Source organism: Variovorax sp. 01N429, assembly GCF_056399425.1.
Genome location: NZ_JBFTRG010000001.1, coordinates 168,603 through 223,409 on the forward strand (window position 1 = coordinate 168,603; position 54,807 = coordinate 223,409).

General features: G+C 63.2%; 55 protein-coding genes, 1 tRNA gene and 1 riboswitch (2 of these 57 running past the window's edge). Of the genes, 24 read left to right on the plus strand and 32 right to left on the minus strand.

Annotated features, from left to right (window positions below):
- Positions 1–165, minus strand: partial view of a Holliday junction resolvase RuvX gene (gene ruvX, locus AC1DSF_RS00835; protein ID WP_478124827.1) — the beginning only. It extends 249 nt beyond the left edge of the window; only the first 165 of its 414 coding nucleotides appear in the window; it begins with the start codon at positions 163–165; its stop codon lies beyond the left edge, outside the window.
- Between the two features lie 11 nt (positions 166–176).
- On the minus strand, positions 177–776 hold the full coding sequence (locus tag AC1DSF_RS00840; protein ID WP_478124828.1) for a YqgE/AlgH family protein: 600 nt from the start codon (positions 774–776) through the stop codon (positions 177–179).
- On the opposite strand from AC1DSF_RS00840, the gene AC1DSF_RS00845 reads away from it, so the two are divergent.
- Complete coding sequence (locus tag AC1DSF_RS00845) at positions 775–2,277, plus strand: cryptochrome/photolyase family protein (RefSeq protein WP_478124829.1); 1,503 nt, start codon at positions 775–777, stop codon at positions 2,275–2,277. The genes AC1DSF_RS00840 and AC1DSF_RS00845 overlap by 2 nt on opposite strands.
- A gap of 4 nt (positions 2,278–2,281) precedes the next feature.
- Here AC1DSF_RS00845 and AC1DSF_RS00850 read toward each other — a convergent pair whose 3' ends face one another.
- The 6 genes from AC1DSF_RS00850 to AC1DSF_RS00875 all read right to left on the minus strand — a co-directional run bounded on the left by AC1DSF_RS00850 (position 2,282) and on the right by AC1DSF_RS00875 (position 12,321).
- Positions 2,282–8,341 carry an Hpt domain-containing protein gene (locus AC1DSF_RS00850; protein WP_478124830.1) on the minus strand — a complete coding sequence of 2,020 codons (6,060 nt, stop codon included), beginning with the start codon at positions 8,339–8,341 and terminating at the stop codon, positions 2,282–2,284.
- 18 nt (positions 8,342–8,359) lie between these two features.
- Positions 8,360–10,528 carry a methyl-accepting chemotaxis protein gene (locus tag AC1DSF_RS00855; protein ID WP_478125275.1) on the minus strand — a complete coding sequence of 723 codons (2,169 nt, stop codon included), beginning with the start codon at positions 10,526–10,528 and terminating at the stop codon, positions 8,360–8,362.
- A 205-nt stretch (positions 10,529–10,733) separates the two neighbouring features.
- Positions 10,734–11,279, minus strand: a complete 546-nt coding sequence (locus tag AC1DSF_RS00860; protein ID WP_478124831.1) for a chemotaxis protein CheW — start codon at positions 11,277–11,279, stop codon at positions 10,734–10,736.
- Between the two features lie 25 nt (positions 11,280–11,304).
- Positions 11,305–11,670, minus strand: a complete 366-nt coding sequence (locus AC1DSF_RS00865) for a response regulator (protein WP_478124832.1) — start codon at positions 11,668–11,670, stop codon at positions 11,305–11,307.
- A complete protein-coding gene (locus AC1DSF_RS00870; protein WP_478124833.1) occupies positions 11,671–12,066 on the minus strand; it encodes a response regulator in 396 nt (131 codons plus the stop codon).
- Positions 12,067–12,150: 84 nt separating this feature from the next.
- Entirely contained in the window at positions 12,151–12,321 is a 171-nt protein-coding gene (locus AC1DSF_RS00875) for a rubredoxin (protein WP_007838397.1), read from the minus strand.
- A 147-nt stretch (positions 12,322–12,468) separates the two neighbouring features.
- Between AC1DSF_RS00875 and thiD the strand changes: the two genes are divergently transcribed.
- The 3 genes from thiD (at position 12,469) to AC1DSF_RS00890 (ending at position 15,291) form a co-directional block, all read left to right on the plus strand.
- Positions 12,469–13,389 (plus strand): bifunctional hydroxymethylpyrimidine kinase/phosphomethylpyrimidine kinase, encoded by a 921-nt coding sequence (gene thiD, locus AC1DSF_RS00880; protein WP_478124834.1) that lies wholly within the window; start codon positions 12,469–12,471, stop codon positions 13,387–13,389.
- Positions 13,390–13,526: 137 nt separating this feature from the next.
- Positions 13,527–14,813: a glutamate-1-semialdehyde 2,1-aminomutase gene (hemL, locus tag AC1DSF_RS00885; protein WP_478124835.1), complete on the plus strand. Its 1,287-nt coding sequence runs from the start codon at positions 13,527–13,529 to the stop codon at positions 14,811–14,813.
- A 4-nt stretch (positions 14,814–14,817) separates the two neighbouring features.
- On the plus strand, positions 14,818–15,291 hold the full coding sequence (locus tag AC1DSF_RS00890; RefSeq protein WP_478124836.1) for a hypothetical protein: 474 nt from the start codon (positions 14,818–14,820) through the stop codon (positions 15,289–15,291).
- Between the two features lies 1 nt (position 15,292).
- On the opposite strand, the gene purH is transcribed toward AC1DSF_RS00890, so the two are convergent.
- Genes purH through dusB form a run of 3 tightly spaced genes read right to left on the minus strand, consistent with a single transcriptional unit; the run spans position 15,293 to position 18,192 of the window.
- Positions 15,293–16,864 carry a bifunctional phosphoribosylaminoimidazolecarboxamide formyltransferase/IMP cyclohydrolase gene (gene purH, locus AC1DSF_RS00895; RefSeq protein WP_478124837.1) on the minus strand — a complete coding sequence of 524 codons (1,572 nt, stop codon included), beginning with the start codon at positions 16,862–16,864 and terminating at the stop codon, positions 15,293–15,295.
- A 6-nt stretch (positions 16,865–16,870) separates the two neighbouring features.
- Positions 16,871–17,107 carry a Fis family transcriptional regulator gene (locus AC1DSF_RS00900; RefSeq protein ID WP_093205644.1) on the minus strand — a complete coding sequence of 79 codons (237 nt, stop codon included), beginning with the start codon at positions 17,105–17,107 and terminating at the stop codon, positions 16,871–16,873.
- A gap of 35 nt (positions 17,108–17,142) precedes the next feature.
- The gene (gene dusB / locus AC1DSF_RS00905; RefSeq protein WP_478124838.1) at positions 17,143–18,192 is read right to left on the minus strand and encodes a tRNA dihydrouridine synthase DusB; all 1,050 of its coding nucleotides are present in this window, start codon (positions 18,190–18,192) and stop codon (positions 17,143–17,145) included.
- Between the two features lie 179 nt (positions 18,193–18,371).
- Between dusB and AC1DSF_RS00910 the strand changes: the two genes are divergently transcribed.
- Positions 18,372–18,842, plus strand: a complete 471-nt coding sequence (locus AC1DSF_RS00910; RefSeq protein ID WP_478124839.1) for a YqaA family protein — start codon at positions 18,372–18,374, stop codon at positions 18,840–18,842.
- Positions 18,843–18,850: 8 nt separating this feature from the next.
- On the opposite strand, the gene AC1DSF_RS00915 is transcribed toward AC1DSF_RS00910, so the two are convergent.
- From AC1DSF_RS00915 to AC1DSF_RS00925, 3 genes are all read right to left on the minus strand, one after another.
- Positions 18,851–19,525 carry a glutathione S-transferase gene (locus AC1DSF_RS00915; protein WP_478124840.1) on the minus strand — a complete coding sequence of 225 codons (675 nt, stop codon included), beginning with the start codon at positions 19,523–19,525 and terminating at the stop codon, positions 18,851–18,853.
- A gap of 24 nt (positions 19,526–19,549) precedes the next feature.
- Positions 19,550–20,641: a redox-regulated ATPase YchF gene (gene ychF / locus AC1DSF_RS00920; protein WP_478124841.1), complete on the minus strand. Its 1,092-nt coding sequence runs from the start codon at positions 20,639–20,641 to the stop codon at positions 19,550–19,552.
- Between the two features lie 82 nt (positions 20,642–20,723).
- A complete protein-coding gene (locus tag AC1DSF_RS00925; RefSeq protein WP_478124842.1) occupies positions 20,724–21,605 on the minus strand; it encodes an MOSC domain-containing protein in 882 nt (293 codons plus the stop codon).
- A gap of 82 nt (positions 21,606–21,687) precedes the next feature.
- On the opposite strand from AC1DSF_RS00925, the gene AC1DSF_RS00930 reads away from it, so the two are divergent.
- From AC1DSF_RS00930 to AC1DSF_RS00945, 4 genes are read left to right on the plus strand one after another with little or no spacing between them, the layout of a single operon-like run.
- Complete coding sequence (locus AC1DSF_RS00930; protein WP_478124843.1) at positions 21,688–22,830, plus strand: FAD-dependent monooxygenase; 1,143 nt, start codon at positions 21,688–21,690, stop codon at positions 22,828–22,830.
- Positions 22,831–22,846: 16 nt separating this feature from the next.
- Positions 22,847–23,581: a DsbC family protein gene (locus tag AC1DSF_RS00935; protein WP_478124844.1), complete on the plus strand. Its 735-nt coding sequence runs from the start codon at positions 22,847–22,849 to the stop codon at positions 23,579–23,581.
- Positions 23,581–25,374 carry a M61 family metallopeptidase gene (locus tag AC1DSF_RS00940; protein ID WP_478124845.1) on the plus strand — a complete coding sequence of 598 codons (1,794 nt, stop codon included), beginning with the start codon at positions 23,581–23,583 and terminating at the stop codon, positions 25,372–25,374. Before AC1DSF_RS00935 ends, AC1DSF_RS00940 begins: the two co-directional genes overlap by 1 nt.
- 49 nt (positions 25,375–25,423) lie before the next feature.
- Positions 25,424–26,203 (plus strand): enoyl-CoA hydratase, encoded by a 780-nt coding sequence (locus AC1DSF_RS00945; protein WP_478124846.1) that lies wholly within the window; start codon positions 25,424–25,426, stop codon positions 26,201–26,203.
- Positions 26,204–26,225: 22 nt separating this feature from the next.
- Here the strand turns inward: AC1DSF_RS00945 and AC1DSF_RS00950 are convergent, their stop codons facing one another.
- A complete protein-coding gene (locus AC1DSF_RS00950) occupies positions 26,226–27,995 on the minus strand; it encodes a sigma-70 family RNA polymerase sigma factor (protein WP_478124847.1) in 1,770 nt (589 codons plus the stop codon).
- A gap of 114 nt (positions 27,996–28,109) precedes the next feature.
- On the opposite strand from AC1DSF_RS00950, the gene AC1DSF_RS00955 reads away from it, so the two are divergent.
- The 3 genes from AC1DSF_RS00955 (at position 28,110) to AC1DSF_RS00965 (ending at position 30,583) form a co-directional block, all read left to right on the plus strand.
- Positions 28,110–28,186: transfer RNA gene (locus tag AC1DSF_RS00955), tRNA-Met, on the plus strand.
- Between the two features lie 180 nt (positions 28,187–28,366).
- A complete protein-coding gene (locus AC1DSF_RS00960) occupies positions 28,367–28,732 on the plus strand; it encodes an FHA domain-containing protein (protein ID WP_478182171.1) in 366 nt (121 codons plus the stop codon).
- A 114-nt stretch (positions 28,733–28,846) separates the two neighbouring features.
- On the plus strand, positions 28,847–30,583 hold the full coding sequence (locus AC1DSF_RS00965) for a lysoplasmalogenase family protein (RefSeq protein ID WP_478125276.1): 1,737 nt from the start codon (positions 28,847–28,849) through the stop codon (positions 30,581–30,583).
- A 13-nt stretch (positions 30,584–30,596) separates the two neighbouring features.
- On the opposite strand, the gene ruvB is transcribed toward AC1DSF_RS00965, so the two are convergent.
- Complete coding sequence (ruvB, locus tag AC1DSF_RS00970) at positions 30,597–31,652, minus strand: Holliday junction branch migration DNA helicase RuvB (protein ID WP_478124880.1); 1,056 nt, start codon at positions 31,650–31,652, stop codon at positions 30,597–30,599.
- Positions 31,653–31,740: 88 nt separating this feature from the next.
- On the opposite strand from ruvB, the gene AC1DSF_RS00975 reads away from it, so the two are divergent.
- Positions 31,741–32,175, plus strand: coding sequence for a hypothetical protein (locus tag AC1DSF_RS00975; RefSeq protein WP_478124881.1), 435 nt, complete (start codon positions 31,741–31,743; stop codon positions 32,173–32,175).
- A 12-nt stretch (positions 32,176–32,187) separates the two neighbouring features.
- Here the strand turns inward: AC1DSF_RS00975 and ruvA are convergent, their stop codons facing one another.
- Positions 32,188–32,760: a Holliday junction branch migration protein RuvA gene (gene ruvA, locus AC1DSF_RS00980; RefSeq protein ID WP_478124882.1), complete on the minus strand. Its 573-nt coding sequence runs from the start codon at positions 32,758–32,760 to the stop codon at positions 32,188–32,190.
- A 33-nt stretch (positions 32,761–32,793) separates the two neighbouring features.
- Between ruvA and AC1DSF_RS00985 the strand changes: the two genes are divergently transcribed.
- Together AC1DSF_RS00985 and ybeY are read left to right on the plus strand one after the other, a co-directional pair.
- On the plus strand, positions 32,794–33,741 hold the full coding sequence (locus AC1DSF_RS00985) for a PhoH family protein (RefSeq protein ID WP_478124883.1): 948 nt from the start codon (positions 32,794–32,796) through the stop codon (positions 33,739–33,741).
- Position 33,742: 1 nt separating this feature from the next.
- The gene (gene ybeY / locus AC1DSF_RS00990; protein WP_478124884.1) at positions 33,743–34,195 is read left to right on the plus strand and encodes an rRNA maturation RNase YbeY; all 453 of its coding nucleotides are present in this window, start codon (positions 33,743–33,745) and stop codon (positions 34,193–34,195) included.
- Between the two features lie 24 nt (positions 34,196–34,219).
- On the opposite strand, the gene dtd is transcribed toward ybeY, so the two are convergent.
- Both dtd and AC1DSF_RS01000 read right to left on the minus strand, forming a co-directional pair.
- The gene (dtd, locus tag AC1DSF_RS00995; protein WP_478124885.1) at positions 34,220–34,663 is read right to left on the minus strand and encodes a D-aminoacyl-tRNA deacylase; all 444 of its coding nucleotides are present in this window, start codon (positions 34,661–34,663) and stop codon (positions 34,220–34,222) included.
- A complete protein-coding gene (locus AC1DSF_RS01000; RefSeq protein WP_478182172.1) occupies positions 34,660–35,601 on the minus strand; it encodes a cation diffusion facilitator family transporter in 942 nt (313 codons plus the stop codon). The genes dtd and AC1DSF_RS01000 overlap by 4 nt, the downstream gene beginning before the upstream one ends.
- 224 nt (positions 35,602–35,825) lie before the next feature.
- On the opposite strand from AC1DSF_RS01000, the gene AC1DSF_RS01005 reads away from it, so the two are divergent.
- Positions 35,826–36,239: a FecR family protein gene (locus AC1DSF_RS01005; protein WP_478124887.1), complete on the plus strand. Its 414-nt coding sequence runs from the start codon at positions 35,826–35,828 to the stop codon at positions 36,237–36,239.
- Positions 36,239–36,844, plus strand: a complete 606-nt coding sequence (locus AC1DSF_RS01010) for an OmpA family protein (protein ID WP_478125277.1) — start codon at positions 36,239–36,241, stop codon at positions 36,842–36,844. The genes AC1DSF_RS01005 and AC1DSF_RS01010 overlap by 1 nt, the downstream gene beginning before the upstream one ends.
- On the opposite strand, the gene tyrS is transcribed toward AC1DSF_RS01010, so the two are convergent.
- The gene (tyrS, locus tag AC1DSF_RS01015; RefSeq protein WP_478124888.1) at positions 36,845–38,077 is read right to left on the minus strand and encodes a tyrosine--tRNA ligase; all 1,233 of its coding nucleotides are present in this window, start codon (positions 38,075–38,077) and stop codon (positions 36,845–36,847) included.
- Positions 38,078–38,238: 161 nt separating this feature from the next.
- Here tyrS and AC1DSF_RS01020 point away from each other — a divergent pair, with 161 nt between their 5' ends.
- Entirely contained in the window at positions 38,239–39,588 is a 1,350-nt protein-coding gene (locus AC1DSF_RS01020; protein WP_478124889.1) for a peptidoglycan DD-metalloendopeptidase family protein, read from the plus strand.
- A 31-nt stretch (positions 39,589–39,619) separates the two neighbouring features.
- Positions 39,620–40,732 carry an anhydro-N-acetylmuramic acid kinase gene (locus AC1DSF_RS01025; protein WP_478124890.1) on the plus strand — a complete coding sequence of 371 codons (1,113 nt, stop codon included), beginning with the start codon at positions 39,620–39,622 and terminating at the stop codon, positions 40,730–40,732.
- A gap of 18 nt (positions 40,733–40,750) precedes the next feature.
- Here AC1DSF_RS01025 and mdtD read toward each other — a convergent pair whose 3' ends face one another.
- The 4 genes from mdtD to rplM all read right to left on the minus strand — a co-directional run bounded on the left by mdtD (position 40,751) and on the right by rplM (position 43,583).
- Positions 40,751–42,169 carry a multidrug transporter subunit MdtD gene (gene mdtD / locus AC1DSF_RS01030; protein WP_478182173.1) on the minus strand — a complete coding sequence of 473 codons (1,419 nt, stop codon included), beginning with the start codon at positions 42,167–42,169 and terminating at the stop codon, positions 40,751–40,753.
- 89 nt (positions 42,170–42,258) lie between these two features.
- Positions 42,259–42,624, minus strand: a complete 366-nt coding sequence (gene erpA / locus AC1DSF_RS01035) for an iron-sulfur cluster insertion protein ErpA (protein ID WP_307699061.1) — start codon at positions 42,622–42,624, stop codon at positions 42,259–42,261.
- Between the two features lie 122 nt (positions 42,625–42,746).
- Positions 42,747–43,139, minus strand: a complete 393-nt coding sequence (gene rpsI, locus AC1DSF_RS01040) for a 30S ribosomal protein S9 (protein WP_478124892.1) — start codon at positions 43,137–43,139, stop codon at positions 42,747–42,749.
- Between the two features lie 12 nt (positions 43,140–43,151).
- The gene (gene rplM / locus AC1DSF_RS01045; RefSeq protein ID WP_028249522.1) at positions 43,152–43,583 is read right to left on the minus strand and encodes a 50S ribosomal protein L13; all 432 of its coding nucleotides are present in this window, start codon (positions 43,581–43,583) and stop codon (positions 43,152–43,154) included.
- Between the two features lie 191 nt (positions 43,584–43,774).
- Here rplM and AC1DSF_RS01050 point away from each other — a divergent pair, with 191 nt between their 5' ends.
- Positions 43,775–44,683, plus strand: a complete 909-nt coding sequence (locus AC1DSF_RS01050) for a 23S rRNA (adenine(2030)-N(6))-methyltransferase RlmJ (RefSeq protein ID WP_478124893.1) — start codon at positions 43,775–43,777, stop codon at positions 44,681–44,683.
- A gap of 39 nt (positions 44,684–44,722) precedes the next feature.
- Here AC1DSF_RS01050 and AC1DSF_RS01055 read toward each other — a convergent pair whose 3' ends face one another.
- Genes AC1DSF_RS01055 through ahcY form a run of 4 tightly spaced genes read right to left on the minus strand, consistent with a single transcriptional unit; the run spans position 44,723 to position 48,450 of the window.
- Positions 44,723–45,379, minus strand: a complete 657-nt coding sequence (locus AC1DSF_RS01055; protein WP_478124894.1) for a septal ring lytic transglycosylase RlpA family protein — start codon at positions 45,377–45,379, stop codon at positions 44,723–44,725.
- Positions 45,376–46,209, minus strand: coding sequence for a methylenetetrahydrofolate reductase [NAD(P)H] (gene metF, locus AC1DSF_RS01060; RefSeq protein WP_478124895.1), 834 nt, complete (start codon positions 46,207–46,209; stop codon positions 45,376–45,378). The genes AC1DSF_RS01055 and metF overlap by 4 nt, the downstream gene beginning before the upstream one ends.
- On the minus strand, positions 46,187–46,996 hold the full coding sequence (locus AC1DSF_RS01065; protein WP_478124896.1) for a TlyA family RNA methyltransferase: 810 nt from the start codon (positions 46,994–46,996) through the stop codon (positions 46,187–46,189). The genes metF and AC1DSF_RS01065 overlap by 23 nt, the downstream gene beginning before the upstream one ends.
- A 20-nt stretch (positions 46,997–47,016) precedes the next feature.
- Positions 47,017–48,450: an adenosylhomocysteinase gene (gene ahcY, locus AC1DSF_RS01070; protein ID WP_478124897.1), complete on the minus strand. Its 1,434-nt coding sequence runs from the start codon at positions 48,448–48,450 to the stop codon at positions 47,017–47,019.
- A 63-nt stretch (positions 48,451–48,513) separates the two neighbouring features.
- A riboswitch (S-adenosyl-L-homocysteine riboswitch) is annotated at positions 48,514–48,583 on the minus strand.
- A gap of 117 nt (positions 48,584–48,700) precedes the next feature.
- Here ahcY and AC1DSF_RS01075 point away from each other — a divergent pair.
- From AC1DSF_RS01075 to AC1DSF_RS01085, 3 genes are all read left to right on the plus strand, one after another.
- Entirely contained in the window at positions 48,701–49,360 is a 660-nt protein-coding gene (locus tag AC1DSF_RS01075; RefSeq protein WP_478124898.1) for a hypothetical protein, read from the plus strand.
- A 356-nt stretch (positions 49,361–49,716) separates the two neighbouring features.
- The gene (locus AC1DSF_RS01080; RefSeq protein ID WP_478182174.1) at positions 49,717–50,955 is read left to right on the plus strand and encodes a tyrosine-type recombinase/integrase; all 1,239 of its coding nucleotides are present in this window, start codon (positions 49,717–49,719) and stop codon (positions 50,953–50,955) included.
- A gap of 17 nt (positions 50,956–50,972) precedes the next feature.
- On the plus strand, positions 50,973–52,040 hold the full coding sequence (locus AC1DSF_RS01085; RefSeq protein ID WP_478182175.1) for an HNH endonuclease: 1,068 nt from the start codon (positions 50,973–50,975) through the stop codon (positions 52,038–52,040).
- Between the two features lie 55 nt (positions 52,041–52,095).
- Here the strand turns inward: AC1DSF_RS01085 and AC1DSF_RS01090 are convergent, their stop codons facing one another.
- Positions 52,096–52,959, minus strand: a complete 864-nt coding sequence (locus tag AC1DSF_RS01090; RefSeq protein WP_478182176.1) for a hypothetical protein — start codon at positions 52,957–52,959, stop codon at positions 52,096–52,098.
- A gap of 40 nt (positions 52,960–52,999) precedes the next feature.
- Positions 53,000–53,314 carry a hypothetical protein gene (locus AC1DSF_RS01095; protein ID WP_478182177.1) on the minus strand — a complete coding sequence of 105 codons (315 nt, stop codon included), beginning with the start codon at positions 53,312–53,314 and terminating at the stop codon, positions 53,000–53,002.
- Positions 53,315–53,428: 114 nt separating this feature from the next.
- Between AC1DSF_RS01095 and AC1DSF_RS01100 the strand changes: the two genes are divergently transcribed.
- The gene (locus AC1DSF_RS01100) at positions 53,429–54,052 is read left to right on the plus strand and encodes a hypothetical protein (RefSeq protein WP_478182178.1); all 624 of its coding nucleotides are present in this window, start codon (positions 53,429–53,431) and stop codon (positions 54,050–54,052) included.
- A 38-nt stretch (positions 54,053–54,090) separates the two neighbouring features.
- Here the strand turns inward: AC1DSF_RS01100 and AC1DSF_RS01105 are convergent, their stop codons facing one another.
- Positions 54,091–54,612: a hypothetical protein gene (locus AC1DSF_RS01105; protein WP_478182179.1), complete on the minus strand. Its 522-nt coding sequence runs from the start codon at positions 54,610–54,612 to the stop codon at positions 54,091–54,093.
- A protein-coding gene (locus tag AC1DSF_RS01110) for a hypothetical protein (RefSeq protein ID WP_478182180.1) crosses the window boundary here: on the minus strand, positions 54,609–54,807 show its 3' portion. It continues 44 nt past the right edge of the window; 199 of the gene's 243 nt are visible here — the last part of the coding sequence; the start codon falls outside the window, past its right edge — the gene reads right to left on this strand; its stop codon occupies positions 54,609–54,611. The genes AC1DSF_RS01105 and AC1DSF_RS01110 overlap by 4 nt, the downstream gene beginning before the upstream one ends.

Consider the following 54,807-nt stretch of genomic DNA (forward strand, 5'->3'; position numbering starts at 1 on the left):
CTGCACCTGTGCAAAGCGCGCGTCGCCTTCGGCCTTGATGGTCGGCTGCGGCGTCGCGGTCTTCAGCAAACGATTGCCGCTGGCGACGCCGGTGCGCTTCTGGCCGAAATCGAAAGCCAGGAAGGTTTGGAAATGGGAAGGGACCGAAGGGGCAGCGTCAGGCATCGCCGAAACGCTCATGCATGCCCCGCGTCGGGCGACAGGGTCCAAGCCTGCAGGCCCAGAAGCGACAGGGCCTTGTCGTAGCGCTGCTCGATGGGCGTATCAAAGATCACGGCCGGATCGGCGCCGACCGTCAGCCAGCTGTTCTCAGCCAGTTCGGATTCGAGCTGGCCCTCGCCCCAGGCGGCATAGCCGAGCGACACCAGCACCTTGCGCGGCCCCGCGCCGGTGGCGAGCGCCTCCAGTACATCCTTGGACGTCGTCATTTCCAGGCCGCCAGGGATGGTCATGGTCGATGCATAGACGGACTCGTTCGGTTTGTCCTCGTGGGCAAAGACAGGTTCATGAAGGACGAAGCCGCGCTCAGTCTGCACGGGGCCACCCTGGAACACGGGTGCGTTACCCAGTTCCGGGCTGGAGAGATGCAGTTCGATCTTCTCGAACAGCACGCCGAGATTGATGTCGCTGGGCTTGTTGATCACGAGGCCGAGCGCGCCGCGCTCGCTGTGTTCGCAGAGATAGACAACGCTGCGATTGAAGGCCTTGTCTTCCAGACCCGGCATCGCAATCAGGAAATGATGCGTAAGGTTCATCGGGGCAGAATCGAAAGCCATGCCACCGATTTTACTGGCCGTCGACAAGATCTATCCGAAGGGGTTGATGTGGTTTCGCCGCGATTTGCGTCTGGACGACAACGCCGCGCTCTACCAGGCGCTGCGAACGTGCCGGCAGGTCGTCTGCGTGTTCGTTTTCGACCGCCCGATCCTCGATCCGCTCCCGCGCGTGGATCGCCGCGTCGAGTTCATCCGCGAATCGCTGGTCGAGCTCGAAACGGAGCTTCGCGCCCAGGGCGGATCGCTGATCGTTCGCCATGCAACAGCAGAGGACGAGATCCCGGAGCTGGCGCGTTCGCTCGAAGTCCAGGCCGTCTTCGCGAATCGCGATGATGAGCCGGCGGCGCTTGCACGCGACGCCAAGGTGCTGGGCGGGTTGGCCAACGCCGGAATCGCCTTTCATAGCTACAAGGACCAGGCCATCTTCGACCGTGACGAGGTGCTGACGCATGCCGGGCAGCCGTACACGGTCTTCACGCCTTACAAGCGTGCATGGCTCGCCAAGCTCGACGACTTCTATCTGAAGCCGTATCCGACCCGCAGCCACGCTGACGCGCTGACTGTCGCGCCGGAAAGGTTTCAGTCGCCGGTGCCGACGCTGACTGAGCTCGGCTTCGAGAAAAGCAATCTCGCGGACATCGACATTCCGACCGGCAGCCAGGGCGGCGCTGCGCTGTTCAATGATTTCGTTCAGCGCATGGATCGCTACCGCGCGGCGCGCGACTACCCCGCCGTGCGCGGCCCGAGCTACCTGGGCGTGCACCTGCGCTTCGGCACGGTCTCGATCCGCCAGCTTGCAGGCGTTGCGCACCAGCTTTCGCTCCAAGGCAACGAGGGCGCCGCGACATGGCTCGGCGAACTCATCTGGCGCGATTTTTATTTTCAGATCCTGGCGCACAACCCGCATGTGGCGAGCAATGGAGAATCACGCAGCTTCAGGCCCGAATACGACAAGATCCAGTGGCACCACGGCAAGCACGCCGACGCCCAGTTCGACGCATGGTGCAACGGACAAACCGGCTATCCGCTGATCGACGCGGCAATGGCTCAGATCAACCAGACCGGCTACATGCACAACCGGCTGCGAATGGTGGTTGCCAGCTTTCTCTGCAAGGACCTCGGTATCGACTGGCGGCGCGGCGAACACTACTTCGCGGTGCATCTCAATGACTTCGAGCTGTCATCGAACAATGGCGGGTGGCAGTGGGCGAGTTCGAGCGGGTGCGACGCGCAACCCTATTTCAGGATCTTCAACCCGGTCACCCAGAGCGAGCGCTTCGACCCTGAAGGCAAGTTCATCCGCCGGTACCTGCCGAAACTCGCAAAGCTGTCCAACGCCTCAATCCATGCGCCATGGGAAGCGAAGCCGCTCGAACTGGAGGCCGCAGGGTTGAAGCTTGGGGTTGACTACCCCAAGCCCATCGTCGACCACGCTGAAGCGCGTGAGCGAACGCTGCAGCGCTACGCCGTCGTGCGGCAGACGCCGCACGAGACGCGCTGACGCGTCAGGCGGCCAACGCGACCGGCAAGTCGACGCCGGTGTAGCTGCGCACCAGACGCAACAGCTCCTCTTCGGAGTACGGCTTGCCCAGATAGTGGTTGACGCCCAGCGCGCGCGCATGGTCGTGATGCTTTTCAGCGATGCGCGAAGTGATCATGATGATCGGCAGATCGGCCAGCGAAGCGTCCGCACGGATGTTGCGCGCCAGGTCGAAGCCATCCATGCGCGGCATCTCGATGTCCGACAGCACGACGGCAGGCCGCTCCTGCTGCAGGCGTTCGAGCGCCTGCAGACCGTCGGCCGCGAGCGACACGCGATATCCCTCGCGCTGCAGCAAACGCTGGGTGACGCGCCGCACCGTGATGGAATCGTCCACTACCAGCACCAGCGGGACTTGCGATGGAGCCTTGGCTGCAGGTGCAGCGGGTTCCGCCCCGCGTCCGTCCTGGGACGCCCCATGGCGGCCGGCGGTCGCCTGCAGCGCGCGGGCTCTTTCACCGTGGATCGCGGCGAGTGCGACCGGGTTGTAGATCAACGCGACGGCACCCGAGGTCAGCACCGAAATCGCGGCCATCCCTGGCAGGCGAGAAAGCTGCGGCCCGAGATTCTTGACGACCACTTCCTGGTTGCCCAGAACTTCGTCCACGTGGAGCGCGACGCGTTGTGCGGCGCTTCGGGCGATGACGATGGTGTTGGCCTTGCCCGCAGCGCGGTCGCTGCCCGCCGAGGACTGCAACAGCGCGCCCGCCCAGAAGAACGGCACCTGCTCGCCACCGAAGGCATAGCGCTGATCCAGATACGCCTTTTCGAGATCGGATGCGTTCGCGCGCAGCACCAGTTCGATCAAGTTGGAAGGCACACCGATCGTGACGGTGCCGGCACGCATCATGACCACGTGCGTCACGGCGGTAGTCAGCGGCAGCACCAGCTTGAAGGTGGTGCCCTCGCCCGACTTGCTGTGAGTTTCGATCCGTCCGCCAAGCGCTGCCACCTGCGCCCGCACGACATCCATGCCGATTCCGCGGCCGGCCAGTTCCGACACCTGGGCGGCCGTGGAGAAGCCGGGCTGGAAAATCAACTCAGCCGCTTCGTCATGGCTGAGCTGCTGACCGTCCGCAATGAGCCCCAAGGCGCGAGCCCGAATAGCGATGCGCTCGTAGTTGAGTCCGGCGCCGTCATCCCGGAAGCTCACGGAGACGTCGTTGCCCTCGTGATGCAGTTCGATGGTGATCAGCCCGCTTGCATCCTTGCCGGCGCTTTCGCGAGCCGCGGCATCCTCGATACCGTGCGCGACGCAATTGCGCAGGAGGTGTTCGAAGGCCGGCGTCATGCGGTCGAGAACGCCGCGATCCATTTCGATCGAGCCGCCGGTGATGTCCAGCCGCACTTGCTTGCCGGTGTCCTTGGACGCTTGGCGCACCACGCGGTAGAGGCGCTCCGAGATGCCTTCGAACTCCACCATGCGCGTGCGCAGCAGGCCACGCTGCAGTTCGCGCGTCTGGCGCGCCTGTGCGCTCAAGTCGTCTTCGGTTGCTTGAACCGTCTTCTGGAGCGTGCGCTGAACCGTCGCCACGTCGTTGACCGACTCGGCCATCATGCGAGTCAGTTCTTGCACGCGCGTGAACCGGTCGAATTCGAGTGGATCGAAGCCCTGCTGTGAATCCTTCGCCTGGGCCAGACGCGATTGCATCTGGCTTTCCGCCTGGACCTCGATGTCGCGCAACTGCTGCCGCAGGCGGTCCAGGTTGCCGGTCAGGTCGCTCAGCGAACTGCGCAACTGTCCCAGTTCGGCTTCCAGCCGCGAACGCGTGATGATGACTTCGCCGGCCTGTGCGACCAAGCGGTCGAGCAGGTGGGTGCGGATGCGCACCGCCTGGCTGGACACTGCGCGCAACGGCGTGAGCGCCGAAGGCGAAGGTATGGCAACGCCCGAGCGGTCTGCGGGTACGGCGATCGCCGCGCTTTCCGCTTCAGTCCCTGCTTCTGTCTTTGCGACAGACGGCTGGGCCTCGGCGGCATGCTCCCGCTCGTGTTCGTCGACCTTGTGCTCGGGCGTCGCGACGATGGCGCGCCGGACCAGGTCCGTCTGGATGGCATCGTCCTCAGCCCGCAGGCTGTCGAAGGTTGCTTGCAAAGCATCGAAGCGAGTCAACAGTTGCTCGATCGACCGCTGGTCGGCCCCGTCGAGGGCGATCGCCTCGATCTCGGACTCCATGCGGTGGGCCCGTTCGCCCAGGCGCATTGCACCAGCGAGGCGTGCGCTGCCCTTGAGCGTGTGGAGCGTGCGCAACGCCGAGGAGCGCGACGCCGCATCGTCAGGACGCTGAGACCACTCGCGCAGCGCGCCGCCCAGTTGAGGCAGCAATTCGGCAGCCTCTTCCTCGAAGATCGGGAACAAGTCAGTGTCGACTGCGTCCGCGACGTCCAGGCCTTCGTCGGAATCATCCAGCGCTACATCGGCTGCAGCCTCGCGCACGATGTGCAGCGGCGGCACAGCCTTGACTTCTGGCGGCTCTGCGGCGAGTTGCGAGGCCGCGACGTCGCGCAAGGCCAGCAGCGTTGCTTCGGCTGGATCCTTGAGGAAACCTGCCGCAAATTGGTGGAGCAGGCGCCGGAGTTCTTCGGCCGCAGCCACAAGCACAGCACCCTGTGCCGGCGTTCCCCTGCCTTGCATCTGCAGATGCTGCAGCGCGGCCTCGAAGGAACGCGCCATGCCAGACAGGCTATGGAAGCCGACCGTTGCGGAACTCCCGGCCAGCGAATGCGCAAGACCGATGGTCGAGTCGGACACGCGCTGATGGGACTCGAGCGCCCATTCGCCGACTTCGGTTGCGAGTTGGCGAGACCACTCGTCGGCCTCGTTCAGGTAGACGTTGTAGAGCGCGATGCCGATGCGCAAAGGTCCAATGACCTTGACCTGCTCCTCCGCGCTCGGCGCGGCGGCAATCGAAGGTGCCTCCGGCGGAGCCTCGATCGGCGCCTGGGCGTCCGTCGAAACAGTCTCGACCTCTGCAGGCAACGTCTCGACGGCGGGTTCTATCGATGCTTCCGGCTCCGGTTCGGGCACCGGCGTGGACGCCAGCTCCGGCAGCGCCTCGGCCTCCGGCTCCAGGGTCAGCTCGAAAGACAGCTCCGCCGCAGAGTCGGGCTTCGGAGTTTCCGCGGCAAGTTCCATCGCCGGGGCTTGTGCCGTCTCGGGCACAGCCAGCCATTCGGGTTGGAGCTCGGGTTCGGCTTCGGCTTCGGGCTCAGGTGCTGCACTCTCCGAGCGAGCCACACCGGCGAGCGAAGGCTCGATCGATGTGTGCATGGTCTCGAGAAAGTCGACGTCTTCGATGTCTCCCAGCGGGGTCGCTTCTTCGGACGGCGGCTCTGGCTTCGCATCGAAGTCGAGAAAATCAGTCGAAGCAAAGCCGTTGTCGGAATTCGGCTCTTCAATGCGTTCCGCGTGTTCGGCGCCCTCTGCAGCCGGCGGTTCGCCAAGCTCCTCGGGCGCACCGAAGTCGAGACTGAGGTCCGGCAGATCGGGCATCACCGGCATTGCGGGCAGCGGCAGCGGTTCGGCCGCCGGCGCCGGAACCGGCTCGGATTCAGCAGCGATGTGGCGCGCGGCCGCGACCAATGCGTCCACGTCCGCGACGCGAGCCGGCGGAGCGAGCGGCTCGCCTGTGCGCAGCGCCTCGGCGATGGCGATGAAGGGCGCCGAATGCCATTCGTGAGCTTCGCCCGAGGCAATAGCCTCGACCCACGTCGCGAAATCGCGCAGCACGGTACGGGTGCCCTCGAGCAATTCGGACGTCGCCGGGCGCTCGTCGGCCAGCCAGGTATTCAGCACCTGCTCCAGCGACCAGGCGGCTTCGCCGAAGTCCATCAGCCCGACCATGCGCGAGCTGCCCTTGAGGGTGTGGAATGCACGCCGCAGGACGGTCAGTTCGCCTTCGTCGGTCGGCCGTGCGCCAAGCGCCGAGACTGCCGCCAATCCGTTGTGGAGCACTTCCCGCGCTTCGTCGAGGAAGATGTTCTGGAGATCGTCTTCCTCCAGCTCCGTGACTTCGGTATCGGGCAGCGCTTCCAGTGGCGCGGGGCCGGTAATCTTGGAGGTCCAGCTGGTGGTTGCCCGGCTGAATTCCTCGATGGGCGAAGGCGGCGGCTTGCGCGTGCCGGGTGAGGCAAGCGCGGCGAGCTTGGCCGCGATCTGGGCGTCGACTTCCTCGACACTCAAGACAGCCTCGGTGGGAGCGACTGTGCCCGACGCGGACGCGAACGACACCGGTGCCGCCGCTTCCGTTGCGCCGCCTTCGGCGCCCTGCCGCCCCATGAGCGGCTTGAGCTCGCCGATTTCAGAGTCGAACACGAACAGCCGCTTGGCCAGCGCGGGCTGGTAGCTCAGCATGTCGATCAGGAAACCTAGGGCGCCCAGGTTGTTGCCGAGCGAATCGAAGGCGCGGATCTCGTCGACTGGCGACTCTTCAGCAAGAAGCTGATCGACGTTCTCGCGCATGCGCTGCACCGTTTGCGCCGCTTGATCCAGACCGAGGACCGAAAACACCCCGCGCATTTGCAGGAGCTGCCCGGGCACTGTGCGGAGCAGGCCCTTTTCGGTGGGGCGGCGGAAAAACTGGTCGAGCGATTTTTCAAGTTCGCTCAGGTGGCTGCGAAGCTCGCTGACGACGGTGCCCATCGTCTGGCGGTCGCTCACGCGGCGATACAGCTCCTCCATCCATGGCTCGAGCGGTTCCGAACGGCCGCCATCGCGCGCGCGTTCGATCCGTCCGGCGAGTTGCACGGTGCGTGCGGTCAGCTGCCGATCCTGCGGATCGAGATCCTCGAAAGCTGCTTCCAGGTACAGAACGGACGTGGCGACTTCCATCGCGAGTTCGGTGCTGGGTGCCTGGCCGCTTCTCATGGATGCGTCGACAGCGTTGTTGAGCGCCTGCACCATCGGCATGCTCGGTGGATGCAGCTTCTGCAGCGATTCGCCGAGTTGCGCGAAAGTGTCGACCACCTGCCGCGTCCGGGTCACGTCGCCGCCCGACAGAGCCGACCACATTTCCTTGGCGGCTTCGATGCGCTTGCGCGCTTGCGCCAACATCAGCGGATCGAAGCGGCCGAATTGCTCGATCGTGTAGTCGACCGTCTGTTCGTTGGCGACACCCCAGGCAGCGCGAACGGCGCGCAGGGTGGCGGCTTCGTCCTTCGGCCCAGGAACCGCCTGGGCGCAGAAGAACAACAGGTCCTGTCCGAGGCGATCCGAGACAGTGTTGTCCCCGCGAGCAAGAGTGGCGTATTGCAGAAGCACGCGCGATGCTGCGCGCTTGACGTGACTGTCCGCCGGAATGAGTGCCAGCGCGAGTGCCTCGAAGAAGCCTGCGGCAAGCGTCCAGAAACTGGCGACCCTCGGCATCGAAGCGCCTCGGCCGAGTCCGAGGCACAAGGCCTGAAGTCGGCGCGCGGCATGGTCGTCGCCGCTCTTGACCACCTGCAGCACTTCGCGGTCGAGCTTCGACCGGACGGCGGGGTCATACACCAATGCAGTCTGCGTCGGTGCCGGCTTGATCTCGACCCAGCGCCAGCTCATGCTCCAGAGATCGGCCGGATGCACGCGCTCGTTGCCGACCAGTTCCAGCACTTCGCGGTATTGCGGGAAAAGAGCGACCGAAGAGACGACCTTGCCTGCAATCACCGCGTTCAGGAAGTCCGCGACCGCGAAGCCCGCGCGATCGATCTTGACCACTGCCGCTTCGGTGCAGCGCAAAGGCTCGGTCACAAAGCTCTGGACTGCGAACTCCATCGCACCCAGCACGAGTGCAGGCGCGGTGTGGCCCACCATCTGCAATGCGCCGACGGCCTGATGCAGTTGCTGGCGTGCCAGCCGCACGGGCATCGTGTCGATCTCGGTTCCAGGCGCGGCAGCCGCGGCGTCTCGGGCGAAGCGCCGCAGAGACTTGCCTACACCGTCGAGCGATTTCTGGATTTCTCCAAGGACCCAGGCCAACGGCCCAAGATCCTCTGTCGCCGGTGCGTTGCCGGCGGTGTGGGCGGTTGCAGGGCTTTGAATCGACACGTTGGGGGCTCTGCGTTTTTACGAAATCTTGAAACGAGACACGGACTGGCGCAACTCCTCAGCCATGTGCGAAAGCTCGCGGACCTGCTGTGCAGTGGTGCGAGTGCCTTCACCGGTCTGCTCGGTCACGGCAAAGATGTGCTGGATGTTGGCAGCCACGACATTGGCGGAATCAGCTTCGCGCGAGGCCGATTGCGAAATCTGCTCGATCAGATCCGCAAGGCGGCGCGACACACGGTCGATCTCGGACAACGCGGTACCCGCATTGTCGGAAAGCTTGGCCCCTTCGACCACACCCTGCGTGGAGCGCTCCATGGCGCCGACCGCATCCTGTGTGTCGGTCTGAATCGCCTTCACGAGCGCCGAGATCTGGCGCGTGGCGTCAGCGGAACGTTCAGCCAGTCGCTGCACTTCTTCGGCAACCACCGAGAAGCCGCGGCCCGCTTCGCCGGCGGAAGCCGCCTGGATGGCTGCGTTGAGCGCCAGCACGTTCGTCTGCTCAGTAATGTCTGAGATCAGCTCGGTGATTTCGCCGATCTCTTGCGACGATTCGCCCAGGCGCTTGATCCGCTTGGAGGTTTCCTGGATCTGGTCGCGAATCGAGTTCATGCCGCCAATTGCGTTCTGCACGGCCTGCAAGCCCGACGAAGCGGCTTGCAGCGACTGGCGCGCCACCGTGGCCGATTCCTGCGCTTGTGAAGACACTCCGTTGATCCGCTCGGCCATCGTGAGCACCGACTGGCCCGTTTCGCGAATCTCGCGCAGCTGTTCTGTTGAGGCGGCAAGCAGTTCGGTCGACGTGCTTTCAACCTGCGAGGTCGTTTGCGCCACGCGTGTGGCCGTGTTCTGAACGTTGCCAACGAGCAAGCGAAGTTCTTCCACCGTGTAGTTCACCGAATCGGCGATGGCGCCGGTGATGTCCTCGGTCACCGTGGCTTCCTGCGTGAGGTCGCCCTCGGCAACCGTCTGCAGTTCGTTCATGAGACGCAAGATCGCCGCCTGGTTCGCCGCATTGACGCGGGTGGCATCTTCGCTCGCACGTTCGGCTTCGAGCCGGTCGCGCTCGGCTGCGGCGGCACGTTCGCGGCCTTCGCGAACCTGCACGAAACCGATTGCGCCCGCGAGGGCCAGTGCGGCCAGCGACAGCACGAACAGCATGACGACGGTACCCGCGCCAAGGCCGGTGCGTGCCGAGAGCTTGTCCTGCAGGTCGCCAAGCGAAGTGCGAAGGGGTTCGCTGTCTGCAAGGATGGCCGCTTGCGCTTCGCGAGCGGCGACCAGGCCTTGCAGATTGCCCAGAATCGCGCTGGCTTGCGTGCGAGTCTGTTCGTACGTTTTCAAGATGGCTTCGAGCTGCTGACGCGTCTGCGGGTCGCGCGTACCAGGCAGGCGTTGCTGCGCGCTTCCGTCAAGCAAGCCCCGCGAGATTTCCTGGAAGGAGTTCAGGTCCTTGCCGAGCAGGAACACGGCATCGGGGCTCACGCCTTCGACAGTGAGGAATTCGTTGGCCGACTTGCCGATGCGCTGCGTCAGCATCACAAGCTGGCCTGCAGCGGAAATCTCGGGCAACGTGGCGTTCTGCTGCATCTTGAGCGAGGCCACGGTTTCAGCCATTTCCAGAAGATCCGAAGACTGGCGATTGATGTCACGCAAGGCGTTGCCGACCTGCGTCAGGATCTGCTGCTGAGCCAACACGGCCTTGGCGCTCTTGTCCGCCCGCTCGACCAGCGGCGTGATCTTGCCCAGTTCGGCGTCGTACTGACTGCCGACGCGCTCGAGCTTGATCGCGTCGTCGCCGTTTGCGAGACCTTGTACGCGGCGCGTCAGGTCATCCGAGCTGTCCTTCACTTCGGCGAAGGCAGCCACGTTGCCCACGAGGGCCTGGGAGACGGATTTGGCCAGCCGCTGCGATTGCATGAGCGATTGGCCGGTGGCGGCCACCTGTTGCGCAAGCCGTTCGGCGCGCAGGATGGCGGAGCCGGCAACCAGCAGCAGCAACAGCACCACGGCGGCCAGTGCCAACGCGAGAATCCGCTGCTGCCGGGCGGGATTCGAACGCTGGGTGCGCCTCGAGCGCTCGGTTCGCGTGGGGCTCGCAGCGGCAACGTCCGGCGTCGCTTCGACCGGCGGCGCCGGATCTTCAGCGGGTGTCGCGGTGGTTTCGGCGTCGGATGAGTGCGTGGTCATTTCGGGCGCTGGCGTGTCCCTGTGGATCAGCATCGTTTTTTCGTCCTGGGGCTGCATCGTGTCAATGCCGTCGAGCGCCAGGGTGGCGCCGTTGTCGGCCCCCATGCGGACGTCGCCGCCGGCGACAGGCAGGAATTTCTTGAACTTGTCGGCGATCGAGCTCACGGTCGTTCCTTCAGGTTGTATTCGGTACTGGGCGCAGCGCTCAGGCGCCTATGCTCAAAAATTGAGGTTGCTGGGAGAGCGCTTGCAGGTTGATTTCCTGCCAGCGCGCTCCAGCGGCGTCTGTATATGAATGGCCCAGCCAAGCCGGGCCGTCCGCCTCCGGCGCTTGCGATGCAACAAAAGCATCGACACCGCGCAAGCCAACCAGCCGATCGATAAGCAACGCGCAGTTGACTTCAAGCATTTCATTGAGTGCGACGAGCCGCGACTGGGGGCGCGCGCCATCGTTGGCGACGGGGGCAGCGACCGGGGCAGCGTTTGCGCCCGAAACGAAGGCAGAAAGCTGGATGACACCGAACAGCCCACCACGGAGGTTGGCCACGCCGAGGAACCAGGGCTCGGTATAGGGCACCGGCTCGGGAGACGTCCACGGAAAAATCTCGCCCGCATGCCCGAGCGGAAACAGGTAATTTGCGTCGCCCGCTTCGACCGCAAGCCACGATGCGGAGACGCCTGACGTACGCGCCGCCTGGAGACGGCCGGCGAGCCGGGACTGAAATGCGCGAAGAGCGTCGCGGTTGGCCATGGAATGGTTGAAACGCTTGCGGGAATCAGGCCAGCGCGCTGATCTTCGCGATCAACTCAGCCGGATTGACCGGTTTGACGATGTAGTCCCTTGCACCTTGGCGCATGCCCCAGAGACGGTCGGTTTCCTGGTTCTTGCTGGTGCACATGATGATCGGAACCGACGCGTATTGCGGGTTGCGAGCAATCGCGCGGGTGAGCTGGAAGCCGTTCTGGCCCGGCATGACAACGTCCATCAGGATCAGATCCGGTTGCTCCTCTTCGAGGCGACGCATGGCATCGTCCGCGTTTTCGGCCGTCTTCACCGAGAAGCCATTCTTCTGAAGAAGGTCTGAAAGAAATACCAGCTCGGTCTTCGAATCGTCGACGACGAGCACTTTGCGAATGGGCATTTACTGCGCTTCCTGAACGATACCGAACTGCTGCACGGCGTGAAGCAGTTGGTCTTTTGTGAAGGGTTTGGTGAGATAGTCCTGTGAGCCGACCATCCGACCACGCGCCTTGTCAAAGACGCCATCCTTGGAAGACAGCATCACGACAGGGACATTCGAGAAATGCGAGTTGCGCTTGATGATGGCGCAAGTCTGATAGCCGTCCAGGCGTGGCATCAGGATGTCGCAAAAGATCAGGTGGGGTTTGTGGTCATTCACCTTGGAGAGAGCGTCGAAGCCGTCCTCCGCGAGGAGGACTTCGTGGCCGCCTTGTTTGAGGAAGATCTCGGCGCTGCGCCGAATGGTGTTGCTGTCGTCGATGACAAGCACCTTGTAACCAGATCCAGTCGCGCTCATTGTTGGCACCGCTCCTCTTTGACACCTTTGAAGACCGCTGCGCTCCCACAAGGAACACAGGAAGCGCGGCCCTATGCCATGCTTCTAGATCTCAACCATTTCAAAGTCTTCCTTGCGGGCCCCACACTCGGGGCAGGTCCAGTTCATCGGGACATCTGCCCACGCCGTACCGGCCGCAATACCATCTTCTGGTACTCCGACCGCTTCGTCGTAGATCCACCCACAAATCAGGCACATCCAGGTTTTCGTATTCATCGCAGCTTAAGGTCCCTGTTCATCAAATGCAACGATCGTATCCAAACGTATCGAGAAACTCGTGACAAGCGTCTCAGATATGCCACCATCCCGGTGAGCCCTGCCTGAGTATGAAGACTTCCCCATTACCAACAGAGCACGATCAAAGTGAGCGATCTTACCGACCCCTCGAACGATGAAGCCGCGGAAGAGAGCGATTTGAATCCGCCTTGCGTGCTGGTTTTCAATGCCAGCGACCCAAGCGGTGCCGGCGGCCTTGGCGCGGACGCGGTGGCGATGGCTTCCGTCGGCGCCCACATGCTGCCGGTCGTGACCGGAGCCTACGCGCGCGACACAGCCGAAATATTCGATCACTTCGCTTTCGACGAGGAAGCCGTGGCCGAACAGGCGCGATCGATCCTCGAAGACGTGGAAGTGCAACTGATCAAGATCGGCTTCGTGGGCTCTCCGGAAAACCTGAGCACAGTCGCCGAGACGGCGACGGACTATCCGGAGGTTCCTGTCGTCGCCTACATGCCGAACCTTTCGTGGTGGCAAGACGACCAGATCGACGCCTACCTCGATGCGTTCCGCGAACTGGTGCTGCCGCAGACGACGGTCCTCGTCGGCAATCACAGCACTCTTTGGCGCTGGCTGCTGCCCGAGTGGAGCGGGGAGCGGCCGCCCACGGCCCGCGACGTGGCAAAGGCGGCGGGTGAATTCGGGGTTCCGTACACCTTGGTCACCGGACTGGTCCTGCCCGAACAGTTCATCGACAACGTGCTGGCGTCGCCGCAATCGGTTCTGGCGAGCGAGAAGTACGAGCGACTCGATGCCGTGTTCGCAGGCGCGGGCGATACGCTGTCGGCCGCTCTCTCGGCACTGCTCGCCAGCGGGACGGACCTCGTCGCCGCCGCAAGCGAGGCGCTGAGCTACATGGATCGCTGTCTGGACGCCGGCTTTCGTCCGGGAATGGGCCACGTGCTTCCGGATCGCCTCTTCTGGGCGCAGCCTGAAGATGAAGAAGAGGACGCCGACCCAGCCTCTCCGTCGGACTTTGCGCTGCCGCCGCACGACACTCGGCACTAGCTGTTGCTCGCCCCCAGGCTGCGCGCACTGCGTGTCGCTTCGCCTTCCCCCTGACCGGGGGCAACACCAGCGGCCCGGCGGAGCCGGTTCCGCGGTGTTTCTGGTGCTCGCTGGTTCGCTTGGAAGATACTTGGGGGATGGCACATTCTGATCAGAACGAGATTCTTTTTGAGCGCGCTCGCGCGGTCATTCCGGGGGGCGTGAATTCGCCGGTGCGGGCGTTCAGGGCAGTCGGGGGGACGCCGCGCTTCGTCAAGCGAGCACAGGGCGCTTATTTTTGGGATGCGGACGACAAGCGCTATATCGACTACATCGGCTCTTGGGGGCCGATGATTCTGGGGCACGGGCATCCGACCGTGGTCGACGCTGTACAGCGCGCGGTGACCGAAGGTTTTTCGTTCGGTGCGCCGACGGAGCGCGAGATCGAACTTGCCGAAGCCATCCTTGCGCTGGTGCCGTCCATGGAAATGGTGCGCCTCGTGAGCTCGGGGACCGAAGCGGCGATGAGCGCGCTTCGTCTCGCACGCGGAGCCACGGGCCGCAAATACATCATCAAGTTCGAAGGCTGCTATCACGGCCATGCTGACGCGCTGCTGGTCAAGGCGGGTTCGGGGCTGGCGACTTTCGGCAATCCGACTTCTGCCGGCGTGCCGCCCGAAGTCGTGCAACACACGCTGGTGCTCGAATACAACAATCTCGCTCAGCTCGAGGAAGCCTTTGCGCTGCACGGCCACGAGATCGCCTGCCTGATGATCGAAGCCATCGCAGGCAACATGAACTTTGTTCGCGCAAGCGCCGCTTTCGCGAAACGATGCCGTGAGCTTTGCACTCAGAACGGCGCCCTGCTGGTCTTCGACGAGGTCATGACGGGCTTTCGCGTCGGCCCTCGCGGCGCGCAAGGCGTGCTGGGGATCACGCCCGACCTCACGGTGCTGGGCAAGGTCATCGGCGGCGGCATGCCGCTGGCTGCATTCGGCGGACCTCGCGCGATCATGGAACAGCTCGCGCCGCTCGGGCCGGTGTACCAGGCCGGCACGCTATCGGGCAACCCTGTGGCAACGGCCTGCGGGCTCGCGACGTTGAGAGAAGTGGCCAAGCCCGGTTTCTTCGATGCGTTGTCGCAGAAGACGCGCACGCTTGTCGACGGACTGAAGGCTGCGGCGGCCGCTGAAGGAGTTCCGTTCAGCGCCGACAGCGAAGGCGGGATGTTCGGCTTCTTCCTGCTCGATGCGCTCCCGCAGAACTACACCGCCGTGATGAAGAGCGATGGCGCCAGGTTCAACAGCCTGTTCCACGGCTTGCTCGACCGCGGCGTGTACATCGCGCCAGCGCTCTACGAGGCAGGCTTCGTGAGCGCTGCGCACAGCGACGCCGATATCGCGCAGACCATCGAGTCCGCACGCCAGATTTTTGCGGCGCTGTAGCCGCATGAAGCTGCTGTCGCTGATTGCAGGCGCGAGCTTGCTCATGCCCGGCCTGGCCTGTGCCGAGTTGGATCTTGGCAAAGTCTGGATCAATCCGGGCTTCTACACACTGCACTTCGATCGCAACAAGGATCTGGAGGATGCAAACCCAGGCGTCGGAATCGAATGGCCGATCAACGAAACGTATTCGTTGACCGCGGGCTTGTTCCGCAACAGCGACCGCGAGCGCTCGCACTACGCGGGGCTGTACATCATGCCGTTCGAATTCCACGGCGTGAAGCTCGGTGCCGTGGTGGGCGGCTTTGATGGCTACCCGAAGACCAATAACGGCGGGTGGTTCGCGGCGGTGATTCCCACTGCCGCGATCGAAGGTCGAAACTGGGGTCTGAACGTGGCGATCATCCCCAGCATCAAGGACCGGCTCTACGGCGGAATCAGCTTTCAGCTGAAATACCGCTTCGGCGCCGCCCAGGACTAGCTCAGTGCCTGAAGTGACGCACGCCTGAGAGCACCATCACGACGCCGCGCTCATTGGCGGCATCGATCACTTCCTGATCGCGCATCGAGCCACCGGGCTGGATGACCGAGGTGGCGCCCGCATCGACGACCACGTCGAGTCCGTCGCGGAACGGGAAGAAGGCGTCGCTTGCAACCGCGGTGCCCGACAGCGAAAGACCCGCATGCTGCGCCTTGATGCTCGCGATGCGCGCGGAGTCGAGCCGGCTCATCTGCCCCGCCCCGACACCCATGGTCATGCCCTGTGCACAGAACACGATCGCATTGCTCTTCACGAACTTTGCGACCTTCCATGCGAACAAGAGATCCTGCATCTGCTCCGGCGTAGGCTGCTTCTTGCTCACGATCTTGAGTTCGTCAATGGACAGTTCGCGGTTGTCGGCGGTCTGCATCAAGAGCCCCGAGCCGATGCGCTTCACGTCCACTGCGTTGCGGCCGTTGTCCCAGTCCGTCTTGCCACCAGGCGGCAGCGCGATCTGCAGGATGCGCACATTGACCTTGCTCTTGAACACTTCGAGTGCTTCGGGCGCGTAGCCCGGCGCCATCAACACTTCGACGAACTGCTTGCTGACAGCCTCGGCGGTCGCTCTGTCCAAGGGGCGATTGAAGGCGATGATGCCGCCGAAGGCCGACGTGGGATCGGTCTTGAAGGCCTTGCTGTAGGCCTCCAGGACATCGTTGCCCGTTGCGACCCCGCAAGGATTGGCGTGCTTGACGATCACGCACGCGGGCGTGTCGAAACTCTTCACGCATTCCCAGGCGGCATCGGCGTCGGCGATGTTGTTGTAGCTGAGCTCCTTGCCTCGCAACTGCGTGGCCGTGACCAGCGAACCCGGTGCCGGATACAGGTCACGGTAGAACGCGGCCTGCTGGTGAGGATTCTCTCCATAGCGCAGATCCTGCAGCTTGACGAAGCGGCCATTGCTTTGCGCCGGAAACAACGCGTGATTGCCGTCTTCCTGGATCCGCGAAAGATAGTCGCTGATCGCCCCGTCGTATTGGCTGATGCGATTGAAGGCCGCGACCGAAAACGCGAACTTGGTCTTGTCGCTGAGCTTGCCGTCGGCCTTGAGCTCCGCCAGTGCGCGCGGATACTGCGATGCATCGGTCAACACACCGACGTCCTTCCAATTCTTGGCAGCGCTGCGCACCATTGCCGGGCCGCCGATGTCGATGTTCTCGATCGCGTCTTCCAGCGTGCAACCCGGCTTGGCTACCGTGGCTTCGAACGGATATAGATTGACCACCAGCAGGTCGATGGTGTCGATGCCGTGTTCCTTCAGGGCCGCCATGTGCGCGGGCAGGTCGCGACGCGCGAGCAGGCCGCCATGCACCTTCGGGTGCAGGGTCTTCACGCGACCGTCGAGCATCTCGGGAAAGCCCGTCAGCTCGGCCACTTCCGTGACCGGAAGGCCGGCATCGGCCAGAAGCTTGGCGGTGCCGCCGGTCGACAGCAGCTTGATGCCAAGCGCGTGCAGCGCCTGGGCGAATTCGAGGATGCCGGTCTTGTCGGAAACGGAAATCAGTGCGTTCATCAGGAGTTACTTCAGCAGTTTGTGTTCGACCAGCTTCTTGCGCAGCGTGTTGCGGTTCAGGCCGAGCCATTGCGCGGCCTTTGATTGATTGCCCTCTGCGCGTGTCATCACGACATCGAGCAACGGCTTTTCGACGACACGAACCAGCATGTCGTACATGCCGTCGGGCTCGGTGCCTCGCAGATCTCGGAAATAGCTGTCCAGACTGGTTCGTACACAGTCTTCAATGTGTTTCTTGCTCATGGCCTTCTCTTCTTCTCCTCTTGTTCTTGCCTGCTTCACGCCAGCGCGTCGACCACCTGCTCGTCCGAGGGCTCGAGCGCGGCAAGCGGGATGCGATCCATTCGGGTTGCCAACGTGTCGAAGAATCCGGCCACCGCGCGCAGCTGCGCGTCGCAATCTTCGATGGCGTTCATCGCACCGCGGAATTCCTCGCCGCCCGGAAGCGCACGCACATACCAGCCGATGTGCTTGCGCGCCGTGCGAACGCCGCTGTAGTCGCCGTAGAGGGCGTAGTGCTGTTGGAGATGCTCGAGCATCAGGCGCCTTACCTCCGCGATCAGCGGCGGCGCAAGGTGCGTTCCCGTTTCCAGAAAATGCGCGATCTCGCGAAAGATCCAGGGCCGACCTTGCGCGGCCCTGCCGACCATCACCGCATCGGCGCCGGTGGCGGCAAGCACGTCGCGTGCCTTCTCCGGTGAGGTGATGTCGCCGTTGGCAACGACCGGAATGCACACCGCTGCCTTGACCGCCGCGATCGTGTCGTACTCCGCATGTCCCTTGTAACCCTGCTCGCGCGTGCGCCCATGAACGGTGAGCATCTTCACGCCGGCCTGCTCGAATCGCCGCGCCAGCGTCACCGCGTTGCGACGATCGTCGCTCCATCCGGTGCGCATCTTGAGCGTGACAGGGACGTTGTGCGGTGCAGCAGCCTTGACCACGGCTTCGGCAATCTCGAGCGCCAGCGGCTCGTCGCGCATCAACGCCGAACCGGCCCACTTGTTGCACACCTTCTTGGCAGGGCAACCCATGTTGATGTCGATGATCTGTGCGCCACGGTCAATGTTGTATTGCGCGGCCTCGAACATCATGTCCGCGTCGGTGCCGGCGATCTGCACCGAGATCGGGCCGGGCTCGCCATCGTGATTTGCACGGCGCGAGGTCTTGAGAGTGCCCCACAGTTCCTTGCGCGACGTGACCATCTCGCTGACTGCATAGCCTGCGCCGAGCTCGCGGCACAGCATGCGAAACGGCCGATCGGTGACGCCCGCCATGGGCGCGACGAACAGGCGGTTTTCCAGCGCGATGTTGCCGATGTGCAAGGTCATTGGGAGAAGTCGCGCGCGCTGGGCTGCTGAAAAATGAGGCACGATTGTAGCGGCCGCGCGGTGTGCCGGCTGAAACGATTTGCACCTTGACCGGGGCCAGATGGCGTGTCTGCAACACCTGGCATCCATACTTGCACCTACACGCCGTTGTGTCTGCGGCTTTCTATACTGCAGCGCACATGCAAGACTGGCTCGACTCACTCATGGCGCTCCTGGCGCTTCCTCAATATGGGTTGAGCACGGTATTCATCGCCGCTTTCGTATCAGCGACATTGCTGCCCGTCGGGTCGGAACCGGTGCTGTTCGGGCTACTCAAGCTCAACCCCGAACTGTTCTGGCCGGCGATCTTCATTGCGACGCTCGGCAATACCTTGGGCGGCGGCGTCGACTGGTGGATGGGCTATGGCGCGCACAAGGTTGCCGACAAATATTCGCACTCGAAACACCATCTGCGCGTGCTCGGTTGGCTGGAACGCCTCGGGCCGAAAGCGTGCCTGCTGAGCTGGCTACCGATCGTCGGCGATCCCCTTTGCGCAGTCGCCGGCTGGCTCAAGCTGCCCTTCTGGCCTTGCCTCGGCTACATGGCCATTGGCAAGTTCGCGCGCTACATCACAATGACCGTCGCGCTGCTGCACATGTGGCCGAGCTGAGGCCGTGATCAGCTCAAGAGCCCGTACGGACCACCGCGCTCCAGCGCGCGTTGATAGGCCGGCCGCGCATGAATGCGCTCGAGATAGGACATCAGCCTGGGTCGCGAGCCATTGAGCCCGCCGCGCACGGCGGCGGCTTCCGCCGGAAAACTCATCTGGATATCGGCTCCAGTGAACGCGTCGCCTGCAAACCATTCGCTCCTGCCGAGCTCACCTTCCATGAAGTCCAGATGGCTCTTGATGTTCGGCATGATGAACGCCGTCTTGGCCTTTTGGGCGATGGCCTTTGCGATCGGCTTCGCGAAGAAGGGCATCCTGGATTTCTCGACCCTGTCGAACATCAGCTTGAGCAGAAGCGGCGGCATGGCCGAACCTTCTGCATAGTGAAGCCAATAGCGATAGCGCACGGCTTCAGGCGAGCCAGCGGCCGGAGCGAGCTTGCCGTTGCCATAGCGCTCGATCAAGGTTTCGACGATGGCTCCCGATTCAGCGAGCGTCAACCCATCGTCGGTCGTCACCACCGGCGACTTCCCCAACGGATGCACTGCGCGCAGCGACGGCGGTGCGAGCATCGTCTCAGTGTCGCGCTGGTAATGCACGATGTCGTAAGGAAGCGCCAGCTCTTCCAGCAACCAGAGGACGCGCTGCGAGCGCGAGTTGTTGAGGTGATGGACCGTGATCATGAATGCCTTGATGCTGCGCAGGCTTCAGGAACTGAACAGGAAATTCATCACGTCGCCATCCTTGACCACGTATTCCTTGCCTTCCGCGCGCATCTTGCCCGCGTCCTTGGCGCCCTGTTCACCCTTGCACGCAATAAAGTCGTTGAAGGAAATCGTCTGGGCCCGGATGTATCCCTTCTCGAAATCGGTGTGGATCACGCCGGCCGCCTGTGGGCCCGTGTCGCCGATGTGGATGGTCCAGGCTCGCACTTCCTTCACGCCAGCGGTGAAGTAAGTCTGCAATCCGAGCAACGTATAAGCCGCGCGGATGAGGCGATTCAGGCCCGGCTCTTCTTGGCCGATCTCGGCAAGGAACATCTTGCGATCTTCATCGTCCATGTCCGCGAGTTCGGCCTCGATCTTGGCGCAGATGGCAACGACCGGCGCATTCTGCGCTGCCGCATATTCGCGCAGGCGATCCAGGAACGGGTTGTTCTCGAAGCCATCTTCGGCGACGTTGCCGACAAACATCGCAGGCTTGGCCGTGATCAGCGAGAACTGCTTGATCAGCGGCTTGTCTTCCTTGCTGAATTCGACGGCACGAACCGGCTTGTTCTCGTTCAGCGCGGCCTGGCATTTTTCGAGCAGCGCGACGAGCTTGATCGCCTCCTTGTCGCCCGAGCGCGCGGTCTTGGTGTGGCGGTGCAAGGCTTTCTCGACGGTCGACAGGTCCGCCAGGCACAGTTCGGTCTGGATCACCTCGATATCGGAGATGGGGTCGACCTTGCCGGCGACGTGAATCACGTTGTCGTCTTCAAAGCAGCGCACGACGTTCACGATCGCGTCGGTTTCGCGGATGTGGGCGAGGAACTGGTTGCCAAGTCCTTCGCCCTGGCTTGCGCCMGCGACAAGCCCCGCAATGTCGACGAACTCGACGATGGCCGGCACGATGCGCTCGGGCTTCACGATCTCCGCCAATTCGGCGAGCCGCGGGTCTGGTACCTCGACCACGCCGACGTTCGGCTCGATCGTGCAGAAGGGATAGTTTTCAGCCGCGATGCCTGCCTTGGTCAACGCGTTGAAGAGGGTGGACTTGCCGACGTTGGGCAGGCCGACGATGCCGCACTGGAGACTCATGGCGGGGGCTTTCAGAAATCTTTGGGGGAATCGGCGATTTTAGGCGCGCCGCCTTTAGCGAGCCGAACGCCCGCGCCCGTCCTCATTCGAAGCGGAGATTGGCGCCCACGGGCTGCCCGACCCGCAAGGTGTGCTCAACGCCCTGCAACACGATTGCGTTCATGCCAAAGGTGATGGCGCCGTTCACGCGCGCGTCGGCGCGATACGTCCGCAGCGCGTCGCTCACCTCGGGGCTGCTCACGCCTGTTTCGGTATCGATGTCGGGAATCGAGCAGCGTGTGCACGGCTTGACAGGCCGGAGGTTGACCTCGCCTTCGCCCGTGATGACATGCATTGCATCGACGCGGTCTTCGTCATGCGCCTCGGTACCCGCGAGCACCAGATTGGGCCGGAAGCGCTCGATGCCCACCGGGGCATGGCCCGCGGCCGCGAGTCTTGCGTTCAGTTCGGCAAGCGATCCTTCGCTGATCACGAGCAAGGGATAACCGTCGGCGAACTGGTTGAGGGCCTCGATACCGTCCGTCCAGTCGAGGCTCGACAGCCTCCGTTGCTCCGGATCGAAACGGACCATGCGCAGCTTTCGCGGTTGGCCTGGTTCCGAGAGGAAGTCGCTGAACCATTGCGCAGCGAGATCGCCCATGTCGTAGGCGGCGATCTTGTCCTTCCAGACACGCACGCGCGTCGGCGCTTCGACGCGATCGAAGGCAATGTGCAAGGCCAGCATGCCAGGCGCCCGCAGCACCATTTCGGTGTGCCTGAGTTGCGGCCTGATCAGCGCCATGCGCGGCAATTCGCGCTGCGTCACGAATTCGCCTGCCTCGTCGACAACCATCCAGGCGCGATCGAACTCAAGCCCTGTTTCGATGACGAGCGCTTCCGTGACCTCCACGCCAGCGCACGATTTCACCGGATAGACGAAGAGGCGCGCGATTCTGGCCTGGAGATCAAAGTCGGAGATATTCACGGGCGGTTCCTTGGGTCCATGGTCAAGAGCCGCGATTCTCCCGCACAGCGGCACTGGCAAAGGCTCCTCCTACAATGCCGCGATGGCTCTTCCTCCCGAAGTTTGCATTCGCGGCGCCGGCATCGTCGGCCGCACACTGGCGTTGCTGCTGGCCCGCGAGCGCGTGCGCGTGGCGCTGGTAGCGCCTGCCGCTGCGCCAGCCACGGAAGACGTGCGCGCCTATGCGCTCAACACGGCTTCGAAGACCCTGCTCGAGTCCCTGCGGGCCTGGCCCGACGCGGCGCATTCCATGCCGGTACGCGAGATGCTCGTCTACGGTGACGAAGGCGGCCGCGTTCAGTTCAGCGCGGCGCGCCAGAAGGTCGACGCCCTGGCATGGATCGTCGACGTCCCGGCGCTCGAACAGCAATTGAGCGATGCAGTGCGCTTTCAGCCCCGCATCGAAGTCGTGACGGAGCCGGTGCCGGCGTCCCTCACCGTGGTATGCGAAGGGCGCGCAAGCGCCACTCGCGAAACGCTCGGGGTGAGCTACGAAGTCACGCGCTATCCCCAACACGCGATCGCAGCACGGCTCGAAGCCGACAGGCCGCACGACGGCATTGCACGCCAGTGGTTCAACGACAAGGGCGAAGTGCTGGCGCTGCTGCCGCTCGCGGATGCGAACCGCGCCGCAGACGCGCACGCCTTTGACCGCTCGCTGGCGCTGGTATGGTCGGTCGACCAACTGAGAGCGCCCACTCTACTCGCCCAGGGAGAGGACGAATTCAGCGCGGCCCTGCGCGAAGCCACTCATGACTCGCTCGGTGCGCTCACACTCACCAGCCAACGCGCCGCTTGGCCCTTGCAACGCGCCATCGCCGACCGATGGACGGGGCGGCTCGGCGATGGGTCGGCCTGGGCGCTTGCCGGCGATGCAGCGCACACCGTGCATCCGCTCGCGGGCCAGGGCCTGAATCTCGGCCTTGCCGACGTGGCCGCGCTGGCGGAAGTGATCAAGACGCGCGACTATTGGCGCGGCGTCGGAGACGCACGGCTGTTGCGCCGCTACGAACGTTCGCGCCGCACCGACGTGCTGTCGATGAGCCTCGCCACGGACGGACTTCAACAACTCTTCGCCCACAGCGCCGATCCCTTACCGGCGCTGCGTAACTGGGGCATGCGCGGGTTCGACCGCACACGGCTCGTCAAGAACTGGATCGCACGTCAGGCCATGGGCCTGCAATGAACGTCGGAACACCCTCATGAAACCACTCGCGCGCCCTCTTCTTCGTCCTCTCCTCTCGGCAATGGCCTTCCTTGCCTTGGGCCACGCGTTGACGGCCTCCGCCGGGGAAGCCGAAATCCGCAAGAACCTGGCAGAGCGCATTCCGCAGTTCGCCAAGATCGACGAAGTCACCAAGTCGCCGGTTCCGGGCCTCTATGAAGTGCGCGTCAACGGCTTCGAGATCTTCTATACCGACGAGCAGGGCAATTACCTGCTGCAGGGCAATCTCATCGATGTGAAGCAACGCAGGAACCTCACCGAAGAGCGGGTCGAAAAGCTCAGCGAAGTCGCTTTCGACAAGCTGCCGATGAAGGACGCCATCAAGATCGTGCGCGGCAACGGAAAGCGCAGGCTGGCCGTGTTCGCGGACCCGAATTGCGGCTATTGCAAGCAGTTCGAGCGCGACATGACCAAGGTCGACAACGTCACCATCCAACTCTTCCTGTACCCGGTGCTGGGTCCGGATTCGGTCGTCAAGGCACGCAACATCTGGTGCGCCAAGGACAAGGCCAAGGCCTGGAACGACTGGATGCAACGCGGCGTGACACCTGACGCCGGCGAATGCGACACCGCGGCACTCACGCGCAATCGCGAGTTCGGCCAGAAATACAACATCACCGGCACGCCGACGCTCATCTTCAGCGACGGCACGCGTGCACCGGGTGCCATCCCGGCCGCGCAGGTCGAAAAGCAACTTGCCGCTCTCAATTGATGGCTTCGCCGGCCATCCACTACCGCGTGGAGTGCGCGGATCGGAACGCGCATCTGTTCAGCGTCACATTGACGATCGACAAGCCGGCCGCGCTGCAGCGCGTCGACTTGCCGGTCTGGATTCCGGGCAGCTACCTGGTGCGCGAATTCTCGAAGAACCTGCAGAACCTGCGGGCCACGCAGGGGCGGCGCAAGCTTGCGACGCACCAGATCGACAAATGCAGCTGGCAGATTGAATGCGTGCCCGAAAAGGCTCTGGAGCTGCGCTATGAGGTCTGCGCCTACGACAACTCCGTGCGCACGGCATGGCTCGATGCCGATCGCGGGTTCTTCAACGGCACCAGCCTCTGCCTGAGGGTCGAGGGCCTGACCGAGGTGCCACACGGGATCGACTTGGTTGCGCCCGCGACGCCGAAGGACGGCGCTCGCTGGTCGTGCGCCACGGCGCTGAAGCCCCAGCGGATCGATCGCCATGGCTTCGGCAACTATCTCGCATCCGGCTACGACGAACTGGCCGACAGCCCGGTCGAAATGGGCGCGTTCTGGAGTGCCGAATTCGAAGCCTGCGGCGTACCGCATCGCTTCGTCGTCGCTGGCGCGCCGGCTTCCTTCGACGGCGAGCGGCTGCTGGCCGACGCCCAGGCGATCTGCGAGACGCAGATGCGCTTCTGGCATGGCGACAAGGTCGGCAAACGAAACGGACCGAAGCCGCCGCATAACCGCTACGTATTCATGCTCAACGCGGTGGACGACGGCTATGGAGGCCTTGAGCACCGACACTCGACAGCCCTCATCTGCACGCGCCGCGACTTGCCGCAAGTCGGGGCCCGCAAGCAGCCCGATGGCTACACCACGCTGCTCGGCCTGATCAGCCATGAGTACTTCCACACCTGGAACGTGAAGCGCATGCGGCCGGCCGAGTTCTCGCGCTATGACTACGCGCACGAAAACTACACGCGCCTGCTGTGGCTCTTCGAAGGTTTCACCAGCTACTACGACGACCTGCTGCTGCGCCGCGCCGGTCGCATCGACGACGCGAGCTATCTCAAGCTGCTCAACAAGACGATCAACCAGGTGCTCCAGACGCCGGGGCGGGTCGTTCAGTCGGTGGCGGAGGCGAGCTTCGATGCGTGGGTCAAGTACTACCGACAGGACGAGCAGACAGCCAACACCACCGTGAGCTACTACACGAAGGGCGCGCTGGTCGCGCTGTGCTTCGACCTCACGCTTCGCTCCGAAGGCAAGGGCACGCTCGACCAGGCCATGCGTCTGCTGTGGAAGAACAGCGATGGCGGCCCCATCGATGAAGACGACTTCGCCGCCGCGCTCGAAGCGGTCGGCGGCCGATCATTTGCTACGGAAATCGCAAGCTGGGTCCATTCGACGGACGAATTGCCCTTGTCCGATTTGCTGCGGGCGCACGGCGTGGCCACGCTCGACGACCCGGCCCAACGCGCGCAGGAACTCGGCCTGAGAGTGGCCGAGTCGAACGGCAGCGTGCAAGTCAAGACCGTGCTGCGCGGCGGCGCGGCCGAGCAAGCGGGCTTTTCGGCCAACGACGAATGGATCGGGATCGAATTGCCGGCGAGCAAGGGGCGGCCGGCTCAGGCATGGCGGCTCGCTCGCCTCGACGATCTTGCCCTGTACCTGGGCACGGCCAGGAAGCTGACAGCGCTCGTGGCACGTGATCGCCGCTTGCTGCGCCTGCCGCTCACAATGCCCACGGGCGTGACGACGTGGCGCCTTTTCGCGCAGGATTCCGTCAAGCTTTCCGGCTGGCTGAGTCGCGCCTAGGCTTACGGCCTGTCGCCGCCTGCGGACTGTTCAAACAAAGGAGATACGCATGAACTACGAGAACATCGAAGTGCGGGTCGAAGCCGAAAAGGTCGGCATCATCACGCTCAACCGCCCCAAGGCACTGAACGCGCTCAACGACGCGTTGATGACCGAGCTGGGTCAGGCACTGAAGGACTTCGACGCGAATTCCGCCATAGGCTGCATCATCGTCACCGGCAGTGAGCGCGCATTCGCGGCCGGTGCGGACATCTCCGCCATGGCCAAGTACACCTTCCTGGATGCCTACAAAGGCGACTTCATCACACGCAACTGGGAAATCATCCGGCAGATTCGCAAGCCGGTGATCGCTGCGGTCGCGGGTTTTGCGCTTGGCGGCGGTTGCGAACTGGCAATGATGTGCGACTTCATCATCGCGGCCGATAACGCGAAGTTCGGGCAACCCGAAATCAAGATCGGCGTGATCCCCGGCGCGGGCGGCACGCAGCGGCTGCCACGCGCGGTCGGCAAATCCAAGGCCATGGACATGGCGCTCACGGCCCGAATGATGGATGCGGCCGAAGCGGAGCGCGCCGGGCTGGTGAGCCGCGTCGTTCCCGTCGACAAACTCGCCGAGGAAGCCCTTGGTGCTGCCCTGGTGATCGCAGGCTATTCGCAGATTGCCGTGATGGCCGCCAAGGAGTCGGTCAACCGCGCTTTCGAAAGCGGCTTGTCAGATGGTGTGATGTTTGAACGGCGGTTGTTCCATGCGCTGTTCGCAACGGCGGATCAGAAGGAAGGCATGGATGCGTTCCTGAACAAGCGCGCTCCTGATTTCAAGCATCAGTAGCATCAAGCATCGGTGTGCGCACTCAGGGCGTCTGCGGCGACTCAGGCGCTGCCGATGCCTCTGGCTGCTGAACGGCATGGCTGAGCGCGTCCCGCAACGCGGACAGCGACGGACTGGAAGGCATTCCCGTCGCCGGCGGCGTCTTCCCCTCGCGCCAACGCACCTGCGAGCCCGCGATTTCGAAGACGGCGAGCACTTCGCCCTTGCGCTCCAGCGACACCCGCCACTCGGGCGCTGCTTTCAGTGTCTGAGCGCCGACCGCCGATATGGCGGCGGATCCAAGCAGGGCATTCAGGTCGCGTGCCTCTTCACGCGAGAAACTGTGAGACTCTCCGCCGCGCCGGCTGATCGTGATCCGACTCCATTGTGAGAGGGCCGCGAAGGTAGGAGGATCGGTCGCCTCGGTTCGGACCGATGAAGACGACGGGCGGCTCGCCGCAGGGGCTGCGGGCGGCGGTGGGGCATCGGCGGGCCTTGGCGCGGATGTTTCAGCTCCCTTCGGGGGCGTGCCGGGTGGCGAATCTGGCAAAACCAGCCGCGCGACGGTGTTCGACGGCGGCACCGGCGCAGGCTTGGTCGGAGGGAGCGGGCTTCCGGCTCGCTGATTTTCCGCGGTGGCTGGGCGCGGCGGCTCTGGTCGAGGCGTCGGCTGAGGGGCGATGCTTACTGGCGCTGACGCTGGCTCCGCCGGCTGGGCGAGTTCAGCAAGCGGCGCGGAGTGGTTGACTGATCCGATGTCACCTGAAAGGGGAAGCGTGTTTGACTGCTGCTCGGCCTGCGGCGTCGGTGCAACCACCCGTGCTTCATTGACAGGACGCGGAATCGGAACGGGGTCGCGCTGCAAGAAGAACAATGCGACGACGGCAAGCAGCACCGCAACGACAGCCGCGCTTCGAAGCAGGCGTGAGCCTTTGCCTCTGCCCCTTTGGACGAACACACTTCCCCATCCGGAATGCGCCGCACGTTCGAGCTCAGCCTCGGCCTCTTCAGGATCCAGCGCACCCACGGCATCGTAGGCCCTCCTCAGGATGCCCTTGCGCAGCCGCCAGTCGGGCACGACGCTGTGGTCCGGCGCGTGTTCAAGCGCCCGCCACACCTGACGATCGTGCAGATCGTCTGCTCCCTCGTCGGCATCAGCGTCGACAACCGAGAGGTACCGTTCCATGCAAGCACGAAGCTTCTTCAGGCCGAAGCGCAGCCGGCTTCTGACCGTTTCGATGTCGACGTCGAGCGTGGTCTCCAGCACTTCCAACGTAAAGCCGGCCTCATGGCGCAACAGGAAGGCGGCACGCTGGTCCTCGGGCAGTTCGTTCAGGCAGGCCAGCAGCCGGCGGCCTGCCGCGCGCCAGAACGCAAGCTCTTCCATTGAAGGGGAAGAGGCATCGGCAGACTCGCTGCCGCCTTGCAGCAGTCCACGGCTGAACAGCCGAGCCGCCTCCAGTCCGTCGCCGTCTTCGTCGTGCGCATAGAAGGCGACCTCGTGACCACTGATCCGCAGCCGCTCGATGGCAAGGGTGTGCGCGACGGTGAAGGCCCAGGTGCGCCAAGCGATGCCTTGCGGCGAAAAACTCTCGCGCTCGGAGATGATGCGCGTCCAGGTCTCCTGGAACACCTCGTCCGCCTCAGGCGCGAGCCGAATGCCCAACAGGCGCCGGACGAACCGATACAACGCGCTTTCATGTCGTGCGTAAAGCAAGTCGAAGGCCGACGTGTCGCCGCCCACATAGGCAAGCGTCAGTTGATCGTCTGGCAGGGCTTCAAGGGAAACGGAAATCGCGTCGGGCGCAAGCATCCGCTGATTTTTACCTCACGTTGAACTCGCGAGGCTGTCGTGCGCTCGCCGAAAGAGTCCGCATCCCCATCGAGCGCTATAGGACAGCTCGGAAACAGCTATAATTTTGGGCTCGGCTCTTTAGCTCAGTCGGTTAGAGCGATGGAATCATAATCCACAGGTCCGCGGTTCGAGTCCGTGAAGAGCCACCAGTCAAACCGAGATCAAGCCGGTAAGCGCCCCTTCCAGGGTCCGCTTACCGGCTTTTTTCAGGTCTGCACGCGGTTCAACGCCCGATTCGTTCAGTTTCCGCTCAGGCACGCGTCGTACTCAATGTAACAATTACGTGTTACAAATCGAGCGCCGGAGGACGCATGCCAAATCTGATCCTGATGAAGGGTTCCGCCGCGACCAAACAGGTCGCCTTGCACCCGACCGAAACCACCATTGGCCGAGGATCAACCAACGACGTTGTGCTCGATTCCATGCACGTCAGCCGCAGACACGCCATCGTGACGATTTCCGGCTCGGTGGTCACGATCAACGATCTCGGAAGCCGCAACGGCCTGTTCGTCAACGGCATTCGTGTGGCATCCCACGCCTTGGCTGCCGGCGATGAAATCTCGATCGGCTCTTTCAAGCTGCGGTTCCTCGCCAGCGAGCATCATTTCTCGACAGACGCTTTACGTCTCATGACAACGCCCGAACTGCTCGCCGAATTCGACCGGACGCACGAGACCTCCCCGGCGCGGGTTTGATCGGCGCATCGATCGCGCCAACAAGCTCACGCTCCTTTCGCGCCGATCGATCTCCGGGCAAACCATGACAGGTCGCGCGCAATGGACGGCGAGGTGCGCCAGACAATCGGCGTCATGCGTCCTGGCCAGATCATCGTTCTTGCAACCCCGATCTTCTTCCTGCTGATCGGGATCGAGTTCTTCGTCGCCAGAAGGCGCGCCAGCCGCGGCACCGGCCCGGACGCCTACCGCCTTTCGGACACGATCAACAGCATCGGTCTAGGCATGCTGAGCCAGATCACTGCCGTGCTGACCGGACTGCTGCGCATCGGCATCTATACGGCGTGCTGGTCCGCCTTCGCGCTATTTCCGAAGGAAGACTTCTGGATGCAGTGGTACGGGTGGCTGCTGGCACTGGTCTTCTACGACTTCTGCTATTACTGGCTGCATCGCTTCGGCCATCGAAGCGCAGTGCTGTGGGCGGCGCACGTGGTGCATCACCAAAGCCAGCACTACAACCTGTCGACCGCCCTGCGCCAGACTTCCAGCGGAGCGCTGCTGGGTTGGATCTTCTATCTGCCGATGGCTGTCGCCGGCGTGCCGCCGCTGGTTTTCGGCGTGGTCGCACTGATTGACCTGCTTTATCAGTTCTGGGTCCACACGGAGCAGGTCGGGAAGTTGGGGTGGTTCGATCGATGGTTCTGCTCCCCATCGAACCATCGGGTGCACCATGCGGTGAATGACCGCTACGTGGATCGCAACTACGGTGGAGTGCTGATCATCTGGGATCGCCTGTTCGGGACCTTTCAGGAGGAAGACGAACGCTGCGTCTATGGCACTCGCAGCCCGCTTCAAAGCTGGGACCCGATCTGGGCCAATGCCGAGGTGTATTGGGCGCTGGCCCGCGACACCTGGCGCACGGGTCGCTGGAGCGACAAGGTGCGGCTCTGGCTCAAGCCACCGGGTTGGCGGCCGGCGGACCTTGCGGTGCTCGATCCCAAACCTGCTTTCGAGATCACCCGGGTACATCGCTACGAGCCGCCGGCGTCGCGTGGCGTGCAGGCTTTCGCCACTGCGCAGTTCGTTGCGCTGCTGGCGGGCACAACCGTTTTCCTTTGGTATTCGGATGGGCTTTCGTTTGGCTCGGCAGTGGTATGGCTCGCGGCGCTGACTGCCGGCCTTTGGGCAACCGGCGCGGTGCTCCAAGGCCGCCTGACCGTGATGGAGGTTCTCTTCGTCGATGCCGCCGCGCTGGCCACCGCAAGCGGCGCGCTGTCGATTGCAAGCCTGCATGTCGTCTTCAAGCCGCTGGCGTTGATGATCCTCGTCGCCTTTGCCTGGACGCGTGTGCGCGCAATGACCGCTCCTCGCGGCTTCTTGCTGCTGCTGGCCGGGCTCGTGGCCTCTTTGGCGGGCGACGTGTTGCTGATGTGGCCGCAGTTGTTCGTGCCAGGGCTCGTCTGCTTCTTGCTGGCACACCTTGCATACATCGCGCTCTTTGCAGTGGGCGTGGGCACGTTTCCGCGGCGCGGCGCCCTCGGGGCGACGCTTTCGGTCGGCGGGCTCATGTACGCGTTCCTGTGGTGGGGCGGGCTGCCGGCGGCCCTGCGCATACCGGTTGGAATGTATGTGCTGGTGATCGCCTGCATGGCGGCCCAGGCTCTGGGGCGTGCGGCCGTGCTGGGCGATACGCCCGCCCGGCAGGTTGCGCTGGGGGCTTGTCTCTTCATGCTGAGCGACGCACTGCTGGCGACCAACCGCTTCGTGCATCCGTTGCCCATCGCATCGCTGTGGGTGCTGGCCAGCTACTACGCGGCGCAGTGGTTGATTGCCGCCAAGGTCCGCCCGATGCGCACCGCAGCAACGCGCTGAGCCGCCGCTCGGCTCAATTGCCGAACATGTCGCCGTCGCGCTGTGGCGGAGCGACCCCCAGGTGCCGATAGGCTGCCAACGTGGCAATGCGCCCGCGCGGCGTGCGCTGCAGATAGCCTTGCTGGATCAGGTAGGGCTCGATCACGTCCTCGATCGTGCCGGACTCCTCGCCGATGCTCGCGGCGATGTTGTCGAGCCCGACCGGGCCGCCATCGAAGCGATGGATCACTGCCTCGAGCAGCTTGCGGTCCATCAGGTCGAAGCCCTGTGGATCGACGTCCAGCATGGCGAGCGCCTTGTGCGCCACGTCTGAAGTGATGCGGCCATCGCTCTTGACCTGCGCGTAGTCACGCACGCGGCGCAGCAGCCGATTGGCAATGCGCGGCGTGCCGCGCGATCGGCGGGCGATCTCGAGCCCGCCGGCATCGTCCATCGGCACCGCCAGGAGCCCCGCGCTTCGCCGCACGATGAGCGCCAGTTCGTCGGCGGTATAGAACTCCAGCCGTGCGACGATGCCGAAGCGATCGCGCAGCGGGTTGGTCAGCATGCCCGCACGTGTGGTCGCACCGACGAGCGTGAAGGGCTGCAGGTCGAGTTTGATGCTTCGCGCCGCCGGGCCCTCGCCGATCATGATGTCGATCTGGTAGTCCTCCAGCGCCGGGTAGAGGATCTCCTCAACGACAGGCGAGAGCCGATGGATCTCGTCGATGAACAGCACGTCGTTGCGCTCGAGGTTCGTCAGCAGCGCGGCGAGGTCCTTGGGCTTTTCAAGCACCGGGCCGGAAGTCTGGCGCAGGTTGACGCCAAGCTCGGCCGCGATGATGTGCGACAGCGTTGTCTTGCCCAGCCCTGGAGGGCCGAACAGCAGCACGTGGTCGAGTGCTTCGGCGCGATGGCGCGCTGCCCCGATGAAGATTTCAAGCTGTTCGCGGACTTTGGCTTGCCCGACGTATTCGTCGAGCAGCTTGGGTCGCAGCGCCCGCTCGATCGCCTCTTCATTGGGTGAGGCGGGTGCGGCGGACACCACGCGCTGTGGGGCCGGGGCGAAGTCGTCGGTCTGGATGGTCATCGGGCGATAGGCTGAGGGCGCAGTTTAGTCGGCCCTGCGGCAGAATGCGCCACCGGGAAAGGGGCGATGAGCCTGTCATGTGCAGATCATGAACGACAACGATCGCGCGCTGTGCGCCACCACTGCCGGACTTTTGCGCGCGAGCGGATCGCTTGCCATGTGGGGACTGGCGCTTTCGTTCATTGCTGGCCTGGTGCTCGCGCTGACCGGCCGCTCGCTGCCGTCGGTGGCGTGGGCCGCGTACGCGGTGGTCGCGCTGATCGGAATCCCTGAGCGCTACATGGCGCTTCGCCTTCGACTGGACGCCGAGGTGTTTGCGAGCCTTGCACGAGGCGCAATCAATTCGCTGGCCAATCTCGACGGCGGCCTCGAAAAACTCGGGCTCCGGCGCGCGGCCGACGTGTCGAGACCGCTGGCAGAGCGCATCGTGCTGGCCCGCCAACTGATGCAGCGGCACGGCATTGCGGTGACTGTGCAGACAGTGGCCTTTGCGATGGGCCTGGCTTTGCAGGACTGGCGCTGAGCCTGTCCGAAGCTACTTCGCCAGGGCCCTCAACGCCAGCTTGATCCCTTCGCCGACCGCCACGTCTTTCGGCAATGCCTTGAGCGACGCTGCGGCTTCCTTGTCGCTGTAGCCAAGCGCAATCAGCGCCTGGAGGATGTCGGCCTGCGAATCCGTGGCCGCGTGCGCAGGCAGTGCAATGTCTGCGCCGAGCTTGCCTTTCAACTCGAGCAAAAGACGTTCCGCGGTCTTCTTGCCGATGCCGGGAATCTTGACCAGACGACCGGCTTCCTGCAGCGTGATGGCCTGCGCCAGCTCGCTCACGCTCATGCCGCTCAGCACACCCAACGCGGTCCGCGGCCCCACACCGGAAATCTTGATGAGCTGGCGAAACGCCGCGCGTTCGGGCGCGGTGCCGAAGCCGTACAGGACCTGCGCATCCTCCCGCACCACGAAGTGCGTGAGCAACGACACGCGCTCGCCGGCCGTCGGCAGGTTGTAGAAGGTGCTCATGGGCACATCGACTTCATAGCCGACGCCGTTGCAGTCCACCACCACTTGGGGGGGATTGCGTTCGGCCAGGATGCCGGTGAGTTTGCCTATCATGGATGCCCTTTACGCTTTTGAAATGAAATCCGCGTGATTCTGCGACACACCTTCGCCCCGCCCAACAACACGCGCCTGGGACACCTCTGTGGCCCGCTGGACGCGAACCTGCGGCGCATGGAAGAGGCCCTCAACGTCAAGATCGCTCACCGGCACGAGCAGTTCAAGATCGACGGCCCAAAGGCCAACGCGGAGCGGGCGATGGACGTGCTTCAGGCGCTTTACGAAATCGCGCAGCGTCCGATCGATGCGGCCGTCGTGCAATTGACCCTCGCCGGCGACGGCTCGATGACGGAAGCCGAAGACGGCGCCCTGCTCCTCGCCACGCGGCGCGCGGACCTGCGCGCACGCACGCCCAACCAGAGCGTCTATCTTCAGAACATCGCGGACCACGACATCACGCTCGGCATCGGTCCGGCCGGAACCGGCAAAACCTACTTGGCGGTGGCCAGCGCCGTCGACGCGCTGGAACGCAGCGCCGTGCAGCGTATCGTCCTGACGCGGCCTGCGGTGGAGGCCGGCGAGCGGCTCGGCTTCCTGCCGGGCGACCTGACGCAGAAGGTCGACCCGTACCTGCGCCCTCTGTACGACGCGCTCTATGAGCTGATGGGGTTCGATCGCGTCCAGAAAGCCTTCGAGCGCAATGCGCTGGAAATTGCGCCGCTGGCCTTCATGCGGGGCCGCACGCTCAACAATGCCTTCGTGATCCTCGATGAAGCGCAGAACACCACGCCCGAGCAGATGAAGATGTTCCTCACGCGCATCGGATTTGGCGCCAAGGCGGTGGTGACTGGCGATGTCAGCCAGATCGACCTTCCGAAGGCGCAACTGAGCGGGCTGATCGACGCAGAGCGCGTGCTCAAGCGGGTCAATGGCATCGCCATCACGCACTTCACGAGCGCCGACGTCGTTCGGCATCCGTTGGTGGCGCGCATCGTCGATGCCTATGACAAGTCGCGCAAGACGCGCGCTGCGAGCTGACGTGGCGCTCGCCAGCTTGTCGCTGTCCTTGCAATTCGGGAAATTCAAGGGCGTGGATCGACATCGCACCGCCCTTCCCCGCCACAGCGTAGCGCGCTGGATCCGCCACGCGCTGGACGTGGACGGCGAGATCACCATCCGGATCGTCGACGCGGACGAAGGCCAGCGACTCAACCGCGAGTTTCGGGGCAAGGACTACGCCACGAACGTGCTCACCTTCGATTACACGCAGACGCCGGTCGTGATGGCCGACCTGGTGTTGTGTGCACCCGTGGTCGCACGCGAAGCCAAGGAGCAGCGCAAGACCTTGGCAGCGCACTATGCGCACCTGCTGGTACACGGCACCTTGCACGCGCAAGGTTGGGATCACGAAACGAGCGACGAAGACGCCGAAGCGATGGAGGCCCGCGAAATCGAGATCCTCGCTGGGCTTGGCATCAGGAATCCCTACTGACCGGCGCCCCAGGTTCCCTCAAGGTCAAGGGGACATCTGCAGCGGAATGGTCACCGGGCCATCGTTCAGAAGGTGTACCTTCATGTCGGCGCCGAATTCACCCGTTTGGACGACCGGATGTGCAGCGCGCGCCTGGGCCACGAAGTAGTCGTAGAGACGCCGGCCTTCGTCCGGTGCTGCCGCTTGAGTGAAGCTCGGGCGATTTCCGCCGCTGACGTCGGCCGCAAGCGTGAACTGGCTCACCACGAGCAATCCTCCGCCGATGTTCTGGACGCTGAGATTCATCCTGCCGGCGGGGTCCGAGAAAATGCGCAGCTTGAGAATCTTCGCCAGCATGCGATCGGCCTGTGCGTCGCCATCCCCACGTTCGGCGCACAGCAGGACAAGCAGACCCGCATCGATCGAGCCCGCAATGCGGCCGTCGATTTCGACGCGGGCAGAAGCCACGCGTTGCAGGAGCGCCTTCATGGCGCCTGTTCCTTTCGCGTTGCGCGCGCTTCCATCCCCAGCGGGAGCAATTGGATGGTCACCCTCAAACCGGGTATGGCATCCATGAGTGCCTGCTCGAGTCCGTCGCGCAGGGCTGCGGCGCGTTGGAGCGGCCATGCCCCAGGCACATGCATGTGCAAGTCGGCGAAGCGCCTCTGGCCCGCTCGTCGGGTGACGATGTCGTCGAAGCGAAGCTGTGCGCCTTCGGGCACAGTTGCCGCGAAGTGTTCGAGCGTGGCCTTCAATTGCGCCTGGTCCCCGGGATCGAGCGCCTCGTCCATCAGACCCTGCGACGATCGCCAGACGAGCTTCACACCTTCTCGCGCGATGTTGAGTGCCACGCCGATGGCAAGCAGGGGGTCCAGCCACAACCATCCGGTCAGCGCGACCGCTGCGACGCCCACCAGCACCGCGCCGGAGGTCCACACGTCGCTCAGCAGATGCCTTGCATCCGCTTCCAGTGCGATCGAACGGTGCGTTTGCGCGGCCTTGAACAGCACCCATGCCAAAGCGCCGTTGAATACCGAACTCAGGACCGAGAGCGCCAAGCCCCAGCCGACCTGTTCGAGCGGCTGTGGCGAAAGCAGCCGCACGAGGGCCGCCCAGATGATGGCGACGGCCGCGCCGATGATCAGAATGCCTTCGAAGCCAGACGAAAAATACTCCGCCTTGTGATGCCCGTACGGGTGATCTTCATCGGCGGGCCGTGCCGCGATCGTGACCATGGCCAGCGCAAAGGTCGCGCTCGCAAGATTCACGAAGGACTCCATGGCGTCCGAGATGAGCCCCATGGAATTGGTGATGTACGCCGCCCAACCTTTCAGGAGAATGGTGACGACCGCCACGGCGACCGAGACGCCGAGGAGGGTCCGCGGGCTCAATGCGGCAAGCTTCAGGAGATGCGGGTTCGATGACAAGAACGAGTGCCGGGAAGAGGCTGAAGAGGCTGAAAACCGCGGCCGATCTTGGGGCGCCCTTGCAATCCTGCTCGGGCAAATACTCGCGTAGTATCTGCGCGCGTACACGAATCAAAGCGAAATCATACGTGATCAAAAGTCTCGCCATGGGCCTGTGCGGCCTCACTTTTTCCTGTGCGGGCGTTGGCGTACACGCGCAGTCTTCCCCGACCCAATCTTCCGCCATGACCACGCCGAGCCCGGCCGCGATCGATGCGCACGCGGGCATCATGAAGACGGTGCGCGGCGACGTCCACTTGCTGAGCGCCAATGGATCGTCGCGGACCGCAAGCGCGGGCGACCTCCTGGCCCCCATCGATCGAGTGGTCACCGGAGTCGATTCCGGCGCGAGCGTGGTTTTGCGCGACGGCACCAAGATGGTTGTCGGGCCCTCTTCTCGCCTGGACGTCAAGGAGTTCCATTTTGATGCAACCACGCAGGAGGGCGGCATGCTGGTCTCGCTGTTGCGGGGTTCGCTGCGCATGATCACAGGCCTGATTGGGAAGGCGCATCCGGACGCGGTGCGGGTCGAGACGCCCACTGCCGTGATCGGCATCCGTGGGACGGACTTCATCGTCGAAGCGGACGCTCAACCGTGATGATCAGTCGCTTTTCTTCGATCGTGGCGATCGCGCTGTCAACGCTGATGGCCGCCTGCTCGACGCCCGGCACCCGTGTCGTTCTGCTGCCGCAAGCGGACGGGAAGCCTTCCGCCGTCGTCGTCAGCACCGAGGACGGCGAAGAAACACTTTCCAAGCCGTACCAGCGAGCAACGGCAGCCGCTGGGGCACGAGGCGCGCCGGTGGTCGACGAAGCCGATCCCGCCCAAGTCAAGTCCAGGAACAAGGAACTGTTCGATCTCATGCCGCCGCCGATGCAGCGCTATACGGTCTATTTCGAGCCAGGCGAGACGGTACTTACCGCACAGTCGCAAGCGGTCATGAACGAGGCGCTCACTGCCGCCTTGGCGCGAAGCGGAGGCGAGATCGTCGTGACGGGCCACACCGACACGGTCGGAACCGTAGCGCGCAACGACGAACTGTCTCGCAATCGGGCCGCTCAGATTCGACAGATCCTCCTGGAGCGCGGATTCCCGTCGGCCCGCATCGAAGCCGTCGGACGGGGTGAACGCGAACTCGCGGTCCAGACCCAGGACGAGGTCGATGAATCACGCAACCGCCGCGTGACCATCGAAGTCCGCTAATCAGGTCAGGTTGATGCGCGCGAACTTGCGCTTGCCGACTTGCACGACGTAGCTGCCTGCGTTCAGCTTCAAGGCCTTGTCGCTGACGACACTTGAATTGACACGCACGCCGCCACCATCGATCAGGCGGTTGCCCTCAGACGTCGACGACGCAAGACCGGTCTGCTTCAGCAACTGCGCGATCCCCAGTGGAGCCCCGCTCAAGGCGACTTCTGGGATTTGATCGGGCACGCCGCCCTTGCTGCGGTTGATGAAGTCCTGCTCGGCGGCCTCAGCCAAGGCTGCGCTGTGAAAGCGCGCGGTAATTTCCTTGGCCAGCGCAACCTTGGCGTCCTTCGGATTGCGGCCTGCCTCGACTTCGGTCTTGAGGGCTGCGATCTCGGCCAATGATCTGAAGCTCAGCAGCGTGTACCAGCGCCACATGAGCGTGTCGGAAATGGACAGCACCTTGGCGAACATCGTGTTCGGTTCCTCGCTGATCCCGATGTAGTTGTTCTTGCTCTTCGACATCTTCTCGATGCCGTCCAGCCCCTCCAGCAGTGGCATAGTGAGTATGCACTGCGGCTCCTGACCATATTCTTGCTGGAGATGCCGGCCGACCAGGAGGTTGAACTTCTGGTCAGTGCCCCCCAATTCGAGATCGGACTTGAGCGCCACCGAGTCATAGCCCTGCATCAGCGGGTAGAGGAACTCATGGACCGAAATGGACTGGCCGGCCTTGAAGCGCTTGCTGAAATCGTCGCGCTCCATCATTCGCGCCACGGTGTATTTGGCGGCCAGCTGGATCATCCCGCGTGCGCCCAGCGGATCGCTCCACTCGGAGTTGTAGCGAATTTCGGTCCTGGCCGGGTCGAGTACGAGGCTGGCTTGACGATAGTAGGTCTGGGCGTTGGCTTCGATCTGCTCGCGCGTCAGGGGCGGACGCGTACTGTTGCGGCCCGACGGATCGCCAATGGTGGTCGTGAAGTCGCCGATCAGGAAAATCACCGTATGACCGAGATCCTGCAGCTGACGCATCTTGTTCAGCACCACTGTGTGGCCGATGTGTATGTCCGGCGCCGTAGGGTCCAGGCCCAGCTTGATCCGCAACGGCGTGCCCGTCGCCTCCGAGCGCTGGAGCTTTCGCACCCATTCGTCCTGGGGGAGCAGTTCGTCGGTTCCGCGAAGTGAAATCTCGAGGGCTCGTCCTACGCCTTCAGAGAGATTTACGCTTGTAACAGCAGGGGTGTTCATGTGCTAAACGGGCAGTTTTTTCTATAGCCGAAGCTATACTCAGCCCGACTTTCTCAAGCGCCGAATTCTAAGCGGCGCTTTTTTGCCGCACCGTCCTGCCGCCCGTTCGACACGGCCTCCGCAGCACGGATTTGCTGAACCTGAGCTGGAATTTCGAAGTTTTGATCAACGGCATACTTGCCGCCGAGGAGCTGATTGCTTCGCGCGTGGCTTACACATTCCGGACGTATCCAAAGCAGATCACGGCTGCAATTGCCGCGCTGCTCCTGTCCGCGGGTGGCGGTGCCTATGCTGTCGCCTCGTTGGGCCCCGACGCATCCAAGATACCTGTCAAGCAAGTATTCGAGGCGGTGACGCCTCTTTCTTTTGCCGAGCAAACGAAGGCCCTGGACAGCCATAGTTTCACGCTGTTCCGCACAGAGATCACCCGCTCGAGCGATACCGCAGAAGCCCTGCTCCAGCGCCTCGGCATTGCCGACACATCGGCTGCAGCATTCGTCCGCGCCAACCCCGAAGCCCGCGCCGCCTTGTTGAGCCGCCCGGGCCGCACGGTGACCGCGGAAGCCACACAAGAAAATGCGCTCGAGAAACTCAGCGCTCGCTGGATTCCGGGCAGTGACGGTGGCTTCAAAAAGCTCGTCATCGAGAAGACACCTGCGGGATTCACGGCACGCACCGAGTCCGACACCCTGACCCCCGGAACGCGGCTCGCAAGCGGCATGGTGCGCACCTCCCTCTTCGCGGCGACGGACGACGCAGGAATCCCCGATTCCGTGGCAAGCCAGCTGGCCGACATCTTCTCCGGCGACGTCGATTTCCGATCGCTGCGCAAGGGTGACCGCTTCGCCATCGTCTATGAGACTTTCGAAGCCGACGGCCAGACATTGCGCAACGGTCGAGTTCTCTCGGCCGAGTTCGAGAGCAACGGCAAGCTTTACCAGGCTCTCTGGTATCAGGAACCGGGTCAGAAGGGTGGCTATTACCGCCCCAACGGCGACAGCCTCCGGCGCGCGTATCTTTCCTCGCCTGTGGAGTTTTCGAGAGTGTCCAGCGGCTTTGCGATGCGGCTGCACCCCATCCTGAATTCCTGGCGCCAACACCACGGTATCGACTTCGCCGCGCCCAGCGGCACGCCTGTCCGCGCAGTGGGCGACGGCACCGTCGAATTCGCCGGCCAGCAAAGCGGATACGGGAACATCGTGATCCTCAAGCACCGCAGCGACCAGGAAACCGCGTACGCGCACCTGAGCCGCATTGACGTCAAGGTCGGGCAAAGCGTCAGCCAGAGCCAGACCCTGGGCGCCGTGGGCTCCACCGGCTGGGCCACGGGGCCGCATCTTCACTTCGAATTCCGGGTGAACGGCGAGTACCAGGACCCATCCACGATCGCCCAACAAGGCGGCGGCATGCCCATCGCGGCTTCGTCGCGACGCGCGTTCGAGCGTCTTGCCACCGCGACCCAGGCCGAACTCTCGGCCGCCTTCTCGGTGGTCCAGGCCAGCGCCGACTGAACACGGCTCGGCCGCTCGACCGCCCCATCAAATGGCTGAACTCTTCATCGGCCTGATGTCTGGCACTTCGCTGGACGGAGTCGACGGTGTCCTGGCCGATTTCTCCGAAGGCCGAATCACGGTGCACGGGTACGCTGCCGCGCCATTTCCCGTGGGCTTGCGCGCCGAACTGATGGCGCTCAATACGCCCGGCGGAGACAACGAGCTTCATCGCGCCGCACTCGCCGGCAACGGATTGGCCCGCGTCTACGCAGGCGTCGTGCGGCAGTTGCTGACGGATGACGAACTTTCTTCCGATGCCGTGACGGCCATCGGCGCCCATGGACAGACGGTTCGGCACCGGCCCGGGGAGTTCGATGAGGTCGGCTATACCTTGCAGATCAACAACCCGTCTTTGCTGGCTGAGCTGACGGGCATCTCCGTGGTCGCGGACTTCCGCAGCCGGGACCTTGCTGCCGGCGGGCAAGGCGCCCCCTTGGTGCCCGCCTTTCACCGGGCGCTGTTCGCCCGCAGCGACTTGACTGTCGCTGTACTGAATATCGGGGGGATCTCCAATCTCAGTGTCCTCCCGCCGGGCGCTGGCACGGTGCTGGGATTCGACTGCGGTCCAGGCAACGCCCTGATCGATCACTGGTGCCAAACCCATATCGGGCAGCCGTTCGATGCCGCAGGCCAATGGGCGGCGAGCGGGAAGGTGCTGCCGGAACTTCTCGAGCGCCTTTTCGCCGATCCTTACTTCGCCAAGGCACCTCCGAAGAGCACCGGACGGGACCTGTTCAATCCCGATTGGCTGGCGTCCCGACTTGGCACGTCGACGGCGAATCCTGCGGACGTCCAGGCGACGCTGACGGAACTGACCGCACGCGCATGCGTGGAGCATCTGCAACGCCACGGGGCCGACAGCCAGTTGTTGATCGTCTGCGGCGGCGGCGCCCTGAACCATCATCTGCTCGCCCGGCTCAGGACGCTGCTGCCGAAGGTGGAAGTGGTGTCGTCCGCAGAGCGCGGGCTGCCTCCGCAGGAGGTTGAAGCGGCGGCCTTTGCATGGCTGGCACGCAGCACATTACGAGGCGAAGCTGGAAACCTTGCCAGCGTGACTGGTGCGCGCGGCGCGCGCGTCCTTGGCGCGATCTACCCGGCCTGACCGTGACGCGCGACGACTTCAGCCCTGTCCGGAAACTTCGGGCTGCGCCGGCTGAACCGCTCGCGCTTCCGGCGGAAGATTCCAGAAGATCAGTGCCGAAGCCAAAGTGACCAGTCCCATGCTGGCGAACGTGGCTTCGAACGCATGCAGTGTTGCGAGCGGCGTCGCACTGCCGAACATGCCGCTGTAGCCCGACAGGACCGCACTGGCGGCGGCCACGCCCATGCTCATCGCCAGCATCTGCACCATGGACAAGAGACTGTTGCCGGCGCTGGCCATGCTTCCGTCCAGATCTTTGAGCGTGATGGTGTTCATGGCCGTGAACTGCAGTGAATTGACTGCTCCGAACGCAATCAATTGAAGGATGTGGAGCGCAACCGGCTGATTCGGCGTCGCAAGGCCGAAGCTCGCCATCGTGAGGCCCACGAGCGACGTGTTGACGACCAGAACGGTCCGGTAGCCATAGCGCGTGATCAGCGGCGTCGCGAACCGCTTCATCGCCATGCCGGCAAGCGCGATTGGCAGCATCATGAGCCCGGCCCCCAAGGGTGAATAGCCCATCGACACCTGGAGCAGCAGCGGGATCAGAAACGGCATGCAGCCACTGCCCAGACGCGAAAAAAGGTTGCCCAGCAAACCGATGCTGAGCGTCGGAATGCCGAACAGAGCCGGCTCGAACAGCGGATATGGACGCCGCACAGCATGCAGCCAATAGGCGGTGATGCTCGCGAATCCGAACACCAGAAGCACCAGCACCCCCACCTGTCGCAATCCGAGGCCGGACACTCCATCGATCGCAAGCGAAATCGCGACCATGCCAAAAGCCAGGAGCGCGTAACCGACCATGTCAAAACGGCGCCGATCGGCCGCGCGGAGGTCCGGCATGACCCGCACCGTCACAAAACACCCGATCAGGCCCACAGGAACGTTGATGAGGAAAATCCAGTGCCATGACGCGTATTGCACGAGCCAGCCGCCCAAGGTTGGCCCCAGGAGCGGGCCGATGAGGCCAGGGATCGCCACGAAGCTCATGGCCGCGAGGAATTGCGCGCGGGGCACGGATCGAAGCAATGCCAATCGCCCCACAGGCAGCAGGAGCGCACCCCCCATCCCCTGAACCACGCGTGAAGCCACCAATTGCGCAATGTCGCGCGAAAAGGCGCATAGCACCGAGCCCGCGACGAACAGCACGATCGCGAAAAAGAAAATCCGCCGCGTTCCAAAGCGATCCGCCAGCCAACCCGAAGCGGGAATCAACATGGCCATCGTGAGCGCGTAGGCCACTACCACGGACTGCATGCGCAACGGACTTTCCCCAAGGCTGGCCGCCATGGCCGGCAGCGCAGTGTTGATGATGGTGGCATCGAGCGTCTGCATGAAAAAGCCGATGGCCACCAGCCAAAGCAGGCTCTTGGGCGGGGATTCCGATGCGGTCATTGGCCTACGGAAGGACAGGCAGCAAAAAGCCGCCTGAAGGCGGCTTTGAGAAAGTTGCTGAAGTTCCGGTCACATGTCCGGTCACTTGGTCAAGCAGTGAAGCTCGATCCGCAGCCGCAAGTGCTGGTGGCATTCGGATTCTTGATGACGAATTGCGCACCCTGGAGATCTTCCTTGTAGTCGATCTCGGCGCCCACGAGGTACTGGTAGCTCATCGCGTCGATCAGCAAGGACACCCCGTTCTTGGTCATCGTGGTGTCGTCTTCGTTCGTGATTTCGTCGAATGTGAAGCCATACTGGAAGCCGGAACAACCCCCGCCTTGCACGAACACGCGCAGCTTGAGATCGGGATTGCCTTCTTCGGCGATCAGGTCGGCAACCTTGGCAGCCGCGCTATCAGTGAAGACGATCGGCTCAGGCATCTGGGTTTGAATATTTTCTGCAACGGCGCTCATTTGAGAGGACTCCTATGGGGCCGAACACGCGGCCGATCGGTGGATGCTACTTCAACCAATAAAAAACCGCCCGAAGGCGGTTTTTTGACTGTTCGGGCAACAAGCCCAAAGGGCGCTGTGGCTTAACGCTTGGAGAACTGCTTGCGGCGGCGTGCGGAATGCAGACCGACCTTCTTGCGTTCCACTTCGCGCGCGTCACGCGTCACGAAGCCAGCTTGGCTCAGCGCCGGCTTGAGCGACGCGTCGTAGTCGATCAGGGCGCGGGTGATGCCATGGCGCGTCGCGCCAGCTTGGCCCGACTCACCGCCGCCAGCCACATTGACCATGATGTCGAAGGTTTCGACATTGTTCGTCAAGAAGAGGGGTTGCTTGGCGATCATGATCGAGGTTTCGCGGCCAAAGAACTCTTGGATGTCCTTGCCGTTGACCGTGATCTTGCCGCTGCCTTTTTTCAGAAACACACGGGCGACGCTCGATTTGCGACGGCCGGTGCCATTGTTCCATTCACCAATCATTCTCAAGGCTCCTTACAGTTCCAGCACTTTGGGCTGTTGGGCGGTATGCGGGTGCTCTGCGCCACCGTACACCTTGAGTTTCTTGATCATCGCGTAGCCGAGGGGGCCCTTGGGCAGCATGCCCTTGACGGCCTTTTCCAGGGCGCGGCCTGGGTGCTTGGCTTGCATGTCGCGGAAGTTGGTGGCCGTGATGCCGCCCGGATAGCCCGAGTGGCGGTAGTACACCTTGTCGAGCGGCTTGGCGCCGGTGACACGCAGCTGGGCTGCATTGATGATGACGATGAAGTCACCGGTATCGACGTGAGGCGTGTAAATGGCCTTGTGTTTGCCGCGCAAACGGAGAGCAACTTCGCTGGCTACTCGTCCGAGGACCTTGTCGGTCGCGTCAATCACAAACCACTCGTGCGTCACGTCAGCGGGCTTTGCGCTGAACGTTTTGGTCATGAGTTTCTCTTTGAAGAGGGTTTGGCAGGCCCTTTTCCACGGTCGGTGTTCCTCTGGTGGGAATCTCTTAGGTGGGAGTTTCGCCTTCGCCGCGGGGCCACAAAACGCTGCGAAGCCCGCGATTATATGAAATATTGCTGTCAAGCAGCAATATTGGCGCAGTTTCAGAGCCGGCCCATTACCATCGGGGGATGTTCAGCTACCGCCACGCCTTTCACGCCGGTAATCACGCGGACGTGCTCAAGCACACGGTGCTGATTGCCACGCTCGACCACCTCCTCGAAAAAGAGGCCGCGCTCACCGTCGTCGACACTCATGCCGGCGCCGGACTTTACCGCCTGGACGGGGACTACGCCGGCACCAGCGGCGAAGCTGTCGACGGGGTCCTTCGACTGCTTTCCGCGCCAGCAACACCAGGCGCTGCGAGCGCCTCTCCCGTCAGCGATGCGCTCGCCCGCTATCTTGAAGTGGTGCGCGATTTCAATCCCAAGGGCGGGGCGCGCATCTACCCAGGTTCTCCGTTCATCACGCACCATCTGCTGCGCGATTACGACAAGCTGAAGCTGTTCGAACTGCATCCGACGGACGCACGCACGCTCGACGCCAACATCGCCCAACTCGAAGCCGGGCGCCAGATCACCGTTCTGCGCGACGATGGTTTCGGCAGCGCGACGAAGTTCCTGCCGCCGCCGTCGCGCCGAGCGCTGGTGCTTTGCGACCCCAGCTATGAAATCAAGAGCGACTACGGGCGCGTTCTCGATTTCGTGGCCGAAGCGCTCAAGCGTTTCGCGACCGGCACCTATGCCGTCTGGTATCCGATCATCCCGCGCCCGGAGGCGCACGACCTGCCGCGGCGGCTGAAGACGCTGGCCACGAAGGCCGGCAAATCGTGGCTGCACGCCACTTTGACCGTCAAGTCGAGCAAGATCTTGACCGACGATTCGGGCGCAAAACATCGTCCGGGGCTGCCCGCCAGCGGAATGTTCCTCATCAACCCGCCGTACACGCTGAAGCCCTTGCTGGCAGCGGCCTTGCCCGAGATGGCGGAGCGCCTTGCGCAAGATCGTCACGCGGGCTCTTCGCTGGACAGCGGCGGCTGACTTCCTCGCGCTCGAGCCACCCCTTCCGCCCTTCCGCCTTTAGCGCCGCTTGCGCGGGGCGACCTTACGTGTTGCCCTGGGTGCCGCGTTCTCCGATGTACTTGGCGGCGGGTCGCTGGCGCCGACTGCCGCGCCGCCGCAGCTGCCGGTTTCCTTGTCCATGATCGACAGGGCGACCTGCTTGATTCCAAGCCCCAGCAAGCCAATCGACTCGGCTGCGGCGCGGCTCAGGTCGATGATTCGTCCGGACGCATACGGGCCGCGATCGTTGATTCGGACCAGCACCTCGCGCCCATTCACAAGACTGCGGACGCACACGCGCGTATTGAACGGCAAGGTCTTGTGCGCTGCCGTCATTGCGGTCATGTCGAAGCGCTCGCCGTTCGCAGTCTTGCGTTGATGAAACTGAATGCCGTACCACGATGCCCCGCCTCGCTCGAAGATCTCGCGGTCGCCCGGAATGCCATCGTCCGGTGCCAGTTCGCCCGCGCCGGACACTGCAAGGTCGTAGCGCACGGACGGCACCTGCGACCGAGGTGGTGCGCCAGCCGGCAGCGCGGGCTGCTTCGCCAGCGGCCGTAGCTTGCTCGGGGCGCCATCGACGTCTGGCGCGGCGCTCTGGGTCGAGCAGGCTGCAAGCAACACTGCCGCGATCACCGCCGCCGCTTGTCTTGCAAAGCGGACGCTGGCCCTCATTCGCTCCAACCGAGACGCTGCAGAACGCCCAGCGTCGCGACCGACTGATTCATTGTGTAGAAGTGCAGCGCGGGAGCGCCACCTACGCGCAGGCGCTCGCACAAGGCCGCAACCACGTCCAGGCCAAAAGATTTGATCGACGCGAGGTCGTCGCCGTAGCTTTGCAGCCGAAGGCGGACCCAGCGTGGGATTTCGGCGCCGCAAGCGTCCGAGAAACGCATCAGTTGCGTCGAACTCGTGATCGGCATGATGCCCGGCACGATCGGCGTGTCCAGGCCCATGGCACGTGCATCGTCGACGAAGCGCCAGTAAGCGTCGGCGCTGAAGAAATACTGCGTGATGGCTGAATCCGCACCAGCATGCACCTTGGCCGCAAAAGCCTGCAGATCCGCCTCGGGCGAACGGGCCTGCGGATGCACTTCGGGATAGCAAGCCACTTCGATGTGGAAATCGCGGCCGGTCTCGGCACGAATGAAGGCGACGAGATCACTCGCGTAGAGAAACTCGCCGCCGATGCCGTAGCCACTGGGCAGGTCGCCCCTCAGAGCGACGAGGCGCTTGACGCCCATCGCCTTCAGTTCCGCCAGTTGCGTGCGAATGGTCGACTTCGTCGCCCCGATGCACGAGAAATGGCAAGCGGCGTCGACGCCTTCGCCCAGGATCTCGCGAACCGTGCCGAACGTGCCCTCGTGCGTGGACCCACCCGCACCGTAGGTGACCGAGCAGAACTGGGGCTCGCGCGCATAGAGCTGCTGCCGAACGGCTCTCAGCTTGATCGCGCCTTCGGGCGTCTTGGGTGGAAAGAATTCAAAACTCAGCGGAAGGCGCACGGCCGGCTCCCTGTTTGCCATTCGCATGAACGGCATGGATGAAAAATTCGCGATTGCCGTCGCCACCCGCAATTGGGCTGTCGAGCCAGCGCTCCACTCGCAGGCCGAGCGCTGCGCAAGCATCGCGAAGCCGCTGCTCGACAACGCCGTACAGCAAGGGATCGCGCACGATCCCGCCCTTGCCAACCTGACCGGGCTGCAGCTCGAACTGTGGCTTTGCCAACATCAGCAAGTCGCCATCGGCCTTGAGCAATGGCGTCAAAGCAGGCAGTACGAGAGTGAGCGAAATGAAAGACAAATCGCCCACGATCAGGTCGAACGCCGAATCTTCGGACGATTCAGCTGATTCAGGCGATTCCCAGTCTTCGGCACAAAGCGCGCGAGCGTTGACGCCTTCGACTGCAGTCACACGCGCATCCTCACGAATGCGTGGATGAAGCTGACCGTGTCCTACGTCGACTCCGACCACGTGTTCGGCGCCTTGCTGCAACAGGCAGTCCGTAAAGCCACCGGTCGATTGCCCGACATCGAGACAGCGCTTGCCGCGAGGCTGGATCCCCGTCGAGACCAGCGCTCCTTCGAGCTTGAGCCCGCCTCGGGAAACGTAGCGTGCCTCGGCCGGATCGAGCAGTTCAAGCTCCGCCGTATCGGGGATTTCGTCCCGGTTCTTGCCGACCACGCGCCAGGTCGTGCCGTCGCGCCACCGCAACCCGCCCGCGATGAGCCGAACTGCTTGCGAGCGCGACGCGGCAAGTCCGCGTTCGACGAGCAACTGATCCGCGCGCAAACCGCTACGTCCGTGCCCGCTCAATAGCGGTAGGTGTCCGGCTTGTAAGGGCCGTTCTTGTCGACGCCGATGTAGGCGGCCTGAGCGTCGGTCAACTCGGTCAGCATGGCGCCGACCTTCTTCAGGTGAAGGCGTGCGACCTTTTCGTCGAGGTGCTTGGGCAGCACATAAACCTTGCCTGCCTTGTAGGCGTCCGGCTTGGTGAAGAGTTCGATCTGCGCGATGGTCTGGTTCGCGAAAGACGAAGACATCACGAAGCTCGGGTGACCCGTGCCGCAGCCCAGGTTCACCAGTCGGCCCTTGGCCAGCAGGATGATCTTCTTGCCATCAGGGAAGGTGATGTGGTCGACCTGCGGCTTGATTTCTTCCCACTCGTACTTGTCCAGCGACGCCACTTCGATCTCGTTGTCGAAGTGCCCAATGTTGCAGACGATCGCCTGATCCTTCATCGCCTGCATGTGCTCGTGGCGGATCACGTCGCGGTTGCCCGTGGTGGTCACGAAAATGTCGGCCTTGTCAGCGGCGTATTCCATGGTGACGACTTTGTACCCTTCCATGGCGGCCTGCAGTGCATTGATGGGGTCGATTTCGGTGACCCACACCTGGGCGCTCAATGCGCGCAGTGCCTGGGCCGAACCCTTGCCCACGTCGCCGTAGCCGGCCACGCACGCCACCTTGCCTGCGATCATCACGTCGGTGGCGCGCTTGATACCGTCCACCAGCGATTCACGGCAACCGTAGAGATTGTCGAACTTGCTCTTGGTGACCGAATCGTTGACGTTGATCGCGCGGAACAGCAGCGTGCCCTTGGCGCTCATCTCGTTCAGGCGATGAACGCCGGTGGTGGTTTCCTCGGTCACGCCGATGATTTCAGCCGACTTGCGGGTGTACCAGGTGGCATCCACCGCCAGCTTCGCCTTGATGGCCGCATAGAGAATGCGCTCTTCGTCGCTGGTCGGGTTGGCCAGGACGCTCTGGTCCTTCTCGGCGCGTTGGCCGAGGTGCATCAGCAGCGTGGCGTCGCCGCCGTCGTCCAGGATCATGTTGGGGCCTTCGCCGGCCGAGCCCTTGGCGCCGAAATCGAAGATGCGGTGGGTGTAATCCCAGTAGTCCTCCAGCGATTCGCCCTTGATCGCGAACACTGGCGTGCCGGCAGCGGCGATGGCGGCAGCGGCATGGTCCTGCGTCGAGAAGATGTTGCACGACGCCCAGCGCACGTCGGCACCCAGCGCCTGCAGGGTTTCGATCAGCACGGCGGTCTGGATCGTCATGTGCAGCGATCCGGTGATGCGGGCGCCCTTCAGCGGTTGGCTCTTGGCGAACTCTTCGCGGATGGCCATCAGGCCGGGCATTTCGGTTTCGGCGATGCGGATTTCCTTGCGGCCCCAGGCGGCAAGGGAAATGTCGGCAATGGCCTGGTCGGAGGAAGACGGGGTCTTGAGAACGGCGCTCATGTTGGCTCCAAAGCGAGTTTGAAAGATGCCACTGCGTTCGGGGAAAAGGACTCACCGCGAGACAGCGGGTGAGCGTGGTTGCGATGGTGGTCCGAGCCTCACGCCTGGCGGCGCTGCAACGCTCCTCGGAACGGCGGATTTTAGCGCTTGCTCGCAAAACCTCGCCAACAGCCTTTTTTGATCCGTCCTAGACTCCAATACCTCCAACACGCCCCTGCAACCATCAACGTCGCCCACAGGCGTCTACAACATGTCCAAAGCTCGAGCTCTTGCCACTTCGTTCGTGATTGCCGCCTCTGCCGCCATTGCCGCGCTGCCGGTGGCCTCCTCGGCGCAGACGTCGGCGCCTTCAGCCAATCAGGCAGTTCGCGTACGAGGCGTCATCGTGCATGTCGATGCAAAGTCGCTGACCGTCAAGGACCGCAGCGGCGAAGTGGTCACCATGGTGCGCCCTGCCAACCTGCGGGTCCTGGAAGTGCTCCCCTTGACCCCGGCCGCGATCAAGGCCAACAGCTTTGTCGGAGCGGGTTCGCTGCCGCAACCCGATGGCACCCAGCGGGCCATTGAAGTCCTGGTGTTCCCCGAATCCATGCGCGGGACCGGCGAAGGTTTCCGTCCCTGGGACTACATGCCCAATGGAACCATGACCAACGCCACTGTCTCGTCGCTGGGCGCCGCACCCTCATCGGGCCGCGGCGGACTCAAGCTGAGCCTCAAATACCCGGAGGGCGAAAAGACCGTGATCGTCCCACCCGGCACGCCGATCGTCACGTTCAAGCCCGCCCAGGATGATCAGTCGGCATTGCTGGTCCAGGGCGCGAAGGTCGTCGTTACCGCCCAGCTTAAGGACGGACAACCGACCGCCTCGAGCCTGTTGGTAGGCCGAAACGGCTTTACGCCACCGATGTAAATGCAAGACCGAGCGGCGCGCAGGCGGGCCGCTCGGTAAAATTGCGGGCTTTGCCTTCTGCCGCCCGCGCCCGTGAGCGCGCATCGCGTTCACTCCATGACATTCGCCTCCGAAACCCGCCGCCGCCGCACTTTTGCGATCATCTCCCACCCCTAGCGCATCCTGAGCGACAAGGGGTCGCAAGCCAGGACGTTCCAGCCTGCGAAGCGGGCGGTTTCCGAGGGAAGCCGGCAGAGGCAGACGGACAGGCGAAGACAGGAGATGACAGGTCGTGACACGCATTTCGTGTACATGACTGCGTACATAAACGCTCGCCTTCCGCTTGCCTCAGAATATGTACGCAAGCGAGGTGCATCATGGGTCTCACCGATACGTGGCTGAAAGCGAACGCCGGCAAGCCGCGCGACAAGCTCACTGAATTCGCCGACCGCGACGGTCTCGGGGTTCGCATCACCCCGAAAGGCAAGGTCGTCTTCCAGCTGCGCTACCGCTATGACGGCCAGCACAGCCGCGCCGATCTCGGCTCGTATCCGGGCCTTGGCCTCAAGGATGCGCGGGTGCAGGCAGAGCGTCTGCGCGCGCAGCTGGAGCAGGGGCACGACCCGCGCATCGTGCGGGCACTCGCCAAGCAGGCAGTGCTGCAGGCAGATTCAGTCGAGTCTCTGTTCCGGACGTGGTACGAGGTGTACTGCAAGAAAAACAAGAAGGGCCATCACGATGTGCTGCGCTCCTTCGAGCTGCACGTCTTTCCACGCATCGGCAAGCTTCCTGCCGACAAGGTCACGCTGCATGAATGGCTCGACCTTTTAGAGAAGCAGGCGGCCATGCGACCGGGCATCGCCGATCGCATCCTGACCAACGCGAAGCAGATGCTCAAATGGGGCGTCAAGCGGCAGATGATCCCGTCGAACCCGCTCGTTGAAATCAATGCGCGCGAAGATCTTCAGATCAAGAAGGTTGCAGGATCGCGGTCGTTGTCGCAGGAGGAAGTGATCCGCGTCTGGCGCGCGATCGAGCTCTCCCGCATCACGCTGAAGAACAAGATCTTCCTCAGGCTCTGCCTGATCTACGGTTGCCGCAACGGCGAGCTGCGCGCCGCCGAGAAGGCGCAATTCGACTTCAAGACGAAGATCTGGACGATACCGCCCGAGAACCACAAGCTCGGCAAGAGCTCCGGCAAGCCGTTGCTCCGCCCGATCACGCAGCACACGCAGGCGCTGATCGAGGAAGCGATGCAGCTCAGCAAGGACAGCGCTTTCTTGTTTACGAATAGCGGCAGCAAGGACGCGATGGGCACAAGCGCACCGCTGGCGCTGCCCTACAACGTCATGCAGTGGCTGCGACGGCATGAGAAATACGAGATGGAGCATTGGTCGATCCACGACTTGCGCAAGACGGCGCGGACCAACTTCTCGACGCTGACGGAGCCACACGTCGCAGAAATCATGCTCGGGCATCGACTGCCCGGGACATGGCGCGTGTATGACCACTATGACTATCTTGCCGAACAGGCGATGGCACTCGACGCCTGGGTCAAGCGGCTTCAGTCCTGGACCAGCAGCCCGCCCGTTGCGGCTGTCTCGCCGCAATCCTGACCGCCGATACTTCAGCCATGACATTACCGAACGAAGTCCTGCTGGCCTTGCGGCCGACGCACTCTCCGCCCGTGCGCCAGCTTGTTGAACAGGCTGGTGTCGATGTGAGTGGCTGGGCCGTCGACAAGAACGGCGAAGAAATTCTCAACCCGAACACGAATACCTACAAGAACTCTCAATGGACGTTTGGCGGAAGCGGTGCGCCGATTGTCGTCTGCGTGTGGTGGAAGGATCTGGCTGTAAAGGGCGATCACCTGGTCCACGAGGGAAGCTCGAAGGGCTACTCCAGGGACCTTGGGAACGCGCTCGCCGCTCCGGACAGAACGTCGAGCGAGGCGCAGCGCCTCAGGGGCAAAATCGTTAAAGCGCACGCCTTCGATCGCGCCGTTTACGAGGCCAGAAGCAAGCAGCTGCCGATCCGGATGGTTGTGCTGGATGGCGAGACCCCCGATGAGGAAGATTCGGCGCAGGTATCCGCGCGTGCGTCGAAGCGGCTTCTGGACGAGAGCAGCTGGTACGCCCATGCGTACGATCCTTTTAGTGGCAACTACGAACTTGTGCGCGGCGTTCCTTCGGCCCACGCGCCGCCCCCCGATCCGTTTGGCGGCGCTGAGGACCCTGCGGAAGATCCGGCGTTTCAGCAATTCCTGACCGATGCACCGCTGAGTGAAACCGAGAAGGACGCCCTGATCAAGGCCCGCGTCGGGCAGGGGTGGTTCAGGGATGCGCTCGTAAAACGGTGGCGCGGTTGTGCGGTGACGAACTGCGCCGATCCCGCCTTGCTGATCGCATCGCACATCCTGCCCTGGCGTCTTTGCACCACGCGTGTCGAAAGGCTTGGCGTCTCGAACGGTCTCCTGCTTGCGCCTCACATCGACAAGGCGTTTGATATCGGGCTGATCTCGTTCGACGATGCGTTCAGGATCCTGATCAGCGAAAAGATGCGGAAGGCGGACGAGATCGCTCTCAACATCCATCCCGGCATGACGCTGAAATCGCGCGATCACAGCGACATCCGTCCGTTCCTGAAACGGCATCGCGAGGAGATTTTTCAGGCTCCGGCGCGCGTGCTGACAACGCGATGAACGGAAGTTGAGCGACAGGGTTAGTCGGCCTCGGAACGGAGATACCTCAGGATCGTCAAGGCTGGCAGATCTCAGAGGAATCGGTTTCGCCACGCATGGGCTTGATGACCAGCCCGCCGGGACAGAGTAGGCGGAAGTCTTCCTCAACTTCTCTGTCGTTAGTCGCAATACCGCCGACCATTGAACCAGCCAATACGTACTCCAGATCATGCATCGCATGTTCGGCTCTGAGCCGGACTCCCGGCGTGACATTGATGTTTCCTTGATGTTTGCCGAAGAGGCGGAGTGCCGCAAGAAGGTGGCACTGAAGGAAGCGGTACGAGATCCAATCGGGTCCGACAATTTCAGGCGGCAGCATCGAGGTCTCGTCCTGAGTTCGCAATTGCGCGAAAATCTGCATCACTCGGTCCTGGCTCGTCGCAACTGTCTGGCGCGCGGTTGCAATCGCAGCAGGAAAATCTCGAAACTCAATGCCGCTGAGTTCCGGGAAAAACTGATGCACCGATTGAGACATTTCCAGAAAAGTTTGTGTCGAACCCACGACCTCAGCTTCCCATGCCTGCAGGTCTTCGAGAACCTGTCCGTTTGGGACGTAGTTCCCGTCGCGAAGCCCATCATTGAACTTGTGCACCCCTTCGATCGCACACCCTTCCAGCCGCCGCAAGGGCTCGCGTCTTTCAAGCTCGTTGCGCAGCAGGGTTCCAATGTTAGGAATCAGACTGAACGATCCGGGCTCCGGAGGAAACTTTGCAAACGCCTTGCGCTGCATATCGGGCTTCTCTGTCGTCATCAACTCATAGAAAAGCGGCTCAATGACAAGAGCGTGATACCGCGCGACAACGTCACGGACTTGCGTCGTTGACGCGCCGTCAAGGAAGCTCTTGTCGATGACAAGTTTCTGAGTCGTGCAATCAGCCAAACTGCCCTCCTTCTGAAGGAACTTTCGCCAGCAACGACGACTATAGGCGACCGTTGTAGAGACCGAGCTCCCGCATCACCCGGACATAGGCATCCGTCATGGCGGCGCGCCTCTCACATGGATGCTGGATATCGAGCGACGCGCGAAAGCACCGAACCGGGTGCTTGCGGATTGAGCGGTGTTCGATCCAGTGCAAGACCTCGTCGAGCTCAGCGCTGCGCACGTCGTCGTCCCTGCAGCGGATGAACGCGTCGCGCAGGATCGTCAGCGCGGCCTTGGCCATCTCGTGGTCACGGCATTCGTCGGCCCACAGGCCGAAATGCGCGACCTTTTGCTTCGCGAGGGATGAGAACATACCGTGAACATAGCAATATGCACACGCTGTTGGAAACAGGAACGTATTCCTGCGTTGCGCACGGCTGCGAACGCAGTAATGTGGAAATAGGACCAACACGTTTCCGGAAGAACGATGCCAATATACGACTATCAAGCCAGATCACTCGGCATACAGGCGTGGCTGCTCAGACTGGGCCTGCCCCCCGATCGATTGATGCTCATAGGCGCGTTCATCGTGGCCTACGGGTTGTTCGAGACCACCTTAGAACGTGCCCTTTGGACTTTGACGGAAACCGACGTGAACGGGGAGCGACCGTTCACCGAGAAGATGAAGTCCGAAGATCAGTTCAAGCGTCTCGGTGAAGGCAATCCCAAGCTCAGCACAAAGTGCAACGCGGTCCTCAAAGTGGCAGCAAAGGCGGCCGAGGATTTGAACGAGTACCGCAACAGCCTGGTCCATGGATACCTGGTGACGTTCGGCGATGGAAGCACGCCTTCGTTCATGAAGAACCCAGCCTGGCACGGAGTCAAGCGCAACAAGCCAGTAGGTGATGCATACATCGACGAACCCTTTCAAGACCTGGTACTCATCGCGGCCGAAACGCTGTTCCGCTTGGTGCAGCATGTCGAAAAGTCGCTGGATACTCAGGAATCCCAGCTCTCGATTGAAGCTCTTGAGGACGAAGTCAACAGAGCGAGGAGCTATGCGAACGAGGCGCGCCACCTGCGCGCCTTGATGAACCACGAAAAGTATTAGCTCGGCCCCACAGCTTCCGCACGCGGAAATATGCAGTGCTACCAATACCCACGCGCCCCTTCAAGCGTCCAGCAGTCAGGATCGTTGAACAGGCCGGCCGGGTTCACATCGCCGTGCGCCCAGGGCGGCGCATCGGTTGGCGCTTCGTACAAACCGCTTCTGGCGTTCTGCACGAAGGTCCGGCAGACCCACATCATCGATTGCACCTGCGGCAGCTCGCAGGCCTCCATCAGGAAGCCTACCGCGCCCTCGAACGTCACGACGCGCTCGCCCTGAAACAGCTTCGGGAAAGCGGCGCGCTCTTCCTCGCGGAAGTCCGCGAATTCGAGGTCGGTGCAGTCCACCATGTCCTGATAGCGCACCCAGCCGATCACGAGCGCGTTCAGCAGCGAAGGCTCGATGCCGAAGACCCAGGCTTCCAGCGGCGAGAGGTCGCACCACCAGAGTTCGGCATCGGTCAGATCGGTGTCCTTGCAAAGCTCGATCGTGCGCTCGTTGGCTTCGGCTACGAGCTTGCGGTACAGCGCATAGGCGCGGGGGGATTTGGTGCTGGCGTTCATGGCTGACCTCCAAAGGAAAGGAGGGACGGGAGATTGCGGGCCTCGTCGCGGGTGCGCTCGCGCTCGCGGAGCTCCCAAGCGGCGATGTCGCCGGCATCCCAGAGATTGAAGCTGCCGGCATGCACGATCGCCGGCAGCGGGAAGGGGTTGCGCGGCCTGCGCATTCGCCGAAAGAGCGTGCGGCTGGAGCAGCGA

What these genes read in the sequence shown, in the direction of transcription:
- AC1DSF_RS00975 (WP_478124881.1), top strand. Translation starts at nt 31,741, where the DNA reads ATGAACGACAACGATCGCGCGCTGTGCGCCACCACTGCCGGACTTTTG.
- AC1DSF_RS00950 (WP_478124847.1), bottom strand. Translation starts at nt 27,995, where the DNA reads ATGCTTGCGCCCGACGCGATTTCCGTTTCCCTTGAAGCCCTGCCAGAC.
- AC1DSF_RS01085 (WP_478182175.1), top strand. Translation starts at nt 50,973, where the DNA reads ATGACATTACCGAACGAAGTCCTGCTGGCCTTGCGGCCGACGCACTCT.
- mdtD (WP_478182173.1), bottom strand. Translation starts at nt 42,169, where the DNA reads ATGACCGCATCGGAATCCCCGCCCAAGAGCCTGCTTTGGCTGGTGGCC.
- dusB (WP_478124838.1), bottom strand. Translation starts at nt 18,192, where the DNA reads ATGACCTTGCACATCGGCAACATCGCGCTGGAAAACCGCCTGTTCGTC.
- AC1DSF_RS00940 (WP_478124845.1), top strand. Translation starts at nt 23,581, where the DNA reads ATGGCTTCGCCGGCCATCCACTACCGCGTGGAGTGCGCGGATCGGAAC.
- AC1DSF_RS00965 (WP_478125276.1), top strand. Translation starts at nt 28,847, where the DNA reads ATGCGTCCTGGCCAGATCATCGTTCTTGCAACCCCGATCTTCTTCCTG.
- AC1DSF_RS00935 (WP_478124844.1), top strand. Translation starts at nt 22,847, where the DNA reads ATGAAACCACTCGCGCGCCCTCTTCTTCGTCCTCTCCTCTCGGCAATG.
- AC1DSF_RS00915 (WP_478124840.1), bottom strand. Translation starts at nt 19,525, where the DNA reads ATGATCACGGTCCATCACCTCAACAACTCGCGCTCGCAGCGCGTCCTC.
- AC1DSF_RS00945 (WP_478124846.1), top strand. Translation starts at nt 25,424, where the DNA reads ATGAACTACGAGAACATCGAAGTGCGGGTCGAAGCCGAAAAGGTCGGC.
- AC1DSF_RS00930 (WP_478124843.1), top strand. Translation starts at nt 21,688, where the DNA reads ATGGCTCTTCCTCCCGAAGTTTGCATTCGCGGCGCCGGCATCGTCGGC.
- rplM (WP_028249522.1), bottom strand. Translation starts at nt 43,583, where the DNA reads ATGACCAAAACGTTCAGCGCAAAGCCCGCTGACGTGACGCACGAGTGG.
- AC1DSF_RS00870 (WP_478124833.1), bottom strand. Translation starts at nt 12,066, where the DNA reads ATGAGCGCGACTGGATCTGGTTACAAGGTGCTTGTCATCGACGACAGC.
- AC1DSF_RS01100 (WP_478182178.1), top strand. Translation starts at nt 53,429, where the DNA reads ATGCCAATATACGACTATCAAGCCAGATCACTCGGCATACAGGCGTGG.
- AC1DSF_RS00910 (WP_478124839.1), top strand. Translation starts at nt 18,372, where the DNA reads ATGCAAGACTGGCTCGACTCACTCATGGCGCTCCTGGCGCTTCCTCAA.
- AC1DSF_RS01010 (WP_478125277.1), top strand. Translation starts at nt 36,239, where the DNA reads ATGATCAGTCGCTTTTCTTCGATCGTGGCGATCGCGCTGTCAACGCTG.
- AC1DSF_RS01105 (WP_478182179.1), bottom strand. Translation starts at nt 54,612, where the DNA reads ATGAACGCCAGCACCAAATCCCCCCGCGCCTATGCGCTGTACCGCAAG.
- AC1DSF_RS00845 (WP_478124829.1), top strand. Translation starts at nt 775, where the DNA reads ATGCCACCGATTTTACTGGCCGTCGACAAGATCTATCCGAAGGGGTTG.
- AC1DSF_RS01075 (WP_478124898.1), top strand. Translation starts at nt 48,701, where the DNA reads ATGTCCAAAGCTCGAGCTCTTGCCACTTCGTTCGTGATTGCCGCCTCT.
- purH (WP_478124837.1), bottom strand. Translation starts at nt 16,864, where the DNA reads ATGAACGCACTGATTTCCGTTTCCGACAAGACCGGCATCCTCGAATTC.
- rpsI (WP_478124892.1), bottom strand. Translation starts at nt 43,139, where the DNA reads ATGATTGGTGAATGGAACAATGGCACCGGCCGTCGCAAATCGAGCGTC.
- ruvA (WP_478124882.1), bottom strand. Translation starts at nt 32,760, where the DNA reads ATGATAGGCAAACTCACCGGCATCCTGGCCGAACGCAATCCCCCCCAA.
- AC1DSF_RS01095 (WP_478182177.1), bottom strand. Translation starts at nt 53,314, where the DNA reads ATGTTCTCATCCCTCGCGAAGCAAAAGGTCGCGCATTTCGGCCTGTGG.
- ahcY (WP_478124897.1), bottom strand. Translation starts at nt 48,450, where the DNA reads ATGAGCGCCGTTCTCAAGACCCCGTCTTCCTCCGACCAGGCCATTGCC.
- AC1DSF_RS00860 (WP_478124831.1), bottom strand. Translation starts at nt 11,279, where the DNA reads ATGGCCAACCGCGACGCTCTTCGCGCATTTCAGTCCCGGCTCGCCGGC.
- AC1DSF_RS01080 (WP_478182174.1), top strand. Translation starts at nt 49,717, where the DNA reads ATGGGTCTCACCGATACGTGGCTGAAAGCGAACGCCGGCAAGCCGCGC.
- AC1DSF_RS00865 (WP_478124832.1), bottom strand. Translation starts at nt 11,670, where the DNA reads ATGCCCATTCGCAAAGTGCTCGTCGTCGACGATTCGAAGACCGAGCTG.
- AC1DSF_RS01055 (WP_478124894.1), bottom strand. Translation starts at nt 45,379, where the DNA reads ATGAGGGCCAGCGTCCGCTTTGCAAGACAAGCGGCGGCGGTGATCGCG.
- erpA (WP_307699061.1), bottom strand. Translation starts at nt 42,624, where the DNA reads ATGAGCGCCGTTGCAGAAAATATTCAAACCCAGATGCCTGAGCCGATC.
- AC1DSF_RS00875 (WP_007838397.1), bottom strand. Translation starts at nt 12,321, where the DNA reads ATGAATACGAAAACCTGGATGTGCCTGATTTGTGGGTGGATCTACGAC.
- AC1DSF_RS00890 (WP_478124836.1), top strand. Translation starts at nt 14,818, where the DNA reads ATGAAGCTGCTGTCGCTGATTGCAGGCGCGAGCTTGCTCATGCCCGGC.
- dtd (WP_478124885.1), bottom strand. Translation starts at nt 34,663, where the DNA reads ATGAAGGCGCTCCTGCAACGCGTGGCTTCTGCCCGCGTCGAAATCGAC.
- AC1DSF_RS00855 (WP_478125275.1), bottom strand. Translation starts at nt 10,528, where the DNA reads ATGACCACGCACTCATCCGACGCCGAAACCACCGCGACACCCGCTGAA.
- AC1DSF_RS01005 (WP_478124887.1), top strand. Translation starts at nt 35,826, where the DNA reads ATGACCACGCCGAGCCCGGCCGCGATCGATGCGCACGCGGGCATCATG.
- hemL (WP_478124835.1), top strand. Translation starts at nt 13,527, where the DNA reads ATGGCACATTCTGATCAGAACGAGATTCTTTTTGAGCGCGCTCGCGCG.
- ruvB (WP_478124880.1), bottom strand. Translation starts at nt 31,652, where the DNA reads ATGACCATCCAGACCGACGACTTCGCCCCGGCCCCACAGCGCGTGGTG.
- AC1DSF_RS01050 (WP_478124893.1), top strand. Translation starts at nt 43,775, where the DNA reads ATGTTCAGCTACCGCCACGCCTTTCACGCCGGTAATCACGCGGACGTG.
- AC1DSF_RS01025 (WP_478124890.1), top strand. Translation starts at nt 39,620, where the DNA reads ATGGCTGAACTCTTCATCGGCCTGATGTCTGGCACTTCGCTGGACGGA.
- AC1DSF_RS00840 (WP_478124828.1), bottom strand. Translation starts at nt 776, where the DNA reads ATGGCTTTCGATTCTGCCCCGATGAACCTTACGCATCATTTCCTGATT.
- tyrS (WP_478124888.1), bottom strand. Translation starts at nt 38,077, where the DNA reads ATGAACACCCCTGCTGTTACAAGCGTAAATCTCTCTGAAGGCGTAGGA.
- AC1DSF_RS00960 (WP_478182171.1), top strand. Translation starts at nt 28,367, where the DNA reads ATGAAGGGTTCCGCCGCGACCAAACAGGTCGCCTTGCACCCGACCGAA.
- AC1DSF_RS00900 (WP_093205644.1), bottom strand. Translation starts at nt 17,107, where the DNA reads ATGAGCAAGAAACACATTGAAGACTGTGTACGAACCAGTCTGGACAGC.